The following is a 57,671-nucleotide window of genomic DNA, read 5'->3' on the forward strand; positions in this document are numbered from 1 at the left end:
CGTTCCAGATACCGTGCGTCGGTGCAACTAACCGCGCCAGTTCCCTGAACAACGGATCGGTTTTACCTTTCTCGGCGAAATCAGCAATGGCCGTCAGCGGCATCGTCACACCGTTATAGATAAGCTTCTTGCCGCCCGGAATATCCGGCAAGTTCAGCACGGTATCTGGCACCGCATCAAGACCGCCAATATGGGTCACCATAAACGACGGCTGAAGCTGGCCCGTTGCGCTCAGCGCAATCGCCTCTTTCATATCATCAGTAGAACCGCCTGAGGTTCCGACCACGTGTGTACTGTTGTAATGCACGTTGTAAAAATTAAAGGGGACTTTAAAGCGACTCTCCGTTGGGCCTGCAAAGAAGTTCAGGCAACCGTCTTCGGCCAGTATATCGTCAGCCATCTCCACGACGGCCGGCACGGCGGCATAGACAAAAACGTCATCAAACCCGGCTCCGCCGGTTAATTCACGCAGTTGCGTCGCAGGGTTAGCCATACCAGACGAATTCACATAGATGAGCTCGATTCCCTTGCTCGCCGCCCGTTCGACCGGGAGCAGCTTTTTAGCCTGCTCCAGACGTGCTTCATCGATATCCACAACCACCACGCGCGACGGTTGGATCCCACCGTTAATGGCATAATCAATTGCACCAATCCCCATTGGCCCGGCGCAGGCTAAAAGGGCGATATTGCCGCCGGGTTTAATTCCCATTCGATGCTCATAAACATAAGGCGTTGTATGATAATTCGCTTTATAAGCACCAATAATGCAGCACATCGGTTCCGCCAGCGACGCGGCCGCAAAATAAGAACCGTGGTACGGCAATACGCACCCCAGATTTACCGCGACTTCAGGGATAATCATATACGTGGCATTACCACCGAAATATTCGTAGCTGTATCCTGCAGAATAACCGCTTGGCAATCCCATTGCAGGTTGTAAAACAAAACGCTGCCCTTTCTTATATTTTTCGGTCAGGTTTTTTCCGACGTCGACAATAATCCCTGCACATTCATGGCCGGTAATCACCGGGTGATTCTCCAGATCGTCAGGAACACGCTTATGTTCACTGGCTAATGTCGCGGCCTTCCAGGTGGATAAGCATACACTGTCAGAAATCACGCTGACTAACAGTTCATTTTCCGTAATTTCAGGTAATTCAAACTCACGGATACGGACATCCTGTTTGCCATATATTGCAGCAACTTTCGTTTTCATATTTACTCCAGGAACCAGAAATGCTAATTCGACGTTAAGTGATTAAATAAATCGTCAAGGAGCGGATCGCCAATATAGTTTTTTATCAACACCAAGGGCTTATGACTCACTCGCTTAACGCGTCCCTCAAGACTGGCGTGAGTTACAATAATATCGGCATCATCAGGGACATTTTCGATGGCGTAATGTTTGACATCGATAGACAACCCGGCTTTTTCCAGACGCTTACGAAACGTCGTTGCCCCCATCGCACTGGACCCCATGCCCGCATCGCATACAAAGGCGATACGTTTGACATTGCGCCAGGAAAAATTGCCTTCCTGCTTCATCGTTTTGACGGCGGTAGCGGAATCGCTGAAGGTATCTTTGTTTTCGACTTCGCTATTTTTCTCCATTTTCAGGATGAAGGAAGTAATGACAAAGGTCACCAGCGTTCCCGCCGTGACGCCCGCAATCGTGGCAAGGAAAGCACCTTTTGGCGTTAATGCCAGGTAAGCGAAAATCGATCCCGGACTGGGCCCCGCGACCAGACCACCCCCTAGCAGATTAAAGACCCATGTTCCGCTCATTCCCCCGGCAATCATGCCGATCAGGGTCAGTGGCTTCATCAGCACATACGGGAAGTAGAGTTCGTGGATACCGCCGAGAAAATGGATAATCATGGCGCCAGGTGCAGATTTCTTCGCCATCCCTTTCCCAAAGAAAGCAAACGCCAGCAGTAAACCTAAACCGGGGCCAGGGTTTGAGGCAACCATGAAGAAGATGGATTTTCCCGTCTCCGAGGCCTGCTGCATGCCCAGCGGATAATAAACGCCCTGGTCGATCGCATTATTCAGAAAAAGGATTTTCGCAGGTTCATTAATCAATGAAAGCAGTGGCAGATAACCCGCATGTACCAGTGATTCAATACACTCTTTCACAAAGTTATTGGCAATGAGTACCGCCGGGCCAATGACTTCAAACCCCAGCAGGCACAATAACATCCCGGCGATGCCTAAAGAGAAGTTATTAATCACCATTTCAAAACCCGCGGGAATACGCTGGTCCAGCAGGCGATCGATGTATTTAATCACCAGACCACCCAGAGGCCCCATGATCATTGAGCCGAGGAACATTGGGATATCCGCGCCAATAATCACGCCGATCGTACCGATTCCCCCCATGACCGCCCCACGCTTTCCGCCCACCAGATGTCCGCCGGTGGAACCAATCATCACGGGTAGCAAATAGGTAATCATCGGGCCGACTATTTTGGCGAAATGCTCATTGGGCATCCACCCGGTCGGAATAAATAATGCAGTAATAAAACCCCAGGCAATAAAAGCACCGATATTAGGGATGACCATTGCAGTCAAAAATCCCCCAAAAGCCTGGACCTTTGCACGAGCAGACTTGTGTTCCATGATAATATCCTGTCGAGGAGAAAATGATTATGCGCGGGCGATAATATCCGCCAGCTGTTTTTCTGATTTAGCAGCAAGTAATGCTGCCAGGTTTTCCTCTTCACATAATAGTTCGCTTAAAGCCTGGATAGCGCCGATATGTGAATCGGCATTCGCCGCTGATAACCCAATAAGTAATTTTACGGGTTCATCATCGTCGGCAAACTGCACTTCCTGTTTAAGTAGGGTTAATGACATACCTGTTTTTAACGCACCACATTCCGGGCGAGCATGAGGCATAGCCACACCAGGAGCCAGAATATAATAAGGACCATTGTTGATCGTCGAATCTTTTATAGCCTGGATATAATTGGCATTCACATAATTATTTAACAGCAATGATGACATGGAAAAATCAATGGCTTCCTGCCAGTTCTTTGCCATCGTTTTTATTGAAATAGAGGCTTCAGGAAAATAGTCAATCAACCGCATAAATTATCCTTATTTTATTTTTAGGGTACAACTTATCGCTAAAAACAAAATACGCGCGCGGCAAAATGAAATCAATCGAGGGAAAAACAGAGCCAGGTAAAAGGGGTAATAATACAATTCATTAAAAAACAGTGAGTTGCATTTAAAATAAAAAATAGCAAGAGTAATTATGTGATAGACATTGCAAATATGAAAACCCACTAAATATCAACTTTGTGAACCACATCAACAATAAGCGATTGCCTAATCAAAAATAATTACCTTTCCAGATGATAACGGGTCGCCGAAGCGACCCGTTAAAGACTGTTGTAAGGATGATTACAGCAGCGCTTTTGCTTTCGCGACAACGTTGTCGACGGTGAAGCCAAACTCTTCGAACAGCAGCTCTGCCGGAGCAGATTCACCGAAGGTGGTCATGCCAACGATCGCGCCATTCAGGCCCACGTATTTGAACCAGTAGTCAGCGATTCCGGCTTCCACTGCCACACGAGCGGTAACCGCTTTCGGCAGCACGGATTCACGGTACGCGGCATCCTGTTTGTCGAACGCGTCGGTAGACGGCATGGAAACCACGCGCGCTTTTACGCCTTCTGCGGTCAGTTTGTCCCATGCAGCCACCGCCAGTTCAACTTCAGAACCGGTCGCGATGAAGATAAGCTCAGGCTGGCCTGCGCAATCTTTCAGTACGTAGCCACCGCGAGCGATGTTTGCCAGTTGCTCCGCAGTACGCTCCTGCTGTGCCAGGTTCTGACGGGAGAGGATCAGCGCGGTCGGACCGTCCTGACGCTCAACGCCGTACTTCCACGCCACCGCAGATTCCACCTGGTCACACGGACGCCATGTGGACATATTCGGAGTCACACGCAGAGAAGCCACCTGCTCAACCGGCTGGTGAGTCGGGCCATCTTCGCCCAGACCGATAGAGTCGTGGGTGTAGACCATCACCTGACGCTGTTTCATCAGCGCAGCCATACGCACCGCATTACGGGCATATTCCACGAACATCAGGAAGGTAGAGGTGTACGGCAGGAAACCGCCGTGCAGGGAGATACCATTGGCAATCGCGGTCATACCGAATTCACGAACACCGTAATGGATATAGTTACCGGCGGTATCTTCGTTAATGGCTTTCGAACCAGACCACAGGGTCAGGTTAGACGGCGCCAGGTCGGCGGAGCCGCCGAGGAACTCAGGCAACAGCGGGCCGAAGGCTTCGATTGCATTCTGAGACGCTTTACGGCTGGCAATTTTCGCCGGGTTGGCCTGGAGTTTAGCAATGAATTCTTTCGCTTTCGCATCGAAGTCAGACGGCATTTCGCCTTTCATACGACGAGTGAATTCAGCGGCTTCCTGCGGGAACGCTTTCGCGTAAGCGGCGAATTTTTCATTCCATGCAGATTCTTTTGCCTGGCCTGCTTCTTTCGCATCCCACTGAGCATAGATTTCAGACGGGATTTCGAACGGCGCGTATTTCCAGCCCAGTTGTTCGCGGGTCAGCGCGATTTCGGCATCACCCAGCGGCGCACCGTGAGAGTCATGAGTACCGGCTTTGTTCGGGGAACCGAAACCGATGATCGTTTTGCACATCAGCAGGGACGGCTTATCGGTTACGGCGCGAGCTTCTTCAACTGCGCGTTTGATAGCATCAGCATCATGACCGTCAACGCCGCGCACAACGTGCCAGCCGTAGGCTTCGAAACGTTTAGCGGTATCGTCGGTGAACCAGCCTTCAACGTGACCATCGATAGAGATGCCATTGTCATCGTAGAATGCAACCAGTTTACCCAGCTTCAGCGTACCGGCCAGAGAGCATACCTCATGAGAGATACCTTCCATCATGCAGCCGTCGCCCATGAACGCATAGGTGTAATGGTCAACGATGTCATGACCCGGACGGTTGAACTGTGCCGCCAGTGTTTTTTCAGCGATAGCCATACCGACCGCGTTCGCAATCCCCTGACCCAGCGGACCAGTGGTGGTTTCAACACCCGCGGTATAACCCACTTCCGGGTGACCCGGGGTTTTGGAATGCAGCTGACGGAAGTTCTGCAGCTCAGACATCGGCAGATCGTAACCGGTGAGGTGCAGCAGACTGTAAATCAACATGGAGCCGTGACCGTTAGACAGCACAAAACGGTCACGATCGGCCCAGGACGGGTTGCCTGGATTGTGGTTCAGGAAATCACGCCACAGGACTTCGGCAATGTCAGCCATACCCATCGGGGCACCCGGGTGACCGGATTTGGCTTTCTGTACTGCGTCCATGCTCAGCGCACGAATAGCATTGGCAAGCTCTTTACGTGAGGACATTTTGACTCCAGATCGGATGATGAAGGCCATACCCGCAACGACTTGACGACAGCGCGTTTTGGGCTACGCCGGAAAAAAGTGCGAACAATGTAACCCAAGCCGCCGGTCATGTACATGGAGCATCCTTTTGCCGCTTCAGAAATCTCTGGATCACACTCGCATGTTGCGCAATCTGCTCGCCCGCTTGTTGTTCTTTTCTTTATACTTAGCGTCAGCGCTGATTCATCTGCAAATGGCGCACTTTTTGAACAATCCTCATTTCGTGTGGAAGAAAAAACATGAAGATTCGCGCGTTACTGCTTGCTATGGGTATGGCGACGGTGCTGACCGGTTGCCAGAATATGAACTCCAATGGACTGCTCTCCTCGGGTGCCGAGGCTTTTCAGGCCTACAGCCTCAGCGACGCGCAGGTCATCGCATTAAGCAATCAGGCCTGTACGGAAATGGATGGTAAAGCAACCATCGCGCCTGCCAGCAGCGAGTACGCGAAGCGCCTGAGTAAAATCGCCGCGGCGCTCGGCGATAACATCAACGGACAAGCGGTAAACTATAAGGTCTACATGGCGAAAGACGTGAACGCCTTCGCGATGGCGAACGGCTGTATTCGCGTATATAGCGGCCTGATGGACATGATGACGGATAACGAAGTCGAAGCGGTGATTGGCCATGAAATGGGCCACGTTGCGCTCGGACACGTGAAGAAAGGTATGCAGGTAGCGCTGGGTACCAACGCCGTTCGCGCCGCTGCGGCCTCTGCAGGCGGGATTGTCGGCAGCCTGTCGCAGTCACAGCTCGGCGATCTGGGGGAAAAACTGGTGAACTCGCAGTTCTCCCAGCGGCAGGAATCAGAAGCAGACGACTACTCGTACGATCTGTTGCGCAAGCGCGGCATCAACCCGGCGGGTCTTGCCACCAGCTTCGAAAAACTGGCGAAACTGGAAGAGGGTCGTCAGAGTTCCATGTTTGACGATCACCCGGCCTCCGCAGAACGTGCGCAACATATTCGCGATCGCATGAAAGCGGACGGGATTAAGTAACCATTGAGCAGTGCCGGATGGCGGCGTAAACGCCTTATCCGGCCTACAGAACAACAAATTCAGTGTGCTAGGCCGGATAAGATGCGTTAGCATCGCCATCCGGCACTTAGCCCGTTACTCGCCTTTCTTCGCCGCCTGGATGTACAGCATCTCCAGCGCCAGCGTTGCCGCCGCCAGGGCGGTGATTTCGGACTGATCGTAAGCCGGCGCCACTTCCACCACGTCCATCCCTACGATGTTCAGATCTTTCAGACCGCGTACCAGTTTGATAGCACGATCGGAGGTCAGGCCGCCAATCACCGGCGTACCGGTCCCCGGCGCGAAAGCCGGATCCAGGCAGTCGATATCAAAGGTCAGATAGACCGGCAGGTCACCGACAATCTGCTTCACCTGAGCGATGATGTCATCAACGCCGCGATCGTTCACCTGACAGGCATCCAGCACGGTAAAGCCGTTGTCCTTATCAAATTCCGTACGAATACCGATCTGCACAGAGTGATTCGGGTCGATAAGACCTTCGTTCGGCGCGGTATAGAACATAGTGCCATGGTCAAACTCACAGCCGTTCGCATAGGTATCGGTATGGGCATCAAAATGTACCAGCGCCATTTTGCCAAAGTGTTTTGCGTGCGCGCGCAGCAGCGGCAGCGTCACAAAGTGGTCACCGCCAAAAGAGAGCATACGTTTACCGGCTGCCAGCAATTTCTCTGCGTGCGCCTGCAGTCTTTCGCTCATTTCACGCGCGTCGCCAAAGGCGTAAACCAGATCGCCGCAGTCCACAACGTTCAGACGCTCACGCATATCGAAGTTCCACGGGAAGCGGTTGTGTTCCCAGGCCAGATTCGTTGACACCTGACGGATTGCCGCCGGACCGTGACGTCCACCCGCGCGACCGGACGTCGCCATGTCAAACGGCACGCCAGTGATCACCCAGTCCGCATCGCTGTCATACGGCTGGAAATTCAGCGGCAGACGCAGGAAACCAAAGGCGTTAGAAACCAGGGAGTTATCGTACTGATGACCTAAGGTGCTCATGGCAAAAACCTCATATTCGTCGATATAAAAAAACCCTCCCGCGTCGTTAGGCCCGACGAGAAAGGGTTTGATTCGTAAACACAGTAATTCGCTAAATTATCGCTGCTTAATTGCCCAGGTTCAAGTCACCCGGGCATCAGCCATTATTCGTCTTCGAGATACGTGTAGCCGTACAGACCCGCCTCGAACTCTTCGAGGAACTGCTGCTGCAGCGCGTCATCCAGATCGGTTTGTTTCACCTGATCGCGGAAATGCGTCAGCAACGTTTTCGGATCCAACTGTACGTATTGCAGCATGTCCGCCACGGTGTCCCCTTCATCCGACAGCTCAACTTCCACGCTGCCGTCCGGGAAGACAAACACGTCAACCGCTTCGGTGTCACCGAACAGGTTGTGCATATTGCCGAGGATCTCCTGATACGCACCGACCATGAAGAAACCGAGCATCGGCGGGTTATCCGGATCGTACTCCGGCATCGGCATGGTTGTCGCAATGCCGTCGCCGTCGATGTAGTGATCGATAGCACCGTCAGAATCACAGGTGATGTCCAGCAGCACCGCACGGCGTTCCGGCACCTGATCCAGTCCTTCCAGCGGCAAGACCGGGAACAGCTGATCGATACCCCACGCATCCGGCATCGACTGGAACAGCGAGAAGTTGACGTACATTTTGTCCGCCATACGCTCCTGCAGTTCGTCGATGATCGGACGGTGCGCGCGGTTTTGCGGATCAAGCTGTTTCTGCACTTCGTGACACATGCTTAAGTAAAGCTGTTCCGCCCACGCACGTTCCTGCAGGCTGAAGGTGCCAGAAGAATAACCGATGTGAATATCGTGCAGATCCATCTGGCTGTCGTGCAGCCATTCGCGCAGCGAGCGACGGGTGCCCGGCTCGTGCATCTCCTGCCAGGTTTCCCACATGCTTTGCAGCGCGCGCGGCGCGTCGTCAGCCGGGGCGACAGGCACGGTATATTCGTTACGCTCAACGCCGATGATGTTGGACACCAGCACCGTGTGGTGCGCGGTAACCGCACGACCAGACTCGGTGATCACCGTTGGATGCGGCAGGTTATTTTCCTCACAGGCATCACCAATCGCCCAGATGATGTTGTTGGCGTACTCATTCAGGCCGTAGTTCACCGAGCAGTCAGACTGCGAGCGAGTACCTTCGTAGTCCACGCCCAGACCACCGCCCACGTCGAAGCACTGGATGTTAACGCCCAGCTTATGGAGCTCAACATAGAAACGGGCGGACTCACGTACGCCGGTGGCGATGTCGCGAATATTCGCCATCTGCGAACCGAGGTGGAAATGCAACAGTTGCAGGCTATCGAGACGCCCGGCTTCACGCAGGGTTTCCACCAGTTGCAGGACCTGCGTTGCCGCGAGACCGAATTTGGATTTTTCGCCACCGGAGGACTGCCATTTACCGGACCCCTGCGATGCCAGACGCGCACGCACGCCCAGACGCGGAATGACGTTCAGACGTTCGGCTTCATCCAGCACAATCGCGATTTCAGACATCTTCTCGATGACCAGATAGACCTTGTGGCCCATCTTCTCACCGATCAACGCCAGACGAATGTATTCACGGTCTTTATAGCCGTTACACACGATCACGGAACGGGTCATCCCGGCATGCGCCAGAACCGCCATCAGTTCCGCTTTAGAGCCGGCTTCCAGCCCCAGCGGTTCGCCAGAGTGGATTAGGGATTCGATCACACGGCGATGCTGGTTAACCTTGATCGGGTAGACCAGGAAGTAGTCACCGTTGTAGCCGTACGACTCGCGCGCGCGTTTGAACGCGGCGTTAATAGAGCGCAGTCGGTGTTGCAGGATCTGCGGGAAGCAGAACAGCGCAGGCAGGCGTTGCCCCTGCGCTTCACGCGCTTTCACCAGCTTAGCGAGATCGACGCGCGCTTCCGGTACGTCCGGGTCCGGGCACACGCTAATGTGACCCAACTCATTGACGTCGTAGTAGTTATTGCCCCACCAGGCAATATTGTAAGTACGCAGCATCTTGCTGGCTTCCTGGGAGCTCATTGCAACCTCCTGCATGGAGCGTAGTACACCCTGTTCGCCTGCTGACGAAGGCGAACCCAAAGACATGTCGTCAGACATAGCGAACCTCAAATTTTAGTAACAAGTGTAAAACAGTTGACTACTATCGCAATCCGAAGAGGCGATAACAACCCATAAACAGTCGGATTTTCCAGCAGAAAGTGCTGGTACTCCGCCTGCGCGACCGGTTTCTTTTTCATATCATTGTAAAACACGTAACCGAACTTACGTATGACGGTTCGGCGAAACCACGAGAAAACTCTTGTTTGTACAAGAGCGCCCTTGTTCAGTCCTTAGTGCCTGTTACCGGCTCTGGAGTCCTGAGAAGCGCCGAGATGGGTATAACATCGGCAGGTATGCAAAGCAGAGATGCAGATTGCAGGAGACATGCGCACACCAGAACGGTGCGACAGATTCAGCAGAAAACAACGGTTCATTATCTCTTATCACCTCCATGGTCGCTCCATCAGGAACGAACCCACAAGCCAAAGCTAACGTTTTAACCCGGCTGGAAGTGGCGACACGAAGAAAACGTCGTGTGCTTTTTGTTAGAGCCGCGCGCCGCGTTTTATACCGGGATGAACGCCAAAAAGCAAAACATAAATGCGCACATTGCCAGCAGTATCTGTAAAAATTTCCACCAGGGTTTTCAACACAGTGAGACCTGATTCAAAAAATAGTGGAAATCAGGTGAAGAAGTGACCTAAAATAGCCATCCAGATGTTAATCCATCCATACTGATTAACACTCAGACTGCCAGTGTCACTAACCTGCAGGCCTTGGTAGAATCTTCTGCTTTGGCTTTTCCGCACAACAGTTTGAGCTAACCAAATTCTCCTTAGGTGAAACAAAAAATGGCAAAACACCTTTTTACGTCCGAGTCCGTATCAGAAGGGCATCCTGACAAAATCGCTGACCAAATCTCTGATGCCGTGCTGGATGCTATCCTGGAACAGGATCCGAAAGCCCGCGTCGCGTGTGAAACCTACGTAAAAACCGGCATGGTTTTAGTTGGCGGTGAAATCACCACCAGCGCATGGGTCGATATCGAAGAGATCACGCGTAACACCGTGCGCGAAATTGGCTATGTGCATTCCGACATGGGCTTTGATGCCAACTCGTGTGCCGTCCTGAGCGCCATTGGTAAACAGTCTCCGGATATCAACCAGGGCGTTGACCGTGCCGATCCGCTGGAACAGGGCGCTGGCGATCAGGGCCTGATGTTTGGCTATGCCACCAACGAAACCGACGTGCTGATGCCCGCGCCGATCACCTACGCACACCGTCTGGTGCAGCGTCAGGCCGAAGTGCGTAAAAACGGCACTCTGCCGTGGCTGCGCCCGGATGCGAAAAGCCAGGTGACCTTCCAGTACGACGATGGCAAAATTGTCGGCATTGATGCAGTAGTGCTCTCCACCCAGCATGCGGAAAATATCGATCAGGCGACGCTGAAAGAAGCGGTGATGGAAGAGATCATCAAGCCGGTTCTGCCGACCGAATGGTTGAACTCTGCCACCAAATTCTTCATCAACCCGACCGGTCGTTTTGTTATCGGCGGCCCAATGGGCGACTGTGGTCTGACTGGTCGTAAGATCATCGTTGATACCTACGGCGGCATGGCGCGTCACGGTGGCGGCGCATTCTCCGGTAAAGATCCATCGAAAGTGGACCGTTCTGCGGCTTACGCGGGGCGTTATGTCGCGAAAAACATCGTTGCTGCGGGTCTGGCTGACCGTTGCGAAATTCAGGTTTCCTACGCCATCGGCGTGGCTGAGCCCACGTCCATCATGGTGGAAACTTTCGGTACCGAGAAAGTGCCTGCAGAGCAACTGACGTTGCTGGTTCGCGAATTCTTCGACCTGCGCCCATACGGTCTGATTCAAATGCTGGATCTGCTGCATCCGATCTACAAAGAGACCGCAGCGTACGGTCACTTTGGTCGCGAACATTTCCCGTGGGAAAAAACCGACAAAGCGCAGGTACTGCGCGAGGCTGCCGGTCTGAAATAAGCGACTGATAGCGGTATTCGAAGGCCAGCCTCGTGCTGGCCTTTTTTGTTTGCTCTCCCCACCTGAAGTAGCGCCGCACGCCATCAATTGAAACCGCTTACACCTGATGATAAGAGCACCATTTTCAGAACAATCACTTTGCATGTTCTGACTTTACCTGCTGTTACATTCCATTTCAGTTAAGTCTGAAATCCAGGCAAATGCGATAAATATCAATTTAATTAATCTATAATTTTCAATTTGTTAATTAATACATTGATAACACCGTAGTGTAAGCGATTACACTTACGTGATAACAATCACATATTTTTGTGATGTACTCACCTACCCTAATCATCAACAAAACTGATAACCCAACCGGAGGGCATAATGCCTGACAATAAAAAACAGGGGCGTTCCAATAAGGCGATGACTTTTTTTGTCTGCTTCCTTGCAGCCCTGGCAGGATTACTTTTTGGCCTGGATATCGGCGTTATCGCTGGCGCATTGCCGTTTATTACGGATGAATTCCAGATCTCCGCGCACACCCAGGAATGGGTGGTCAGCTCTATGATGTTCGGTGCAGCGGTCGGGGCCGTCGGCAGCGGCTGGCTCTCTTTCAAACTCGGGCGTAAGAAAAGCCTGATGATCGGCGCGATTCTGTTTGTTGCCGGTTCCCTGTTCTCCGCTGCGGCGCCGAACGTTGAAGTGCTGATCCTCTCCCGCGTACTGCTGGGGCTGGCCGTTGGCGTAGCCTCTTACACCGCTCCGCTATACCTGTCAGAGATCGCACCGGAAAAAATTCGCGGCAGCATGATCTCCATGTACCAGTTGATGATCACTATCGGGATCCTCGGCGCCTATCTGTCGGATACCGCCTTCAGCTACAGCGGCGCATGGCGCTGGATGCTGGGCGTGATTATCATCCCGGCGATTCTGCTGCTGATCGGCGTCTTCTTCCTGCCGGACAGCCCGCGCTGGTTCGCCGCGAAACGGCGCTTTGTCGATGCAGAACGCGTACTGCTGCGTCTGCGTGATACCAGCGCGGAAGCCAAACGCGAGTTAGATGAGATCCGGGAAAGTCTACAAGTGAAACAGAGTGGTTGGGCGCTGTTCAAAGAGAACAGCAACTTCCGCCGCGCGGTGTTCCTTGGCGTGCTGTTGCAAGTGATGCAGCAGTTCACCGGGATGAACGTCATCATGTATTACGCGCCTAAAATTTTTGAAATGGCAGGCTACACCAACACCTCTGAGCAGATGTGGGGCACCGTGATTGTCGGTCTGACCAACGTGCTGGCTACCTTTATCGCAATCGGCCTGGTTGACCGCTGGGGCCGCAAACCAACGCTGACGCTGGGCTTCCTGGTGATGGCGGCCGGAATGGGGATCCTCGGGACGATGATGCATGTCGGCATCCACTCACCGTCCGCGCAGTACTTCGCTATCGCGATGCTGCTGATGTTCATCATTGGTTTCGCCATGAGCGCCGGTCCGCTGATTTGGGTGTTATGTTCTGAAATCCAGCCGCTGAAAGGCCGTGATTTCGGTATCACCTGCTCCACCGCCACCAACTGGATTGCCAATATGATTGTCGGCGCAACGTTCCTGACCATGCTGCAAAACCTTGGTAACGCGAATACCTTCTGGGTCTACGCGGGTCTGAATGTGCTGTTTATCCTGCTGACGCTGTGGCTGGTTCCGGAAACCAAACACGTCTCGCTGGAACACATCGAACGTAATCTGATGAAAGGTCGTAAGCTGCGCGAAATCGGCGCACACGATTAATCCATCCTTTGCGTCCTCCCCCATGGGAGGGCGCTTCCCCTTGCAGTCCCGTTCCTGTCGCACTATTCTCTGCCGTTATGAAAACCACCCGTCTCCCTATTGCCATCCAGCAAGCCGTCATGCGTAGCCTGCGGGAAAACCTCGCGCAGGCTAACCTGAAGCTCGGACGCAGCTATCCTGAACCGAAGTTGGTCTATCAGCAGCGCGGCACCTCTGCCGGCACCGCCTGGCTGGAGAGTTACGAAATTCGCCTTAACCCGGTGCTGCTGATGGAAAACGTCGAGGCGTTTATCAACGAAGTGGTGCCGCACGAACTGGCGCATTTACTGGTGTGGAAGCGGTTTGGCCGGGTCGCGCCGCACGGTAAAGAGTGGAAGTGGATGATGGAAAGCGTGCTCGGCGTCCCCGCACGTCGTACGCACCAGTTCGAATTACAATCGGTGCGCCGCAACACTTTCCCTTACCGCTGCCAGTGTCAGGAGCATCAGTTGACCATCCGCCGCCATAATCGCGTCGTGCGCGGCGAAGCCACCTACCGCTGCGTTCACTGCGGCGAACCCTTAGTGCCGCTTGAATAATCAGAACTATCAGGAACTTTCCTGATCCGGCTGATTGCATCGCACATCAACTTTCGTTACGTTGCGGGCTCGTTTTGATACGGAGTTCATGATGTACCGTTATCTTTCTTTGGCAACCGCTCTTTTTACGGTAGCCCTTTCAGGCCAGACGTTGGCCGCAGGTATTAACAGTTTTTCACAGGCAAAAACCGCTGGCGTCAAAGTTAACGCCGATGTCCCTGGCGACTTCTATTGCGGATGCAAAATCAACTGGCAGGGTAAAAAAGGGGTTGTCGACCTCGACTCCTGTGGCTACAAAGTGCGAAAGAACGAGAATCGCGCCAGCCGAATCGAATGGGAACATGTGGTTCCTGCATGGCAGTTTGGCCATCAGCGTCAGTGCTGGCAGGACGGCGGACGTAAAAACTGCGCTAAAGATCCGGTTTATCGCAAAATGGAAAGCGACATGCACAACCTGCAACCCGCCGTGGGTGAGGTGAATGGCGATCGCGGTAACTTCATGTACAGCCAGTGGAACGGCGGCGAAGGTCAGTACGGACAGTGCGCCATGAAGGTCGATTTCAAAGAAAAGATCGCCGAGCCGCCAGCCCGCGCGCGCGGCGCGATTGCACGGACCTACTTTTATATGCGCGACCAGTACAACCTGACGCTTTCCCGCCAGCAAACCCAGCTTTTCAACGCCTGGAATAAGATGTATCCGGTCACCGACTGGGAATGTGAGCGCGACGAACGGATCGCGAAGATTCAGGGAAACCACAACCCTTACGTCCAACGCGCTTGCCAGGCGCAAAAGAGCTAACCTACACTAGCGGGATGATTGATTAACCCCTTACCCCGCGCGGCGAGGCTGCGTGGGGAGATGACGCGGATTTTTAACTATGCGCATTCCCCGCATTTATCACCCTGAGCCCATCACCGCCGGTAGCCAGATTTCCCTGTGCGAAGATGCCGCTAACCATATCGGACGCGTCCTGCGGATGGGGCCAGGTCAGGAGCTGCAATTGTTTGATGGTAGCAATCAGGTTTTTGCTGCCGAAATCACCCACGCCAGCAAGAAAAGCGTGGACGTGAACGTGCTGAGTAGCGAGATTGACGATCGTGAATCGCCGCTGCACATCCATCTTGGTCAGGTCATGTCGCGCGGCGAGAAGATGGAGTTCACTATCCAGAAATCGATTGAACTGGGTGTAAGCCTCATTACGCCACTTTTTTCTGAGCGCTGCGGCGTTAAACTGGACAGTGAACGTCTGAACAAGAAGCTCCAGCAATGGCAGAAAATCGCCATTGCCGCCTGCGAACAGTGTGGGCGCAACCGGGTGCCAGAAATTCGCCCGGCCATGGATCTGGAAGCCTGGTGTGCCGAACAGGACGAGGGGCTGAAGCTGAACCTCCATCCTCGCGCCAGCAACAGCATTAACACATTGCCGCTGCCGGTTGAACGTGTTCGTCTGTTGATTGGCCCGGAAGGCGGACTATCGGCAGAGGAAATTGCCATGACCGCACGCTATCAGTTTACTGATATCCTGTTAGGACCTCGCGTTCTGCGTACTGAGACAACTGCGCTCACCGCCATTACCGCGCTTCAGGTGCGATTTGGCGATCTGGGCTAACGGAGAAGAATAATGATCAAGCTCGGCATCGTGATGGACCCCATCGCAAGCATCAATATCAAGAAAGACTCCAGCTTCGCTATGCTGCTGGAAGCGCAACGTCGTGGTTACGAACTTCATTATATGGAGATGGCCGATCTTTATCTGATTAACGGTGAAGCCCGCGCCCGCACGCGCACGCTGAGCGTTGAGCAGAACTACGACAAATGGTATGAGTTTACCGGTGAGCAGGATCTGTCGCTGGACTCCCTTGACGTCATTCTGATGCGTAAAGATCCGCCGTTTGATACCGAGTTTATCTACGCCACCTATATTCTGGAGCGCGCGGAAGAGAAAGGAACGCTTATTGTCAACAAGCCGCAGAGCCTGCGCGACTGTAACGAGAAACTGTTCACCGCCTGGTTCTCTGACCTGACGCCAGAAACGCTGGTCACCCGCAACAAAGCGCAGTTGAAGGCGTTCTGGCAGAAGCACAACGATATTATTCTCAAGCCGCTGGACGGTATGGGTGGCGCGTCGATCTTCCGCGTTAAAGAAGGCGACCCGAACCTCGGCGTGATTACAGAAACCCTGACCGAGCATGGCACCCGCTACTGCATGGCGCAGAACTATCTGCCGGCAATTAAAGATGGCGACAAGCGCGTGCTGGTCGTTGATGGCGAACCGGTTCCTTACTGCCTGGCGCGTATTCCACAGGGTGGTGAAACCCGTGGCAACCTGGCCGCCGGTGGTCGCGGCGAACCGCGTCCGTTAACCGACAGCGACTGGGAAATTGCGCGCCGTATCGGTCCAACGCTGAAAGCCAAAGGACTGATTTTTGTCGGTCTGGATATCATTGGCGATCGTCTGACTGAGATTAACGTCACCAGCCCGACCTGCATCCGCGAGATTGAAGCCGAATTCCCGATCTCCATCACCGGGATGCTGATGGACGCTATCGAAGCACGTTTGCAGAAATAAGCCGTTTGCTGGATGACGACATCCGGCATGCCGCTGTAGGCCTGATAAGCGCAGCGCCATCAGGCATTAAGACACCGATGCCGGATGGCGACGCGAACGTCTTATCCGGCCTACGGTAGTGACATCTGTGCGCTTTACCCACATACTGACCCCTGTTGCTTTTTTGAACCAGGAAACAGAACCTCTGACAATGAATTTACAGCATCACTTTCTTATTGCCATGCCTGCTCTCCAGGATCCGATTTTCCGCCGTTCTGTGGTGTACATTTGCGAACATAACGAAGATGGCGCAATGGGGATTATTGTGAATAAGCCTCTGGAAAATCTTCAGATTGAAGGGATTCTGGAAAAACTGAAAATCGCGCCGGAACCGCGCGATCCGGGGATTCGTCTGGATAAAGCAGTGATGCTTGGCGGCCCGTTAGCGGAAGATCGCGGGTTTATCCTGCACACACCGCCGTCGAGTTTTGCCTCCAGTATCCGCATCTCGGATAATACCGTGATCACCACATCGCGCGACGTGCTCGAAACCTTAGGCACGAGCGAACAGCCTGGCGACGTGCTGGTCGCACTCGGCTACTCCTCCTGGGAGAAAGGCCAGCTTGAACAAGAACTGCTGGACAACGCCTGGCTGACCGCCCCGGCCGATCTCAATATTCTGTTCAAAACGCCGATTGCCGATCGCTGGCGTGAAGCAGCCCGACTCATTGGCATCGATATCCTGACAATGCCCGGCGTGGCAGGACATGCCTAATGAGCGGAACATTCCTGGCCTTTGATTTTGGCACCAAAAGCATTGGTGTGGCGATTGGACAGCGGGTAACCGGCACGGCGCGCGCGCTGCCCGCCATTAAAGCGCAGGACGGTACGCCGGACTGGAATCTGATCGAACGGCTGCTCAAAGAGTGGCAACCGGATGAGATCATCGTTGGACTGCCACTGAATATGGACGGCACCGAGCAACCGCTCACCGCCCGCGCACGCAAATTCGCCAACCGCATTCACGGGCGTTTCGGCGTCACGGTCACTTTGCACGATGAAAGACTCAGCACCGTGGAGGCGCGCTCTGGCCTGTTCGAGCAGGGCGGTTATCGCGCGTTGAACAAAGGTAAGATCGATTCCGCCTCCGCCGTCATTATTCTCGAAAGTTACTTCGAGCAAGGCGACTGAAGACTCGCGTTTCTTAAAGCTTTCCCTGCGCCTGTCGCTGTTGCAGGCTCTGGGCAAACGTCATCATCCCCACCTGCTGCCCGGTCTGAATGATATGGGGCAACTGGTGGGACTTTCCTTCCCGAATTAAATTCCCCGCAGCCGGGGTGTTAATCAAAAGTTCAAACAGCGCAACGCGTCCCTCCTGCTTGTCAGCTTCCAGCTTTTGCGACAGCACGGCACGCAGACTGCCAGCCAGTTGGCTGCGCACCGGGTCTTTTTCCTGCGCCGGGAAAGAATCAACCAACCGCTCGATCGCCTGCGCAGCGCCACGCGTATGCAGCGTCGCCAGCACCAGATGCCCCGTTTCCGCCGCCGTTAGCGCCAGACGAATGGTCTCGCTGTCACGAAGCTCCCCCAGCAGAATCACATCCGGATCTTCACGCAGCGCCGCGCGTAACCCTGCGGCAAACGAAGCGCAGTGTAATCCCACCTCACGCTGTTGAATCAGACAACGCTGGCTGGCGTAGACATATTCGATGGGATCTTCGAGCGTCAGAATGTGCCCATCAACATGCTGATTCAGCCACGTCACCATCGCCGCCAGGGTAGTCGATTTTCCACTGCCCGTGGCGCCCGTCACCAGAATTAAGCCGTTCTCGCTGCTGAGCAGTTCAGGCAGCACGGAGGGTGTCCCCAGTGTTTCCAGCGTCGGGCACTTCGTCGGCAGCAGTCGCAGTGCCAGCGACGTTCCCTGTCGCTGGTGAAATGCGCTGGCCCGCAACCGCAGGTTTCCCACAAGCGAAACGGCGAAGTCCAGTTGTCCATTTTGCTGTAACGCCGCCTGCTGCCCTTCATCCAGCCAATCCGCGAGCAGTCCGGTAATGTCGGCTGCGGTGAAAGGGGCGCATTCCATACGCCCCCGTTTTCGCCAGCGCGCAGGCCACGCATTGCTTAGGTGTAGATCCGAGACGTTATGCTTTACACTAAGGGCCACAATTTCTTCCATATTCATACACAGATCCTCGGAAAATGAACGATATCGCGCATAACCTGGCACAGGTCCGGGACAAAATCTCAGCCGCCGCATCGCGTTGCGGGCGCGCTTCAGAGGAAGTTACGTTACTTGCAGTGAGCAAAACCAAACCTGCGAGCGCCATCGAAGAAGCCATCGCTGCCGGTCAGCAGGCCTTTGGTGAGAATTATGTACAGGAAGGGGTAGAGAAAATTCGCCACTTTCGCGAAAAAGGAATCGCAGGCCTGCAATGGCACTTTATTGGCCCATTACAGTCCAACAAAAGCCGTCTGGTCGCTGAGCACTTTGACTGGTGCCATACCCTCGATCGCCTGCGCATTGCTACCCGACTGAATGAACAGCGTCCGACTGAGCTGGCGCCGCTGAACGTGCTGATTCAAATCAACATCAGCGATGAGAACAGCAAGTCCGGCATTCCGCTGGAGGAACTGGATGCGCTTGCCGCAGAGGTCGCTGAATTACCAAATCTGCGTCTGCGTGGTTTGATGGCGATCCCCGCCCCTGAGTCAGATTATGTAAGGCAGTTTGAAGTTGCACGCCAAATGGCTGTAGCATTTGCCGGGCTGAAAACGCGCTATCCTGACGTCGATACCCTGTCGCTGGGTATGTCGGATGATATGGAAGCCGCGATTGCGGCAGGTAGCACGATGGTACGTATCGGCACCGCCATTTTTGGTGCACGTGATTACACAAAAAATTAAGGAAATCTGAGGAACGCCATGAATACGTTGACCTTCTTGCTCTCAACGGTAATTGAGCTGTACACCATGGTGCTGTTATTGCGCGTGTGGATGCAATGGGCTCGCTGTGACTTTTACAATCCTTTCTCCCAGTTTGTGGTGAAAGTGACGCAACCCATTATTGGGCCGCTGCGCCGTATTATTCCCCCGATGGGACCGATCGACAGCGCGTCGCTGTTGGTCGCGTTTATTCTCAGCTTTATCAAGGCGATAGTGCTGTTTAAAGTGGTGACTTTCCTGCCGATCGTCTGGATCGCCGCCGTGCTGATCGTGCTCAAAACCATTGGCCTGCTGATCTTCTGGGTGCTATTGGTGATGGCCATCATGAGCTGGGTAAGCCAGGGTCGTAGCCCGATTGAGTATGTGCTGATTCAACTGGCCGATCCGCTGCTGCGCCCGATTCGTCGTATTCTCCCGGGTATGGGCGGCATCGATTTCTCGCCAATGGTTCTCGTCCTGCTGTTGTACGTCGTCAACATGGGGATTGGTGAGGTTCTGCAGGCAACCGGTAACATGTTGCTGCCGGGGCTGTGGATGGCGCTATGAGTGCGGTGACACGCTGTGATGAGGGACTGGTTTTACGGCTCTATATTCAGCCGAAAGCCAGCCGCGACAGCATTGTCGGTTTACATGGCGACGAACTGAAAGTCGCCATTACCGCCCCGCCGGTGGACGGCCAGGCGAACAGTCATCTGGTGAAGTTTCTCGGTAAGCAGTTCCGCGTGGCAAAGAGCCAGGTCGTTATTGAAAAGGGCGAACTTGGCCGCCATAAACAGGTTAAAATCATTCATCCGCAACAGATCCCGCCAGAAGTCGCGGCGTTAACTGATTAGGTATCCTATGCAAAAAGTTGTCCTCGCAACCGGCAATGCCGGTAAAGTGCGTGAGCTCGCGTCGCTGCTCAGCGATTTCGGGCTTGATGTGGTGGCGCAAACCGATCTTGGCGTTGATTCTGCCGAAGAGACCGGGCTGACCTTTATTGAAAATGCGATCCTGAAAGCACGTCATGCCGCGCAAATCACCGGGTTACCCGCCATTGCCGATGACTCTGGTCTGGCCGTTGAGGCGCTGGGCGGCGCACCAGGCATTTATTCCGCGCGCTATGCTGGCGAAGACGCAACCGACCAACAGAACCTGGAAAAGCTGTTGCTGACCCTGAAAGATGTACCGGACGATCGCCGTCAGGCACGTTTTCACTGCGTGCTGGTCTATCTGCGTCATGCAGACGATCCCACGCCACTGGTATGCCACGGCAGTTGGCCGGGCACTATCACCCGTACGGCAGCAGGCAACGGCGGCTTTGGCTATGACCCAATCTTCTTCGTGCCTTCGGAAGGCAAAACTGCCGCCGAACTGACGCGTGAGGAGAAAAGCGCAATCTCTCACCGTGGGCAGGCGCTGAAGCTGCTGCTGGAAGCCTTACGTAATGGTTAAGTTGCCACCGCTAAGTCTCTACATTCACATCCCGTGGTGCGTGCAAAAATGCCCGTACTGCGATTTCAATTCGCATGCGTTAAAAGGTGAAGTCCCGCACGATGATTACGTCCGGCATCTGCTGAACGATCTCGACGCGGACGTTGCGTATGCGCAGGGCCGTGAAGTGAAGACCATTTTTATCGGTGGCGGTACGCCGAGCCTGCTTTCCGGCCCGGCGATGCAAACGCTGCTGGATGGCGTGCGTGCGCGCCTGAATCTGGCAGTGGATGCAGAAATTACGATGGAAGCGAATCCGGGCACGGTCGAAGCCGATCGCTTTGTCGATTATCAGCATGCCGGGGTGAACCGAATCTCCATCGGCGTGCAGAGCTTTAGTGAACCGAAACTGAAGCGTCTGGGACGTATTCACGGTCCACAGGAAGCCTGTCGCGCGGCACATCTCGCCAGCGGGTTAGGCCTGCGCAGCTTCAACCTCGATCTGATGCACGGCCTGCCGGATCAGTCGCTGGACGACGCGCTGGATGACCTGCGCCAGGCGATTGCGCTGAATCCGCCACATCTCTCGTGGTATCAGTTGACGATTGAACCTAACACGCTGTTTGGTTCTCGCCCGCCGGTGTTACCCGATGATGATGCGCTGTGGGACATCTTCGAGCAGGGTCACCAGTTATTAACCGCTGCAGGTTATCAGCAGTATGAAACCTCAGCCTATGCCAGACCGGGCTACCAGTGCCAGCACAACCTGAACTATTGGCGTTTTGGTGATTATCTGGGCATTGGTTGTGGTGCGCACGGTAAAGTCACGTTCCCCGATGGCCGCATTTTGCGCACCACCAAAACGCGCCATCCACGCGGTTATATGCAGGGGCTTTATCTCGAAAGCCAACGTGACGTGGAGCAGGTCGATAAGCCGTTTGAATTCTTTATGAACCGATTCCGTTTGCTGGAAGCCGCGCCGCGCGCTGAGTTTACGCAGTATACGGGGTTGTCTGAAGCGGTGATTCGTCAGCCGCTTGATGAGGCCATCGCCCAGGGATATCTGACGGAGTGCGCAACATACTGGCAGATCACCCAGCACGGCAAGCTGTTCTTAAACTCGCTGCTTGAGCTGTTTCTCGCCGAGTGAGGCAAAAAATCAGGCCGGGCGATGACCCGGCCTGTGAGATTAATACTGATTAAACATCGTCTGGATCTGTTTCGGATCTTTGGTCTGGGTCAACGCCAACTGAAGCAGTACGCGTGCCTTCTGCGGGTTCAGAGAACCAGAGGCAACGAAACCGTACTTCGCATCATCGATTTCAGCATCCTGAGTGGTTGAACCGGTCGGTACGCGGGAAGAACGTACCACAACGGTCCCTTTATGCGCAGCGGTCGCCAGCGTATCAAAGACGGTTTTGTACAGGTTGCCGTTACCCACACCGGCGCTCACAATCCCATCATAGCCCGCATCCACCAGCGCTTTTGCCGGAAGATCTGACGCATTCGCGTAGTTATAGACGATCCCCACCTTCGGTAGCGCGTTCAGCTTAGAAACATCGAATGGCGTGGAGGTGGTGTGCTTACGCGCAGGCGTACGCTGGTAGTCGATTTTGCCGTTATGAATGTAGCCCAGCGGTCCATAGTTTACGGATTTGAAGGTTGCCACATCCGTCGTGTTGGTCTTGGTCACGTCACGACCGTCAAGCACGGTGTCGTTCATCACCACCAGCACACCACGATTAGCAGAAGCTTTATCCGCCGCCGTCACCACCGCGTTATAGAGGTTAAACGGACCGTCCGCACTCATTCCGGTAGACGGACGCATTGCGCCAACCAGCACTACCGGCTTGTTGCATTTAACGGTCAGGTCGAGGAAATAAGCCGTCTCTTCCATCGTGTCAGTACCGTGAGTAATCACGAAACCGTCGGTGCTGTCACACTCGGTGTTGATCTTCTTCGCCAGGGTTAACCAGACATCGTCATTCATATCCTGTGAACCAATATTGACGACCTGCTCGCCTTTGACGTTAGCGATATCCTTAAGCTGAGGCACGGCTCTGACCAGATTCTCTACACCGACCTTACCCGCCGTATAGTTAGATTTCGTTGCGGAGTCACCGCCCCCGGCAATGGTCCCGCCAGTTGCTAAAATTGTGACGTTCGGTAAGGCGAGCGCAGCACCGCTGAAGCCCATCACCAGTGCAGCCAGTGCCGTTTTCCTGAAAAACTCCATGTTATTTCTCCAGTTACGTGAATTTGCCGCATTATCCCAATGCCAGAGACGAATAATGTGATTTCATCCAATTAACCAGATAAATGTATCTGCCAGATTGTTAAATTTAGAGGTGGATATCAAAATGAAGCAGGAAGGCAAAAGAAAATGGCACAGAGGCGATCTGTACCATTGTTTTATATGAAAAAATTATTTAAGGGTGCTGACCAGCGCCTTGCGGTTATCTTCCAGAGTGACCACGCGGCTGCACACGTCTTTGCCGAACTGCTGGAAATCTTTTTCCTGATTCTTCCATTCGTCCTGAATTGCCGTTTGTAGTCCGCCGAGGCTACCAAGCACGCCCTGCAACGGATTACCGCCGCCTTTCAGGACGGCTTTCGCTCCCATTTCGTTGATGCTGTCCTGCAAAATACCGCCCATCGCCTGGTTCACCAACTGTTGACCGTCAGCACGAACCTGATCGATAGCCTTGTAGTGGAAGGTCAGACCGTCGGTACGATGCTCGATAATCCGGTTCATCTGCGCTTTCAACTGGGCATCCAGTTTCGTCAGACGCCCCCGCATGTTACTGCTCTCGCCGACTTCTTTAGCGATAATTTTATCCAGCGCCACGCGCCCTTTTTCGACACGGCTTCTGGCGCCTTCATCAATCCACGGCAGGGCGCTGCGCAGTTCGGCCTGGTAATCTTTCGCCTGCTCGCGCTGTGCGGCGGTCAGCGTGTATTGCTTACCGTTGAACATCACATTGCCGTCCGGCGTGATCACCAGGTTGCCGTTTTCACCCTTCACCTGCACCGTCTGCGGGCTCAGAATCACATCGTCACGCGGCGTGACGCTGCACTGGTAGTCTGCATGAGCGGCCATCGCGGTGACAGAAAGGGCTGCCGCCAGCAGCATTTTGTGCATCATAACTTTCCCTCAAGACAAATCGGGCCAGCAAATGCTGGCCCCGTATGCGTTGTTAGTCCCACCAAACGTCGAAAAGTTCGCTGGTACGCACTTCTTCCAGTTTGTGCTCTTCCAGCCACTTACGCACAATCGCCTGATGCTCTTCAGTGCATTTGCCGATTTCCTGCATGCAGATCAGACCTTCCCACGCCAGATAACCGCTGCCGTCAAAGGCCAGTTTGTTCGGTTCAATAACGTCATTGATAAAATCATCAACGATTTGATCAACCTGCTCTTCAGATGTGCCTTCCGGAAAACGCCATGCAACCGAAAATCCTAATTCCTGGAATTCGTCGATGTGCATTTTTTTACGCAGACGACGGCTACGGTTCTTTGCCATTATTTCACCCTCTCGAACATTAAGTCCCATACGCCGTGACCAAGACGATGGCCACGTTGTTCAAATTTGGTTACCGGGCGCGATGGTGGGCGCGGTACATAATCGTTGCTCTCTGACAGGTTTTTATACCCGTCAATGGAGGACATCACGTCAAGCATGTGCACCGCATAGGCTTCCCAGTCGGTCGCCATGTGAAACACGCCGCCCAGCTTCAGTTTGCTTTTGACCAGTTCGGCAAACGGCACCTGAACGATACGGCGTTTATTATGACGTGCTTTGTGCCACGGGTCAGGGAAAAAGAGCTGAACCATCGTTAAAGAATTGTCAGGAATCATTTTATGCAGCACTTCGACTGCGTCATGGCACATCACACGCAGGTTCTCAACGCCCTCTTCATGGGCCGACGCCAGACACGCGCCCACGCCCGGGGAGTGAACCTCAATGCCGAGGAAATTCTGCTCCGGACGCGCTTTCGCCATCGCAACCAGCGAGGCTCCCATACCAAAGCCAATCTCAAGCGTGACTGGCGCTTCACGGCCAAACAACGTCGCGAAATCCACCGGCTCTTCGCTGAACTCAACGCCCATCACCGGCCAGTAGTTTTCCAGCGCGTGTTCCTGCCCTTTGGTCAGCCGCCCCTGGCGACGAACAAAACTACGAATCCGGCGCAGTGGACGGCCGTTTTCATCAAATTCCGGTGAGATGACGTCGTTTTTCATAAAAGTTAAGTCTGCTTGTGATTAAAGTCTGAAAACGGGCATTATCCAAAGTTAGTTGCCGGATGCAAGTAAAGGAAGCGGTCACGCTGCGGAAAGTTCCGGTTTACACCCTGTTGCCACTGTGCTGCAATCTTGCCCCCAACAATAATGAATTTGGTGACCATGCAAGCGTCTCAATTTTCAGCCCAGGTTCTGGACTGGTACGACAAATACGGGCGAAAAACCCTGCCCTGGCAAATTGATAAGACGCCTTACAAAGTATGGCTCTCAGAAGTGATGCTGCAACAGACTCAGGTGACGACGGTTATCCCCTATTTTGAGCGGTTTATGGCCCATTTCCCGACGGTAACCGATCTCGCCGACGCGCCGCTGGACGAAGTGCTCCACCTGTGGACGGGGCTCGGCTACTACGCCCGGGCCCGCAACCTGCACAAGGCAGCGCAACAGATTGCCACACTGCATAAGGGGATTTTCCCGGAAACCTTTGAAGCGGTGGCGGCGCTCCCCGGCGTCGGACGTTCAACCGCGGGCGCCGTGCTGTCACTCTCGCTGGGTAAACCTTTTCCTATTCTTGACGGCAACGTTAAACGCGTGCTGGCGCGCTGCTATGCTGTTAGCGACTGGCCAGGTAAAAAAGAGGTCGAGAAAACGCTCTGGGATCTGAGCGAACAGGTTACGCCTGTGAAGGGCGTGGAGCGCTTTAACCAGGCAATGATGGACTTAGGCGCGATGGTGTGCACGCGCTCAAAACCGAAATGTTCGCTGTGCCCGTTACAGAACGGTTGTATCGCTTTTGCGAACGACAGCTGGTCGCTCTACCCCGGTAAGAAGCCAAAGCAGACGCTGCCAGAGCGGACAGGTTATTTTCTGCTGCTGCAACATCAGGATGAAGTCCTGGTGGCACAGCGCCCGCCAAGCGGATTATGGGGCGGCTTGTTCTGTTTCCCGCAGTTTGCCAGTGAAGAGGAATTACGAGAATGGTTGGCGCAACGACAGGTTAACGCTGATAATTTGACCCAACTTAACGCGTTTCGTCATACCTTCAGCCATTTCCATCTGGATATTGTGCCTATGTGGCTTACTGTGTCCTCATGCGGTTCATGCATGGATGAAGGCAACGCTCTCTGGTATAACTTAGCGCAACCGCCATCCGTTGGCCTGGCGGCTCCGGTGGAGCGTTTATTACAGCAGTTACGTACCGGTGCCCCCGTTTAACGCACCGGACGATAAAGAGGATGAGTTATGAGCAGAACGATTTTTTGCACTTTCCTGCAGCGTGAAGCAGAAGGACAGGATTTCCAGCTGTACCCGGGCGAACTGGGGAAACGCATTTATAACGAGATTTCAAAAGAAGCGTGGGCGCAGTGGCAGCATAAGCAGACCATGTTGATCAACGAAAAGAAACTCAACATGATGAACGTCGATCACCGCAAACTACTGGAACAGGAGATGATCAACTTCCTGTTTGAAGGTAAAGACGTGCATATCGAAGGTTATACACCGGAAGATAAAAAATAAGCGCGTTGCCGGATGGCTCTGCGCTATCCGGCGACAACGCATAATGACAAACACAACACGCACTCCCGGAATGATGAAAAAATTTCTCGCGCTTGCTGTTATTGCGCCGTTGCTCATCTCTTGTTCCAGCTCGACCAAAAAAGGCGATTCTTATAACGAAGCCTGGGTCAAGGATACCAACGGTTTTGACATTCTCATGGGGCAGTTTGCCCATAACATTGAAAATCTCTGGGGTTATCAGGAAGTGCTGATCGCCGGTCCGAAGGACTACGTGAAGTACACCGATCAGTATCAGACCCGCAGCCATATCAACTTTGACGACGGGACCATTACCGTTGAGACCATTGCCGGGACAGAGCCAGCGGCGCATTTACGTCGCGCCATCATTAAAACGTTGTTGATGGGTGACGATCCCACCTCCGTCGACCTTTACTCTGACGTCGATGACATTCAGATCTCCAGAGAACCCTTTCTGTACGGTCAGGTGCTCGATCACACGGGACAACCCATCCGCTGGGAAGGCCGGGCCACGAACTTCGCCGATTACCTGCTACAAACGCGGATGAAAAGCCGCAGCAACGGGATCCGCATGATTTTCAGCGTGACGATTAACCTGGTGCCGAATCACCTGGATAAACGTGCGCATAAGTACCTCGGCATGGTGCGCAAGGCGTCCCATAAATATGGCATTGATGAGTCGCTGATTCTGGCGATCATGCAGACGGAGTCGTCCTTCAACCCCTACGCCGTGAGCCGTTCCGATGCGCTGGGTCTGATGCAGGTGGTTCAGCATACCGCCGGGAAAGATGTTTATCGTTCACAGGGGCGCTCCGGTACGCCAAGCCGCAGTGAACTGTTCGATCCGGCCAGCAATATTGATACCGGCACTGCGTATCTGGCGATGCTCAATAATGTCTATCTGGGCGGAATCAATAATCCCACCTCGCGGCGCTATGCGGTAATCACCGCCTACAACGGCGGCGCAGGCAGCGTGCTGCGCGTCTTCTCCAGTGATAAAGTGCAGGCCGCGAATATCATCAACAGTATGACGCCAGGGGATGTATACCAGACGTTAACCACGCGTCACCCCTCATCTGAATCGCGTCGCTACCTGTATAAAGTCAACTCCGCGCAAAAAACCTACCGCCGGAACTGATACGTCTCTTCCCCGCCCCCGGTAAAACGGTGGGCGGGCGACGCTAATAATCGTGACAAACATCACTCTTTAGCATTGCAAAAGGGAATTGTTTTGCAATTATTTGTCACAGGTAACAAAAAAACACCCACAGCCATTGATAGAATCACATCATACAGCAACGGCATTTGTGCCAATCGAAACATCCGTTCGCCTTTCGGTGTGAGGAAATTAACATGAATCTTAAGCTGCAGCTGAAAATACTCTCCTTTCTGCAGTTCTGCCTGTGGGGAAGTTGGCTGACGACCCTCGGGTCCTATATGTTTGTCACCCTCAAATTTGATGGTGCTTCTATTGGTGCAGTCTACAGTTCACTGGGGATCGCGGCGGTTCTGATGCCGACGCTGTTGGGAATTGTGGCGGACAAATGGCTCAGTGCAAAATGGGTCTACGCCATCTGTCACGTGGTGGGCGCGGTGACGCTGTTCATCGCCGCCGAAGTTACCACGCCGGGCGCGATGTTCTTCGTGATCCTGCTTAACTCGCTGGCATATATGCCAACGCTTGGGCTTATTAACACCATTTCCTATTATCGCTTGCAGAACGCAGGCATGGACATTGTTACTGACTTCCCGCCAATTCGTATCTGGGGCACCATCGGCTTCATCGTCGCCATGTGGGCGGTGAGCTTCTCCGGTTTCGAACTGAGCCATATGCAGCTGTATATTGGCGCGGCGCTCTCTGTGGTACTGGTACTGTTTACGTTGACCCTGCCGCACATCCCGGTGGCAAATCAGCAGAAAAATCAAAGCTGGACCTCTATGCTGGGTCTGGATGCCTTCGCGCTGTTTAAGAACAAGCGCATGGCGATCTTCTTCATCTTCTCGATGATGCTCGGCGCTGAACTGCAAATCACGAACATGTTCGGGAACACCTTCCTGCATAGCTTCGATAACAACCCGCTGTTCTCTGGAAGCTTTATTGTTGAGCACGCGTCGGTGATGATGTCGATCTCGCAGATCTCCGAAACGCTGTTCATCCTGACCATTCCGTTCTTCCTGAGCCGTTACGGTATCAAGAATGTGATGCTGATCAGTATCATCGCGTGGATGTTGCGCTTTGGCCTGTTCGCCTACGGTGACCCGAGCCCGTTTGGTACCGTCCTGCTGGTTCTGTCGATGATTGTTTACGGCTGCGCCTTCGACTTCTTCAACATCTCCGGTTCGGTGTTCGTTGAGAAAGAAGTTCGCCCGGAAATTCGCGCCAGCGCACAGGGTATGTTCCTGATGATGACCAACGGCTTCGGCTGTATCCTCGGCGGCGTGGTGAGTGGGAAAGTGGTGGAACATTACACCCTGAACGGCATTACCGACTGGCAGACCGTGTGGCTGATTTTTGCCGGCTATTCACTGGTTCTGGCCTTCGCCTTCGTGGCGCTGTTCAAGTACAAACACGTTCGCGTACCGGCTGGCACACAGACCGTCGCACATTAATCTCTCTGCCGGATGGCGACGCTTTCGCGTCTTATCCGGCCTACACCGAACACCTGGCCGGATAAGCGCAAGCGCCATCCGGCATTCTTCTTCGATTACTTCAAAACATACCCGTACAACCGCTTAATTCCATCGGCATCGGTTTCACTGTAAACGCCCTGCAACTCCGGTGAGAATCCCGGCAGCAGGTTGACCCCTTCTTCCAGCGCCAGGAAATAACGTTGTACCGCGCCGCCCCACACTTCGCCCGGCACCACGCACAGTACGCCAGGAGGATACGGCAGCGCCCCTTCCGCCGCGATACGGCCTTCGGCATCACGAATGCGCACCAGTTCAACATCACCACGGATAAAGGCGCTGTGGGCATCCTGCGGGTTCATCGCTACCGTCGGGAAACTCTCCTGGCGGAACATCGCTTTTTGCAGGTCCTTTACGTCAAAGCTGACGTACAGATCGTGCATCTCCTGGCACAATTCGCGCAGGGTATAGTCGCGATAGCGCACCGGATATTTATTGAAGAGGGTCGGAAGTACCTCTGCAAGCGGGGAGTCGTCTTCGATATGCTGCTCGAACTGCGCCAGCATCGCCGCCAGATGCGCCATTTTTTCCGGATTCTCGGCGGGCGTCAGCAGGAACAGAATCGAGTTGAGGTCGCATTTCTCCGGCACGATGCCGTTTTCGCGCAGGTAGTGGGCCAGAATGGTCGCCGGGATACCAAAATCGGTATAACGCCCTGTCTGCGCATCAATACCCGGCGTGGTGAGAAGCAACTTGCACGGATCGACAAAATACTGGTCGTCGGCATACCCTTCAAAGCCGTGCCATTTTGCGCCCGGCGCAAAGCTGAAGAAACGTCGCTCGCGGGCAATCACCTCTGTGGGATACGACTGCCACGCCTGACCATCAACCACCGGCGGAATGAACGGCTGAAGCAGCTTACAACGGTTAAGAATCGCCTTACGCGCCTCAATCCCCAATGTCACACATTCTGCCCACAGGCGCCGTCCACTTTCCCCTTCGTGGATTTTGGCATTGACGTCCAGCGCGGCAAACAGCGGGTAGAACGGACTGGTTGAGGCGTGCAGCATAAACGCATTATTCAGCCGTTTATGTGGGCAGAAACGCGCCTGACCGCGAATGTGATTATCTTTCTTGTGGATCTGCGAAGTCTGTGAGAACCCGGCCTGCTGCTTATGCACCGACTGGGTGACGAAGATACCCGGATCGTTTTCGTTCAATTCCAGCAGCAGCGGCGAACCGTCGGCCATCATCGGGATAAACTGCTCATAGCCAACCCAGGCAGAGTCAAACAGAATGTAGTCACAGAGATGACCAATTTTGTCGATCACCTGACGGGCGTTGTAGATCGTTCCGTCGTAGGTTCCCAACTGGATAATTGCCAGTCTGAAGGGGCGCGGTAGCGCCGCCTTTTCCGCAGCCACATCGCGGATCTGTTCGCGCAGATACGCTTCATCAAAGCAGTGTTCATCGATCCCGCCGATAAAACCAAACGGGTTACGGGCAGCCTCCAGATACACCGGGGTCGCCCCCGCCTGAATCAGCGCGCCGTGATGATTCGACTTGTGGTTGTTGCGATCGAACAGCACCAGATCGCCACGCGTCAGCAGTGCATTGGTGACCACTTTATTCGCGGCCGACGTGCCGTTCAGAACGAAATAGGTTTTATCGGCGTGAAAGACCTTTGCGGCAAACTTCTGCGCATGTTTGGCCGAACCTTCGTGAATCAGCAGATCGCCGAGCTTCACGTCGGCATTGCACATATCTGCACGAAAGACATTTTCGCCAAAGAAGTCATAGAAGTGACGTCCGGCAGGGTGCTTTTTAAAGAATGCGCCATGCTGATGCCCCGGACAGGCGAACGTGCTGTTCTTCATCTCCACATACTGCGTCAGCGTGTCGTAAAATGGCGGCAGAAGGTCTTCCTCATACAGAAGAGCAGCTGACTCCAGCTCCAGCCACTCCTGCGCATTTCCGCTAATGAGCGCCGTCGCGCCTGCGGGCAGCTCCATTTTCTCTTCAGTGAGAATAAAGACCGGCAGATGAAAACCGGTGCGTTTGAGCAGCGCAAGGATGCCGCTACGGCTATCGGCAACGGTCATGACGACCGCGGCGACATCGGTAAAGTCGGTACTGTCCAGCGCCACAACGCCACGATGAGTAGATAAATGAGAGACCAGCTCACTACTGGCGGCAATGTTCATTGATTTCATAAGCGCAAAAAACCCGTTTCGGGAGAATAAGAGTCCCGGACAAGGCTCTATGCCCTGCCCCACGAGATGTTTGGGTCAAACTGGTCACCAGCTCCGACCGCCAGACATCAGTAAAAGCAGACCGCTTCTGATTTTACTGTTGTCCTGCAGTGAGCATACGTTGCCCTCACCGCATGGTGAGTAAAAGGGAAGGAATAACGTGAAAGGGCAGCCATCGCGCTAAGCGGCGATGCGAAAGGCGATGTGAAGGTGTAGCGTTCATCCCATGCGGCCCCAAACAGACTGGAGAAAATTCGCGCAATCATGGCACCTTTAACCAGGAGGGGCAACATTTAATTCTTATGCACACTTGTTGCGGTTAAACAACACTGTAAATGAGAATCAGGTCATAATAATGCAATCTGACAAAATAATTAGCAGGAGCTAACGTGGTAATCGGACCTTTTATTAACGCCGGCGCCGTTTTGGCAGGCGGCGTTATCGGCGCCCTTCTTAGCCAACGTTTACCGGAACGGATTCGTGTCTCAATGACCTCCATTTTCGGTCTCGCGTCACTTGGCATTGGTATTTTACTGGTGGTCAAATGCGCTAATCTTCCGGTTATGGTGCTGGCAACGCTGGTCGGTGCGCTAATTGGTGAGTTTTGCTATCTGGAAAAAGGGATCAACACCGCTGTTGCGAAAGCGCAGACGCTCTTTATGCGACAGGGTAAAAAGCAGCCCCATGAATCGTTTATCCAGAACTATGTCGCCATCATCGTTCTTTTCTGCGCCAGCGGCACGGGGATTTTTGGGGCGATGCGCGAAGGAATGACCGGCGATCCGAGTATCCTGATTGCTAAATCCTTCCTCGATTTCTTTACCGCCATGATTTTCGCCTGTTCGCTCGGTATTGCCGTTTCGGCTATCTCGGCCCCGATGCTGCTCATCCAGCTTTCACTGGCGACCTGCGCGGCGCTAATATTGCCGCTCACCACCCCCGCGATGATGGCCGATTTCAGCGCGGTGGGGGGATTACTGCTGGTCGCCACCGGTTTACGCATCTGCGGTATCAAAATGTTTGCCGTAGTCAATATGCTCCCGGCGCTAATCCTCGCCATGCCGCTTTCCGCCGCCTGGACCGCGTATTTCGCTTGAGAATGCGTGCAATAACAGCAAAGTGGTGATAGATTGTGCAGTCTGCATTGAATTGAAGAAATTTCGTTGACGAAACGAGGCGGATCGGTTTTAATGCGCCCCGTTGCCCGGATAGCTCAGTCGGTAGAGCAGGGGATTGAAAATCCCCGTGTCCTTGGTTCGATTCCGAGTCCGGGCACCACTATTCAAAGAACCCAGCTTTATAGCTGGGTTTTTGCTTTTTAGCCCCGCGACAATCAATTCCCCCAACCCGTTCAGCTTAGCGATGCTCAATCAGACGTCACTCATACCACCTCTCTGGCACTGACAGAATTCATGATCAGAAGAGTACGAGTGGGCTCACCCTAAAAGTCTTGCAGACAGAAGCGGTTATTAAAGAGATAAGCAGTAACGCAAACATCCTCATCCTGGTGTTGAGGATTTACCTGGTTTTTTTTAAACTAGCCGATTACAACTTACCCCTTAACCTTCCTTTATCGACACTTTATTTCCTTATATAAAATTAACCATTAAAAATTTTATACTCCATATAAAAAGAACAATTAAATAAACAAGTTATCCATATAAACAACATATCATATGCACCTGTACCTGAAATGCTGTCACGCCATAAAACCACCACTAACACACTGATAAATAACAACATTACAACCAACAAAAATCACTTCCCAATAAGATTCTTGGTTACATCCCCTCTTAATAAATAAAAAGTCTAAAATTGGACTGTATTTTTTTGACTCAATTTAATATTTTTATTAACCTGCCGCCCAGAACAATCAATATTATTGATGCCAGACCCATGCAAATATGCCGGTTCAGGGAATACCACTGACAGACTGGCGGGTGAAAGCTGTTCATCAATTATAATTTTATTAATTGAATATAATATTCAATATTAAGAATTGATTTCAGCATCTATCTATTCGGCCGTGGTGAAACTGCGGATGGCAAACTTCTTATTTAGTGAACGACACATGATGACTTTACACTCCACGCTAAAAACGGCCCTCGGCGCCCTGACGCTTATCCTTCTGGCGCAACAGGCGCAGGCCGCGATCGCACTCGATCGCACCCGGGTGGTCTTTAACGGCAGCCAGCGCTCAACAACGCTCACCATAAGCAATCAGAACACCACGCTCCCTTATCTTGCTCAGGCATGGATTGAAGATGCGAAGGGGACAAAAGTGGAGTCGCCATTGAGCACGCTTCCGCCGGTGCAGCGTGTTGAACCCGGTGCCAAAGGGCAGATTAAAGTTCAGCCAACGGGCAACCTGTCTTCGCTGCCGCAGGATCGCGAAACTCTCTTTTATTTCAACGTTCGTGAAATTCCGCCCAAAAGCGACAAACCTAACACGCTGCAACTGGCTCTCCAGACGCGGATAAAAATGTTTTACCGTCCGCAGGCTATTGAGCTGCACAGAGGCGAAGAAAGCGAGGCGCAGAAAAAAATAACGCTGACCCGCCAGGGCGACGGTTATCAGCTGAATAACCCGACACCGTATTACGTGACGATTGTCACCGCCGCCGCATCGCAAAAAGGCGCAGAGATCGCCAGTTTCAAACCCGTAATGGTTGAACCCAAAGGCAGCATATCACTGGGTATCAGCGCATCCGCACTGGGGAGCCAGCCCGTTCTGGCCTTTATCAACGATTTTGGCGGCCGCCCGAAACTCGTTTTTAGCTGCAGCAACAGCACCTGCTCGGTAAGCAGCGTGATCGCAGGCTGATAAAGCAGCGGCAACCTTTGAAATGGCCTGTCCATAAGGCAAGAGGATACGTAGTCTATGAGTACCACTTTAATTCAGTATGGTAAGAGAATTAACCCCAGGGGGATATTATTCACTCTGATGCTATCAGCGTTTATCTGGTCATGCCTGCCCGTTTCTGCATTAGCGGATGCGGTGGTACGCCACGGAAATGGCTTAGCACGTAATTCTAGTCGCCTCACCGACCCCACTTGCCCGTCTGGTGGCGACTGGATTTCTGCAGGTGATGGTGCAGCGATTGTTGGTAATGGTTGTAATATTTTGTTCGGCGATGTTTATATTCCAAAAGCTGGAATGTATTTTATCCGGTTTTATGTGGGGTTACGGAGTAACCACTCGGTTCGTGAGTATGCGGATAGTACAAAATTCTATCTGGATATAACGAAAACGATATCCGACCAGGCTGGTAGCATATCGATAACCACATACACTAAAAATTTAAGCTCGCAATTGGTTCACCATGATGTCGCTTTTTGTGATGTGCTGGTTGATGAGCAAGGGGAGGAATATTCACTAATTCCCGGAGATGCTTGTGCGAGTGCGATACCACTTCCTCCCGATCCGCCGGCGCCAGAGACGTCCTGCAATATTAATAACGGCAGCGGCCTGAGCGTTCATTTTGATACGATTGATCGCGCGGATTTATCCACCGAACCTGGCGTTGGCAATACGGCAATAAAAAACCTTCAGATCCCGGTTACCTGTACGGGGGGCGTTGATGTTTCCGTTAAGATGCAGCTGACGCAGTATACCCCTCTTACAATTAACAGCACGGAGGTTATAAAAACCACCGCCAACGGAGTGGGAGTGGCCGTACTTTATAACGACCAGCCATTGACCTCCGCAGCGAATATTCCCGTTACGCTGATAAGCGGTTCGAATACGCTGAATCTGGATTTTCAGGCGGTGCGCAATCCGGCGGTTGCTGCAGGCGATGTGCCTCCCGGGTATTTTACCGCAAGTGCTGTTCTGGTGATGACGCAGCAATAAAAAAACCCAGCCGATGGCTGGGTTTTTACTGACAGCGAGTTTTTCTCTTTAGAACAGGCTACTGTTCACTGTCATATTGTTATTACTTGATTTAAATGAATAGGTCGTACTCCCTACTCTACATGAAAAAGTGAGTAGGTCGCCGCCACCCAACATTCCCACTCCTACCACTGGATAGCTTATTTGCCCTGAAGCAGCTAATACGACACTAAAAGTATTCCCTGCTCCGCCGTTTTGGTATACAGATGTCCTCTTGCTAAATGAATAAGTCTTTGTATTAGCATTAAAAGTAGAACTATCATTACTCCAGTAAGACGCTGCAAAGGTATGGCGATTTGCCATAGTCGTATTCGCATTTGCTGCAAAACCCGTCCCACCGTTCCCGACCACAGTTACGCTATCACATTGCATTGGCGTCCCTGCGGAGGTCAGAAAACGAACCGCTGAGCTAAACTCCCTGTAAGTACTGCCGTTACTTCCCCCCTGATAAGACCACCAGGCATTTATTTGCGCTGTTGCCGGAGGTGGAGTGGTCAGCGTCACTGTCACACCGTTATCCGCACTCGAAATAGTGCCTGCTGGAAGCCCATACGAAACCCAGAACCTCACGCTTCCTGCCGTTGTTCCGGCTTTCACTGTCTTGTAGTACACCCCATCCGTGGTACTGGCCAGAGCATATTCGGTTCCCGTCACAATCAGCGTGCCGTCAGTGTTTTTCAACAACGAATCCGTGCCTGCCTTTATCCTGAGACCCGTCAGATTTTTAACCGGGTTCCCGTTCGCATCTTTAACGGTGACAACCACTTTTGTTTCGTTAGAACCGTTGGCAACCAGCGACGTGCTTGTCACCAGAGCAGTACCATCCGTTCTGGATGACAGTCTTATCGATGTGTTGGCACTGGATGGAGTGTCCGCGACCAGATTAACCGTCACACCATTATCCGCATCCGAAATAGTGCCTCCAGGAAGGCCATACGAAACCCAGAACTTCACGCTTCCTGCCTTTGTTCCTGCTTTCACTGTCTTGTAGTACACCCCATCCGTAGTACTGGCCAGAGCATATTCGGTTCCCTCCGCTATCAGAGTGCCGTCAGTGTTTTTCAACAACGAACCCGTACCTGCCTTTATCCTGAGATCAGTCAGATCCTTAACCGGGTTCCCGTTCGCATCTTTAACGGTGACAACCACTCTTGTTTCGTTAGAACCATTGGCAACCATCGACGTGCTTGTCACCAGAGCAGTACCATCCGTTCTGGATGACAGTCTTATCGATGTGTTGGCACTGGATGGAGAACCTGCCGTCAGGTTAACCGTGACATTATTACTGCCTGCAGGGATCAAGCCTTCATCCACTCCGCCCGTCACACTGAACTTGACGGTACCGGCTGTTTTTCTGGACCAAACGTTCCGGTAATACACCCCGTCAACACCTGAGGCTATCATGTCAAAATCAGTCCCTTGCGTCATCGAGACGCCACCTGAAGTCAGCAGACCGCCTCCCGACTGCGCCGCTATCTTCAGGCGCAGATCGTTAACACCGTTTCCATTCGCATCCTTCACCGTGACGACAACCCTGGTATAGCTGCTGCCATCAGCCACTATCGATTTCGTGCCCGTAAGCGCAGTACCATTCGTTTCGGATGACAGGTATATCCCGGCAACGGACGGGTCGCCTGCCGTCAGGTTAACCGTGACATTATTCCGGCCAGTAGGAATCACGCCTGGATTGAGTCCTCTCGTCACGCTGAAGGTGACGGTGCCGCTTGTGTTTCCGGACCAAACGTTCAGGTAATACACCCCCTCAACATCTGAGGCTATCATGTCAAAATCGGTCCCTTGCGTCATTGAGACGCCGCCTGAAGTCAGCAGACCGCCTCCCGACTGTGCCGCGATCTTCAGTCCTTCCAAACCCTTGACACCGTTTCCGTTCGCATCCTTCACCGTGACAACAACCCTTGTAAAGTTGCTGTTAGCAACAGCCACTAACGATTTCGTTGACTCAAGCGCGGTACCATCCGCTTCGGATGACAGGTATATCCCGGCAACGGACGGAGCGCCCGCAGTCAGATTAACCGTCACATTATTACTGCCTGCGGGGAGCACGCCTGGATTCAGCCCATCTGTCACGCTGAACGTGACCGTGCCCGTTCTTGTTCCGGCCCACACGCTCAGGTAATACACCCCGTCCTCCGTTCCGGCCACCATGTCAAAATCGGTCCCTTGCGTCATCGATACGTTGTTTGCATTTCTCAGCAAACCGCCGCCCGACTGTGCCGCGATCTTCAGGCGCAGACCGGTAACACCGTTTCCGTTCGCATCCTCCACCTTGACAACAACTCTCGTATAGCTGCTGCCATTAGCCACTAACGATTTCGTCGCCTCAAGCCCGGTACCATCCGTTTCGGATGACAGGTATATCCCGGCTACGGACTGCTCGCCTGCCGTCAGGTTAACCGTCACATTATTTTGGCCTGCGGGGATCACACCGGGGTTAAGTCCACCCGTCACGCTGAACTTCACGGTACCGCTTGTTGTTTGGGCCCAGACGCTCAGGTAATACACCCCGTCCTCCGTTCCGCGCGCCATCGTAAAATCGGTCCCTTCCGTTATCGATACGCCGTTTGCATTTTTCAGCAAACCGCCGCCCGACTGCGCCGCGATCGTCAGGGGCAGACCATTAATACCGTGCCCGTTCGCATCTCTCACCGTGACGACAACCCTGGTATACGAAGAGCTGTTGCCATCAGCCACTAACGATTTTGTCGCCTCAAGCCCGGTGCCATCCCTTTCGGATGACAGGTATATCCCGGCAACGGACTGCTCACCTGCCGCCAGGTTAATCGTGACATTATTAGTGCCAGGGGTGATAAGGTCTTGCGGCAGCCCATTAGTGACGTTGAACACGACGGTGCCGAGCGTTGTTCCGGCTTTCAGCGTCAGGTAATACACCCCATCAGCTGTACCAGGCTCAAATCCTCCATACTCCGTTCCCCCGGCTATTTCTGTACCCGAAACGGTACTCAGTAGTCCACCTGTGCTTGTTAGTACCCTGAGCCCATCCTCCAGCCCCGTCACACCGTGTCCGTTCGCATCCTTCACTACGATCACAATATTTTTCCGATCGGTACCATTGGCTGCCAGGGTTGTGGTTCTCGACGCAATATCGGTACCATCCGTTTCGGATGACAGGTAAACACCCGCACTGGCTGGTTCGCCGGCAGTCAGGTTGACCGTCACACTATTACTGGTAATAGCGATATCATTTTCTGTTAATCCTGAAGTGACGCTGAATCTCACCGATCCCGTATCCGTACCTGCCACGACGGTTTTGTAATACACGCCATCCGTCGTACTGGGAACCAGGTCATATTCAGTTCCCGCCGTCATCACGCTACCTGCAATTTCCTTCATCAGAGACTGATTTGCTTTTATCTTCAGACCCGTCAGGCCAACAGCTGGTCTCTGATCCTGATCCTTAATAACGACAACCACTCGCGTCTGATCCGTGCCGTTTGCAGCTATCGAGATGTCACTGCTGAGATCGGTCCCGTCCGTCTCAGGTGAGAGGGAAATTGTTGCGGTGTATATCTCATACCTTACAAACGTCAAATCCGCACTGACCGGCGTATCACTTCCCAGGCTGGCGTTCACCGTAAAGGTCCCCACCACCGTACTGGTCAGCGGCACCTCCAGTTCACCATTATTGTTAGTAGTGGTACTCAGAGTGGCTGCGTTATTGCTGAACAAAGGGCCATCTGCCGGGACACTCAGCGTTACAGTATGGGTACCCGCCAGCGCGTTATTTTGCGCATCCACGACCTTCAGCGTTACTGGGTGCGGATCCGCTCCGGTCGCGGTTTTCGTGTCAGCAGAGGTTTCGATGATCAGTCGTGCCGTGCTGAGATCCGCCGCAAATGTCACCTGTGTACTGACCGCTGTACCACTCCCCAGACGGGCACTCACCGTAAAGGTTCCCGCCACCATACTGGTCAGCGGCACCTCCAGTTCACCGTTGTCGTCAGTGTTGGCACTCAGACTCACGCCGTCATTACTGAAGAGTGGACCTGCTGTCGGCACTTCCAGCCTCACGGCACGGACGCCAGCCAGTGCGTTACCCTGCGCATCCTCGACCTTCAGCGTGACCGGATGCGAATCCGTTCCGTTCGCGGTTGTCGCGTCTGAAGATGTTTCAATAACCAGTCGTGCCGTGCTGGCATCCGCCGCAAACCTCACCTGCGCACTGACCGGTGTATTACTTCCCAGACGGGCGCTCACCGTAAAGGTTCCCGCCACCGCACTGGTCAGCGACACCTCCAGCTCACCGTTACTGTCAGTACTGGTACTCAGAGTAGCTGCGTTATTGCTGCTGAACAGAGGACCATCTGCCGGGACACTCAGCGTCACGTTATGGACGCTGGTCAGCGGGTTACCCCGCGCATCTTCGACTTTCAGCGTGACCGGATGCCTGTCCGTTCCATTCGCGATGGTCGCATCTGAAGACGTTTCGATAACCAGTTGTGCCGTGCTGGCATCCGCGATAAACGCGACTTCCGCGCTGCCGTTCAGCGACAGACTTGCCGCTGCGGCGGACACCGTAAAGGTTCCCGCCACGATGCTGGTCAGCGTCACCGTTACCGTGCCGTTATCATCGGTGGTACCGCTGGCTTCGCCGCTAAACGCCGGTCCGCCATTGACGGTAAAGCTCACCGGCTGGCTCTGCAGTGGGTTGCCGCCCGCATCCGTCAGCGTCGCCGTCACCGTCCGGGTGGCCGTGCCGTTTGCCGCTGCGGTTTCCTCGCTGTCAGCGGCCACGGTCAGGCGTGCCGTGCTGATATCTGCCGCGAACCTCACCTGCGCACTGACCGGTGTATTACTTCCCAGACGGGCGCTCACCGCAAAGGTTCCCGCCACCGCACTGGTCAGCGACACCTCCAGCTCACCGTTACTGTTAGTAGTGGTACTCAGAGTAGCTGCGTTATTGCTGCTGAACAGAGGACCATCTGCCGGGACACTCAGCGTCACGTTATGGACGCTGGTCAGCGGGTTACCCCGCGCATCTTCAACTTTTAGCGTGACCGGATGCGTATCCGTTCCGTTCGCCGTTTTCGTGTCAGAAGACGTTTCGATAATCAGCCGAGCCGTGCTGGCATCTGCCATAAATGCCACCTCCGCACTGCCGCTCAGCGACAGATCTGTCGCCACACCGGACACCGTAAAGGTTCCCGCCACGATACTGGTCAGCGTCACCGTCACTGTGCCGTTATCATCGGTGGTACCGCTGGCTTCGCCGCTAAACGCCGGTCCGCCGTTGACGGTAAAGATCACCGGCTGGCTCTGCAGCGGGTTGTCGCCCGCATCCGTCAGCGTCGCCGTCACCGTCCGGGTGGCCGTGCCGTTCGCCGCTGCGGTTTCCTCGCTGTCAGCGGCCACGGTCAGGCGTGCCGTGCTGATATCTGCCGCGAACCTCACCTGCGCACTGACCGGTGTATTACTTCCCAGACGGGCGCTCACCGCAAAGGTTCCCGCCACCGCACTGGTCAGCGACACCTCCAGCTCACCGTTACTGTTAGTACTGGTACCCAGAGTAGCTGTGTTATTGCTGCTGAACAGAGGACCATCTGCCGGGACACTCAGCGTCACGTTATGGACGCTGGTCAGCGGGTTACCCTGCTCATCTTCGACTTTCAGCGTGACCGGATGCGTATCCGTTCCGTTCGCCGTTTTCGTGTCAGAAGACGTTTCGATAATCAGTCGTGCCGTGCTGGCATCTGCCGTAAATGCCACCTCCGCGCTGCCGCTCAGCGACAGATCTGTCGCCGTACCGGACACTGTAAAGGTCCCTGCCGTGATGCTAGTCAGCGCCACCGTTACCGTGCCGTTATCATCGGTGGTACCGCTGGCCTCTCCGCTAAACGCCGGTCCACTGTCTGCGGTAAAGCTCACCGGCTGGTTCTGCAGCGGGTTGCCGCCCGCATCCGTCAGCGTCGCCGTCACCGTCCGGGTGGCCGTGCCGTTTGCCGCTGCGGCTTCCCCGGTGTCTGCAGTCACGGTCAGTTGTGCCGTGTTGGTATCTGCCACAAACGCCACGTTCACGCTCCGGCTGCTGCCGTTGATCGACGCCGTCACGGTCACATCACCTGCCACCAGGCTGGTCAGCGACATAGTTATAGTACCGGCACCATTGGTCGTACCGCTGGCCGCAATCGTCGCCCCGTTATCGGCGCTGAAGTTCACGACCTGGTCAGGCAAAGGGGTCCCTCGCGCATCCGTTACCGTCGCCTTCACCCGGTTGGTCGTCTCCCCGTCAGCCCACGCCCCTGTATCCACGACCTCCAGTGCCCCGGCGGCAATCTGTGCCGTACCGGTGTCGGCCACAAACGCCACTTCCACGCTTTCACTGCTGTTGTTGATCGACGCCGTTACCGTCGAATCACCCACTACCGGACTGGTCAGCGTCATGGTCACCGTGCCGTCATCACCGGTTGTACCGCTGGCCGCAATTGTCGCCCCGTTATCGGCGCTGAAGTTCACGACCTGGCCGGCCAGGAGGTTCCCGTTCGCATCCGTCACCGTCGCCTTCACGCTGTTTGGCGTCTCACCGTCCGCCAGCGCCCCGTTGATCACCCGCACCAGCGCGCCGTCGGCGAGCCGCGCCGTACTGGCGTCAGCGATAAACGCCACGCTCACGCTCCGGCTGCTGTTATTGATTGACGCCGTCACCGTGGCGTCACCCGCCACCGTGCTGGTCAGCGTCATGGTCACCGTGCCGTCATCACCGGTCGTGCCGCTGGCCGCAATCGTCGCCCCGTTATTCACGCTGAAGTTCACGATCTGTCCGGCCAGGAGGTTCCCCTGCGCGTCCGTCACCGTCGCCTTCACGCTGTTGGGCGTCGACCCGTCCGCCAGCGCCCCGTTGGTCACCCGCACCAGGGCACCGTCGGCGATCTGCGCCGTACTGGCATCTGCCGTAAACGTCACGCTCACGCTCCGGCTGCTGCCGTTGATCGATGCCGTCACGGTGGCGTCACCCGCCACCGGGCTGGTCAGCGTCATGGTCACCGTGCCATCGGCACCGGTCGTACCGCTGGCCGCAATCGTCGCCCCGTTATCGGCACTGAAGTTCACGACCTGACCGGTCAGGAGGTTCCCCTGCGCGTCTGTCACCGTCGCCTTCACGCTGTTGGTCGCGATATTGTTCGCCAGCGCATCGTTGATCACCCGCTCCAGGGCACCGTCGGCAATCTGTGCCGTACCGGTGTCGGCCACAAACGTCACGTTCACGCTCCGGCTGCTGCCGTTGATCGATGCCGTCACCGTGGCGTCACCCGCCACCGGGCTGGTCAGCGTCATGGTCACCGTGCCGTCATCACCGGTCGTGCCGCTGGCCGCAATCGTCGCCCCGTTATTGGCGCTGAAGTTCACGACCTGACCAGAGAGAGGGTTCCCCTGTGCGTCCGTCACCGTCGCCTTCACGCTGTTGGGCGTCTCCCCGTCCGCCAGCGCCCCGTTGATCACCCGCTCCAGCGCGCCGTCGGCGAGCTGCGCCGTTCCGGCGTCAGCCGTGAACGTCACGCTCACGCTCCGGCTGCTGTTATTGATTGACGCCGTCACCGTGGCGTCACCCGCCACCAGGCTGGTCAGCGTCATGGTCACCGTACCGTCGGCACCGGTCGTGCCGCTGGCCGCAATCGTCGCCCCGTTATCGGCGCTGAAGTTCACCACCTGGCCGGCCAGGAGGTTCCCCTGCGCGTCCGTCACCGTCGCCTTCACGCTGTTGGTCGACGTTCCGTCCGCCAGCGCCCCGTTGATCACCCGCTCCAGGGCACCGTCAGCAATCTGTGCCGTACCGGTGTCGGCCACAAACGTCACGCTCACGCTCCGGCTGCTGCCGTTGATCGATGCCGTCACCGTGGCGTCACCCGCCACCGGGCTGATCAGCGTCATGGTCACGCTGCCGTCGCTGCCGGTCGTGCCGCTGCCGGCAATCGTCGCCCCGTTATCGGCGCTGAAGTTCACGACCTGACCGGCCAGGAGGTTCCCCTGCGCATCCGTCACCGTCGCCTTCACGCTGTTGGTCGCGATATTGTTCGCCAGCGCCCCGTTGATCACCCGCTCCAGCGCGCCGTCGGCGATCTGCCCCGTGCTGGCATCTGCCGTAAACGTCACGTCCACGCTCCGGCTGCTGCCGTTGATCGATGCCGTTACCGTGGCATCGCCTGCCACCAGGCTGGTCAGCGTCATGGTCACGCTGCCGTCGGCACCGGTCGTGCCGCTGGCCGCAATCGTCGCCCCGTTATCGGCGCTGAAGTTCACGATCTGGCCAGAGAGAGGGTTCCCCTGCGCGTCCGTCACCGTCGCCTTCACGCTGTTGGGCGCCGAGCCGTTCGCCACGGCATCGTTGATCACCCTTTCCAGCGCGCCATCGGCGATCTGCGCCGATCCGGCGTCGGCCGTAAAGGTCACCCTTACGCTCTCGCTGCTGCCGTTGATCGACGCCGTTACCGTCGCCTCTCCCGCCACCGTGCTGGTCAACGTCATGATAACGCTGCCATCAGGACCGGTCGTGCCGCTGGCCGCAATACTCGCCCCGTTATCGGCGCTGAAGCTCACGACCTTGTCAGCCAGAGGGTTCCCCTCTGCGTCAGTCAGCGTCACCTTCACGCTGTTCGGTAAAACACCATCCGCAATGGCGTTATCCGTGACCACACTGAAATCCATAGCAACAACGGAAGCAACAAAGGTCACCGGTTTACGCAGAGAAGACAGGGCTGAACCATTCACCACTGGCGCCATCCAGGCTTCGCCAGCAATATTGCCGGATACGGTGGCGACATAAACCCCGGCGCTGACTTCACGAACGCTGCTGATCGTCAGTCCACCAAGGGAGGATTCGTGTTGCAGGATCTCCGGATTCAGCGACGAGATCGGCAGACTCTGTTCGTCCATCGCGCGGAAAGTCATCGTGGCCGTCGTGACGCCATCGGCTTCAATGATGGCAACACGGGCATTCGGATCGTCCGTAGGGACAATCTCAAAGCTTGAATTTTCAGCATGAACGGCTGACTGTTCCACAAAGATGTATGTGGAAGCCTGTGGAGAGTGGTTACCCGCTTTATCATGGGCAACCGCACTAATCACATACGTGTTAGCGTCGATTCCGCCGGTTTTCCAGAGAGGCAGGGTAACCACGCACTGCGTATTGGCTGTACAGGTCACTTCCCCGCCAGCGGCACGGAGTGCGCTGTCATCCCATACAATACGCTCAAGCCCGTGTCGGGCATTGACCACCACATCCAGGGAAAGACGATCGCCCTGATAGCCACGTAAAGCGTCGGCCATTTTCAACGTCAGGTTATTTTTCTCCCGGTACTCCAGGACAATATTGTTGTTACGATCGACCAGATGATAACGACTGCCCGCCAGGGTTCGCATCTGTCCCACGGCGTCAGTATCAAGAAGTTTGTGCAGAGGAGTATCAAACTGCCAGGAAAATTCCACGCCCAGACGGGTGTCATTTTCACCGCCTTCACCCATGCGATGATCGGCGCTGAGCGTCATCAACGGGAACGGGGTGTAGCTCAGTCCTGCTGTCACTGCCCGCGGATCCTGCTGGCGATTATCCCGGCCAAAGAGGCCGACCTCGTTACCGTAGTACTGCTCATAAACAAGTTTTCCACCCAATTGTGGATAAACCGGCAGATACCCTTCGCCGCGAATGTCCCAGCCGTTAGCCGGACGCGCTTCGTAATCGGCCAGATCGGACGCATCTTTCCATCCTGACAGGCGAAAATAACCATTCGCCGCCAGTTTCAGATAATCCCGACCGTATTCCAGCCCCATCCCCATACGGGAGTGTTCACCTGAAAAATCATAGTCATAGAATGCGTTAACACCGGCCATCCAGTCCGGTGTGTAATAGCGATATCCGGCCCCCAGGTTTCCCTGGGTCCGGTCATCGGTGCGGTGCAAACTGTGCTGAGAAAAAAGTAACGTATCTGGACTGTCATACCAGGGGATCAGTAAATCAACGGAAGAATTTTTCAGAGAGAATTCTTCGTCAACCTGCACTTTAACCCGCGCCGTCCCCACACGGTTAAGCCACTGTTCTATTTCAGCACTGGCTTTCCCGGTCGCCATCTGTCGGGCTATACCTGCCGCCGCATCGCCGCTGGCATTATTCAGAAACTGCCCTGTCTTGCTTGCCAGCTGTGCCGCCTGGGTTTCCGTCGCCTTCTCGCTTTCATCCCCGCTCTTCTCATCACCAGCAGGACTTCCCCCCAGAGTGGGGAGCTCGCTGGCTGAAGCAGAAAGCGCCTGTTGCTCTGAAGGGGTTTGATACCATTTGACCTGCGCGGCGCGCACTGCTGGCGTGAACGCCAGCATCAGTGGCAGGAAAAATTGCAGGGCGATGTTAACCCATACCCAGAAACGAAACTGCCGGGAAAAGGAAATACCTTTCCGGGGTTCGGACTGAGTAACCCGGTGAATTTCAGAAGAATGGGGACGTGGCGACATGTGTTTTATCCTTATAACTTTTCTACTTAATCCTGGTAACCTGTTTTACAGATGCGATTTGTCAAAAAAACTAATTTCCCAGTTGCATCAGGCTGTTACTAATTTTCTGTACGTATATATACGTGGCGTTGTTTTGTCATTAATCAGAAAGAACCCTTTATCTTTGGCGTGTATAAATAGTTCATTCCTGAAAGAAAATTTATAAAACCTTCTTTCTATATTTTATATATCCTGCCTCGGGCAGTAACAGAAAATACAGAACGGCGAAATCGATAAGAAACCAAATTATTTACCTAAATTTCTTTAAGCATTATAAGTCTCAATAGTGTTGTTTAAATCCGGGTTATTGAATAAGCATTACAGAAGTAAAACAAACTGCCAAATCAAATAAACACAGGATAAAACACCACAAAATAAGTAATAAATAGATTATAAATTCAAAATGGCAATAAATATGATGTCAACCGTTCAGAAATAAGGACTTATTCCCATGAAGATATAAACGTTTTTATCTACATAAATTTAAATAATAATTTCATTGTTACTGGAGCGTTAAAATAATTAACAGCGAATGTTATTTACTTTTTTCATACTCTATTTACGTTGAATTTCTCCGTCACCTTTTGAAAACTATCGCCACAAAATGTGTTTGCCTGTAGCAAAATAGAGCCCGGACATTCCTCACACATATTCAAATTCCGAAAATAATCGCGACGCGCCTTTGCCGGTTCGTGGAACGCAGCAAACAAAAAGTGCACTAAAATACCGGTTGTTTCCCAGGGTAAATACCAACTGCTACTGCGCATAAACGGGTATATCTGGACGCGTCAGACACTTGTTATCATTTCATTGCCGCCCTGACTCGGCAGAAAGCGTCCGGGAACCAGTATCTCAAAACGACAGCATAGCAATGCCACACCGCCAAAACAAAAGATAAATCAAATAAAACAATTGTATTCCTCTGAAACAATATTATGACTGCCACTCTACTTTCCCCTCCGCCAGACGTTACCTGAACAATCCGCACCCCTCTCTTAAAATCAATAAAAACACCTTTATTACAATAAGTTAAATAAAAAAACGATCCTGGGACTCATGAAGAATCGGCAATCTCATGCAAGATAGCTCGAATTATCTCCGGTTCAAAAAATCTACATGCATCACAAACATGCTTACATTTGATAATGTATAGTTTTCATATGACAAGCAATGACTATTCTTGTGTACAAGGAGAACTGTTATGACGGATTCAATTCCATCAGGTTACAAACCGCTGACATGTGACACCCTGCCTGGCTATCTCTCATCCAGACTGACCCCTGCATGCGAACCTGGAGGGTTGCCTGAAGAGTGGAAAGTTTCAGAAGTGGGGGACGGAAACCTGAACATGGTGTTTATTGTTGAGGGGGCGAATAAAACGATCATTGTAAAACAGGCTCTGCCCTGGCTTCGCGCAGGGGGAGAAGGATGGCCTTTATCTCTGAGCCGTGCAGGTTTTGAGTACAATGTCTTATGTCAGGAAGCCAAGTACGCGGGCCATACACTGATACCACAGGTCTATTTTTACGACCCGGATATGGCACTGTTTGCCATGGAGTACCTGACGCCACACGTCATTCTTCGTAAGGAGCTGATCAACGGTAAAAAATTTCCAAAACTTGCTGAAGATATCGGAACATTTTTAGCCCAAACCCTCTTCCACACTTCCGACATTGGCATGCCGGCCGATCGGAAAAAAGCGCTTACCGCAGAATTCGCCTTGAATCATGAGCTGTGCAAAATAACGGAAGACCTGATCTTCAGTGAGCCCTATTACAACGCTGAACGGAATGACTGGACCTCTCCTGAACTGGACGATGCCGTCCATAACGCCTGGGCTGATACAGAGATGCTCCAGGTCGCCATGCGTTATAAGTACAAATTTATGACGGAAGCGCAGGCATTGTTACATGGCGATCTTCATTCAGGTTCAATCATGGTGACCGACACGGATACCAAAGTGATTGATCCAGAATTCGGTTTCATGGGGCCAATGGCGTTTGATATCGGCAACTATATCGGGAATCTTCTGTTAGCTTTCTTCTCACGTCCTGGATGGGATGCGAATGAGCAAAGCCGCACCGCTTATCAGGAATGGCTACTTCAGCAGATTGTAGAGACCTGGTCTGTTTTCACCCGGGAGTTCCGCCAATTGTGGAACAACAAAACACAGGGCGAAGCATGGCCAACAGAAATATATCAACAGAACAAGGCCGCACTGAAGGACGCGCAGGATCAGTTTTTTGCAACGCTGCTTGAAGATTCTCTGGTAAACGCCGGCATGGAAATGAATCGCCGGATTATCGGTTTTGCTGGCGTTGCCGAGCTAAAACTGATTGAAAATACAGCGCTTCGCGCAGAATGTGAACGACGTGCATTGACCATGGCACGCGATCTTATCGTCAATGCCCGCCAGTTTAAAAATATGGATTCCGTCATCCAGTCTGCGAAGGTTAAGTAAGAGGTCATTATGAATATTAAAGGTAAACACTACCGTACGGTCTGGGTTTCCGGGGATGGAAAAGCGGTAGAAATCATCGATCAGACCAGGTTGCCTTTTAAGTTTGAGGTGGTGGCGCTTACCTCTGCGGAGATGGCCGCAACGGCTATTCAGGAAATGTGGGTTCGCGGCGCCCCGCTTATTGGTGTCGTTGCAGCATACGGTATCGCGTTGGGTATGAATCACGACGCCAGTGATAAGGGTCTGCAGTGTTACTATGACCTTCTCATCAAGACTCGTCCGACGGCAATTAACCTTAAATGGGCTCTCGACAGGGTGGTCGCTACACTGAAAGATCTTTCCGTACCCGATCGTAAGGATGCAGCCTGGGCGCTCGCGGCAGAAATTGCCGAGGAAGATGTCGCGTTATGTGAACAAATTGGATTACATGGTGCAGAGGTCATCCGCGAAATAGCCCAGAAAAAACCGGCCGGGAGTGTGGTCAATATCCTGACGCACTGTAACGCAGGCTGGTTAGCAACTGTAGACTGGGGAACAGCGCTTTCTCCCATTTATAAAGCACATGAAAACGGAATTCCCGTTCATGTCTGGGTGGATGAAACGCGGCCGCGCAATCAGGGTGGGCTCACGGCATTTGAACTGGGCTCACATGGTATTCCTCATACCTTGATTGCCGATAATGCGGGTGGTCACTTGATGCAGCATGGTGACATTGATCTCTGCATTGTGGGTACCGACCGAACGACAGCCAGAGGGGATGTCTGTAATAAAATAGGCACCTATCTTAAGGCACTGGCAGCCCATGATAACCATGTCCCCTTTTACGTCGCTTTACCTTCACCCACCATTGACTGGACCATCGAAGACGGAAAAACCATTCCGATTGAGCAACGTGACGGAAAAGAACAGTCGCATGTCTACGGGATAAACCCTCAGGGAGAGTTGAGCTGGGTTAATACTGCCCCCGAAGGAACCCGTTGTGGAAACTACGCTTTCGACGTCACGCCTGCCAGATATATTACTGGCCTCATTACTGAACGGGGAGTCTGTGCTGCGAATGAGTCAGCCCTGGCGGGTATGTTTGCTGACCTGAAGAGTAAAGCGCGCTAGCGGCATTGAAGCGATTTTCACTGCTGTTAAGGAGCAGGAATGGAAAGGAAAAAGTTAGCAGAAAATATCATTTCCACTTGTCGGGAAATGAATGCTTCAGGTCTTAATCAAGGAACCTCTGGTAATGTGAGTGCCAGATATGCCGGTGGCATGTTGATTACACCGAGTGGGATCGCCTATTCAAAGATGACGCCGGACATGATTGTCTTTGTAGACGATAAGGGAATACCAGAAGCGGGTAAAATACCGTCAAGTGAATGGTTATTTCATCTGGCGTGTTATCAAGCCAGGCCAGAACTGAATGCCGTCATACACACGCATGCGGTCAATTCCACGGCGGTGGCAATACTGAATCATTCAATTCCGGCAATTCATTATATGATGGCGGTAACGGGTACGGATCATATTCCCTGTATTCCCTATCATACCTTTGGTAGTTCTGAACTGGCCGATAGCGTAGCGAAGGGGATAAGAGAAAGTAAATCCTTGCTTATGCAGCACCACGGTATGCTGGCCATGGAGGTCTCACTGGAAAAAACGCTGTGGCTGGCGGGTGAAACCGAGACGCTGGCGGATTTATACATCAAGTGTGGCGGATTACATCACGATGTTCCCGTATTGTCTGAAGCCGAAATGACCGTCGTCCTTGAAAAATTTAAAACGTATGGTTTGAAAGCGTAATCACAGTTTTATTTTAATTAAACAACATGACAGCCATTCGCAGAATGGCTGCTATCTCCCCTGTCCACAACGATTGATTATAACTACCACAAGGAGTTATTTATGTTTATCGTGGAATCGTATTCTGTCGCCATAATAATGTGTTTTATCACCATGATTTGCTGGGGTTCATGGGCTAATACCACCAAACTGGTAAGCAATAAAAAATGGGAGTTTCCGCTTTTCTATTGGGATTATTCAATTGGATTATTACTGTGTTCCTTGTTATTTGCCTTCACTCTGGGTTCTTTAGGTGAAGCCGGGCGCAGCTTTATACCTGATATTCAGCAGGCGAGCAGCAGTAGTCTGCTGTCGGCAATACTGGCAGGGATTATCTTCAATATCTCCAATATTCTTCTGGTGGCTTCTATTAATCTTGCCGGTATGGCGGTGGCCTTCCCTGTGGGTGTGGGGCTGGCACTGGCTCTGGGGGTTATCACCACCTATATCGGCAATCCGCAGGGCGATCCGCTCATTCTGTTCCTCGGTGTCGCCTGCGTCGTGGTCGCCATTATTTTCACCGCGGTGGCTTATGGTCGGGTCACCCAGGAGTCTGACAAATCCCGTCGTAACAAAGGTCTCATCACCGCCATTCTGGCGGGTATCATCATGGGATGGTTTTTCCGCTTCCTGGCGGACTCCATGTCTGACAATTTCAGCCAGCCCGCAAGCGGTCTGATGACGCCATACTCCGCGCTTGTCCTGTTTGCTTTGGGGCTGTTTCTGTCAAACTTTGTCCTTAACACGCTGGTCATGAAAAAACCGATTTCAGGAGAACCGGTTAACGGGAAAATGTATTTCTCCGGTAGTTTACGGGACCATGTTTGCGGTTGGCTGGGCGGTATGATTTGGTGTGTTGGTCTGGCATTTAGTCTGATTGCGTCTGGTCAGGCGGGGTATGCTATTTCTTACGGCCTGGGACAGGGTGCGACAATGATTGCCGTGATCTGGGGAGTATTCATCTGGAGAGAATTTGCCAGCGCGCCAGCCGGCACCAATAAACTGCTGCTGACCATGTTTATTTCATACATTGTGGGCATTGTTCTTATTATCGCCGCTAATCAGTAAAACGCTGCCCCATATCCACATGGGGCAGTTGTTCATTCTTTTACTGCGGTAACTGACACGCCAGTAAAAATTCTGCTGTGCCTTCATCAACAATCAGATCCGTGACATACCCCCCCAGCAGGGCACCCAGCGTCGCGTCATAGCCTCTTTCCCCACCAGCAAGAAAGATCTTCCGTTCAATCTGCCTTAACTGAGCCAGACTGATCCCCAGAATACGCTGGTCAACATCCGCCACGACGGGCATCCCTTTCTTGTCATAGAAGCGACCACAAATGACCCCCACCGCGCCTAAATCCCGATATGTCTGCATCTCCTTCTTACTCAGCACACCCACCCGAATAAGGGGATTTTCATCAAGAGCGTTACCCACGACGAAAAAGGCTTTTGTACAACGCGTCAGAACGTCAAAATTCGATCGAATAATAGGCTCTGCCTGTAGCTCCATTGCCAGTCTGGCACTGGATACCACGGCGGGAACATGAAGAGAAGCGACACGACCAGAAAGCTTGTAGGCGATTTGCGATGAGGATTCAATAATCGTAAGGTCCGGTTGAGATGGCATGGAACCGAGCATCTGAATAACGGTGACATTCTTACATGACTTCGGCGTCATGGTTTTGCTCATCTGATGGATTGTTCTTCCCCAGGCAACCCCCAGCACATCACCATTTTCAATAACCTGATTCAGATACATTCCTCCGGCACGCGAAAGACGAGTCCGCATCAGCTTTGTATCATCACGTTTCCCGGCATGTTCGCCATCAGGCACGATAAGCACTCTCTGGAGATTGAATTTGTCGCGAATCTGCAAAGCGGCATCTATCGATCCAAAAACATTCACATCCAGGTTGATATGAACCAGGCCATTTTCGCGGGCTGTCTGCAAGTATTTGACAACCGTGACACGGGATACCCCCATGATGGCCGCAACTTCAGTCTGGCTTTTGCCTTCCTGATAGTACAGCCATGTTGCATGAAGTACGGGATCGTCATTGAACAGGCTGCTGTTGGTTTGTTCTCTATCCACTTTTGTATCCCTGTATTAGGCCGGGGAAATGCTCATCTTGACCCGGAGAGTTAATGCAGATTACCAGTTGTATGATTTTATATAGATATTTTATGCTTTTACATTAAATAAACCAGCATACCAAATGAATGATCGACTCCGCTCCCCCAGTCTGAAAAAGCCGGAGATACGCCCCGGCTTATTCAGTTCCTTACGCGAGATGACTCACTCCTTCAGTACTATCAGCGGTTCGATATCGCTCTCTTTTTTGATAACCAGTGATTCATCGCCGCGCAGACAGGTGCCGCCGTAGTTTCCACCGACGGTAAAGGTGCACACCTGAATATACTTACCGGCAACGTTTGGCAGGCACCACAGCTGCTGATAAATGTTCTTCTGCTCAGCAAATTTTCCGCTGGTTTTATCCAGCAACTCTTCCTGATGGCTGACCAGATCGATATTGCTCCCACAGCGTCCGGCAATCGGTTTCACCGCATACCCGGTTTGCGCCAGTTCCTCGTTGACGATGAAATCGGTATCCAGCAGGTAGCGGTGATGCGGGAAAAGTTGCCAGAGGATCGGCAGAATCGCTTTGTTACCCGGGATCACCGTCCACAGCGGCTCGAAGACCAGCACTTCCGGGCGCAGCAGCACATCAATCAGCCGTACATCCTGATCGGTATGCCCGGTTCGAATCGGCACAGCGGCATACTCGGTTTCGCTGACTTCGCGCACCTGCTCAATCGCCGTTTCCCACGCCCAGGTTTTCCAGACGCAGTTCACCAGGCGTCCGTCGCCATCAATCAACTGACCGGCATCATCCCAACGCAACTCATCCAGCCCACGCAGGATCTTACTTTCAAACCCCGCCTGATGCAGCGCCTGCTGCATAAACTGTGCGTGGTAGTTCTCCTCGATATCCTTATCCTGCATGATGTGCACAAAAGGTCGCGCGTGACTGTGTTTCCAGGCGCCTGCCAGCTCGTTAATCAGCCCTTCAGCCGGGTTATGCCCCAACCCTTTATAACCCTGCTCCGCCCAGCGCTCGAGAATTAGCCCCGCCTCGGTATGACACGATGCGGAATCGGCGTTGTATTCGTACACCTTCAGCCCACGCTCATCCATACAGAAATCCATACGACCGGTGATCATATGGTGGCGGCGACGCTGCCAGGAGAGTCGCAAACGCGGCCAGAGAATTTTGGGAATGTCGAACAGCGCCAGCAGGTTATCATCTTTCAACACCTTGTCTGTGGCGTGCAGATACATCAGATGCAGCTCGTTGGTCGCTTTGATCAACTCCTGCTCGGCACTCTCTGTAATTGTGAAATACTGGTACGGATCCTGATTGATCACGTGACCGTTCGCCATCACATAGGCTTTTTGCAGCGGATCCTGTTCGTCCAGCCACTTACCGTCGAACAGCCCCTTTTCTTCCAGTCTTGCCGCACCAATCTTCAGCGAATCATTGGCGATCTCCGGCTGCGCCAGGCTGTGTTCGGTATCGTCGGTCTGGATCATCCAGCCAAGAATGGTGGTGTCGTCGAAAGTGTCTTTCAGGGTATAGCGGCCATTTTCCACCACCATCTCCAGCTCACGCGTCCACTGCTGTCCGGGAGGAAGCGGGGTGTGAATGACGTTCTGCTCGGCAATGCGGATTTTGTTGTCCAGCAGTTGAGTGATAATCGCGACGTGGCCGGTGTCTTTAAACTCACCGCCTTTCTGCCAGATGAGCAACGCCCCGGCGACCGGCGCGCGGGGCGACCCGTTAGGAAACGCCTGCAATGGCAGAATGTTGTCGTTCACCACTTCGCGCAGAAAACGCAGCGAAAAGATCTCCCACGCCATGCCGACGTCGGTGAACACCGCACCATAATTCAGGAAGAGGAAACGGCGCGCGAATTCGACGCACTGCCATTTGTGACCCATATATTCATTGTCGATATAGCTGCGAAATGCAGCATCATCGTCATAGTCCCGTGGGTCGAGGGAGCTGTAATCTGAAGAGTAGATCGCTACACCACCGGGGGCATAGCCCAATAATGTCCCGAACGGGGCATCCTGACTGGTCGTTCCTTTGCTCATGCACCTTACCTCAAAACTATACAGCGGAGCAGCTTCTGCTTGCCTGCTCTACACCGCCGACCATCATACACCTCAACGCAGCGGGAGCGCGCGCAACAACAAAAAATAGCCAGGTGTAAATGTGCCAATCTGTTAAATGCGCGGGTGGCGACCTGCTACACTGCTTCAACACAACCACTCAGAAGGCAGGTCAACATGTCAGATAACACTTATCAGCCCGCGAAAGTCTGGACGTGGGAAAAATCCAGCGGCGGTGCGTTCGCCAACATCAACCGTCCGATCTCCGGTCCAACTCACGACAAAACGCTGCCCGTCGGTAAGCATCCGCTTCAGCTCTATTCGCTGGGCACGCCGAACGGCCAGAAGGTCACCATCATGCTGGAAGAGCTGCTGGCGCAGGGAGTGAGCGGCGCAGAGTACGATGCGTGGCTGATTCGCATTGGCGAAGGCGATCAGTTCTCCAGCGGCTTTGTAGAGGTTAACCCGAATTCGAAGATCCCGGCATTGCGCGATCATTCGCAGAACCCGCCGGTGCGCGTGTTTGAATCGGGATCGATCCTGCTGTATCTGGCGGAAAAGTTCGGCTATTTCCTGCCGCAGGATCGGGCAAAACGTACAGAAACCCTGAACTGGCTGTTCTGGCTCCAGGGTGCAGCGCCCTTCCTCGGCGGCGGCTTTGGCCACTTCTATCACTACGCGCCGGTGAAGATTGAGTACGCGATCAACCGCTTTACGATGGAAGCCAAACGCCTGTTGGACGTGCTGGATAAACAGCTGGCGGATAACGCTTTTGTGGCGGGCGATGAGTACACCATTGCCGATATGGCCATCTGGCCGTGGTTTGGCAACGTCGTGCTGGGCAATGTGTACGATGCAGCGGAATTCCTTGACGCAGGCAGCTACAAAAATGTGCTGCGCTGGGCAAAAGAGGTCGCTGAACGTCCGGCCGTTAAACGCGGACGGATTGTGAATCGTACCAATGGGCCACTGAATGAGCAGCTTCATGAGCGTCATGACGCCGGTGATTTTGAAACCCAGACAGAAGATAAGCGTCAGGGTTAACGATGAAAAATGCCGGATAGAAAATATCCGGCATTTTCTCTCAGGCGCTGGTCACGTCGTACTCCATACGGCGTAGCGCATCCAGCGTGGCTTTGGCTTCTTCTTCATCAATGATGCTCATCGCAAAACCCACATGCACTAACACCCACTGCCCGACCAGTTGTGCAGGACTGTCTTCACAGATCAGCGCAATATTCACATCACGCTTGATGCCGCACACTTCCACCTGCGCCAGCTGGTGAATATCTTCACCGACGGCCAGTACCTGACCCGGAACGCCTATACACATATCTGACTCCGCCCCATGTCACAGCATGGGTTATTCAACTTCAATACTTTTCACTTTCAGCGAATCGCCAGTATCAACACGCAGACGGTCGCCATGACAACGCGGACATTGCGCATCGTGCTGAGTGATTTCAACCGCCTGGCTGCAATCCCAGCACCATGCCTGCGCCGGTTTGTAGTCAATGTGCAGTTCACAGCCTTGCGCCACCGTCCCCTGGCAGACAATGTCAAAACTAAAACGTACCGCGCTCTCTTCGACACAGGACAGCGCGCCAATCTCCAGCCACACGCCGGTGACGCGCTTTACGCCGTGCTGTTCAGCCTGCTGTTGAATAATTTCAACCGCACTCTGACAAAGAGACAGCTCATGCATTCTGCAAGCCCCGACGCCCGAACAGCAGCGCGCGACGTCCCGCCTGCTGCGGTGCGTCCGGATCGCTGACCGGCAGCGACAGCAGCATCCGCGCGCAGTCATCGGCCAGACGTATGCCCTCTTCCGTCGACAGGCTGTGGTTGAGCGGCGACATCAGGGAACAGGAGAGGTATTGCGATACGCCATCCAGTTCGCCCACGGTGAACGTCATCGTGCCATACGGTAGATGCAGTCCAATCTTTTCACTCACTTTGCGCACCGGCCAGAGCTGGTCTGGCCCGGGGAAAATCAGCGCACTCAGCATCCACGGCGTAATCACGCATCCGGTCCACTGCCCTTCAAACAGCGTAAAATCAGAGACATACACCGGCATTTCAGGATGCAGGAAGGACAGATCGTGCATCGAACGCTGCGCAATTGCTTCAAACGCGGCCTGAACCTGCGCCTTCGGGGCAGTCTGGAACCCGGAAATCTCCTCAGACACGAGCCACCTCCCGTGGGATCGCTTCAACGCCCGACTCACGCAACGCAGCCAGAACCTGCGCAAGCGCAGGTTCAATCATCGCTTCAACCGTTGGCGTTAAGCCAATGTTCGGTTCCAGCGATTCCGGAATGACGCCAATCAACGTCAATTTTTTCGGAAACTCGCCGGTGAAGCGAAGGGCCGACAGAACGTCGGCCAGGCCCAGCTGATGCGGGGAGATCTTGTTGGTAAACAGCGCCGGCACCTCATCATCCCGCAGGATCATCAGCGTACCCGGGGCGTTTTTTCTCGAGACAATGGCATCCGCAATGATCAGATGATCCCGGTTTGCCATGTCGCCGAGCAACTCCATGCCCGCCGTACCGCCATCAAGGATTTCCACGAAATCCGGCAATTCATATCGCTGCTCTAAGGCTTCAACGATACGAACGCCGATGGCTTCATCGGTCAGCAAAATATTGCCGACCCCTAAAACTAAAATCCGCATTACAGAACCTTCACAGAGACAACTTCGTTTCCGTCAGCATCAACAACGTGCACCGCGCACGCCATGCAAGGATCGAAAGAGTGAATAGTACGTACCACTTCCAGCGGTTTTTCCGGATCGGCAATCGGCGTACCTACCAGAGACTGTTCGTACGGGCCGACGTCATCGTTGAAGTTACGCGGACCGGAGTTCCAGGTTGACGGTACCACCGCCTGGTAGTTACTGATAATGCCGTCTTTAATCACCATCCAGTGAGAGAGCATCCCGCGCGGCGCTTCGAGGAAACCGACACCTTTAAATTCGCCCGTCGCCGGAATATTCGGTTTCACGAACGTGGTGTGGTCACCTTTACCGATATTGGCAATCAGCGCACTGTACTGGCTCTGCAGGATACCCTGCAGTTCACAGCAGTGAACAGTACGACCAATAATGCGACCCAACGTGGAGTGCAGCTGTGCCACTTCCAACGTTTTACCGGTCAGCGCCTGATAAATCGCAACGATTTCATTCAGTTTCGCCTTCGTGGACTCACGTCCGGCGGCCAGTTTAACCAGCATATTCGCCAGCGGCCCCACTTCGACGGTTTTACCGTAGAACGTCGGGGATTTCACCCACGAGTATTTGCCGTCATCTGACCAACCGTTATATTCCGGAATGGTGGTCCCTTCCC

At 53.5% G+C, this 57,671-nt stretch carries 49 protein-coding genes and 1 tRNA gene (2 of these 50 cut by a window edge); 28 read left to right on the top strand and 22 right to left on the bottom strand.

What is annotated here, in order from left to right; all coding sequences use genetic code 11:
* From I6L53_RS18585 to tkt, 4 genes are all read right to left on the bottom strand, one after another.
* A protein-coding gene (locus I6L53_RS18585) for a zinc-binding dehydrogenase (RefSeq protein ID WP_042324070.1) crosses the window boundary here: on the bottom strand, positions 1-1,216 show its 5' portion. Its footprint begins 62 nt before the window's first position; 1,216 of the gene's 1,278 nt are visible here — the first part of the coding sequence; its start codon is at positions 1,214-1,216; its stop codon lies off the left edge, out of view.
* Positions 1,217-1,239: 23 nt separating this feature from the next.
* Positions 1,240-2,619, bottom strand: coding sequence for a PTS mannitol transporter subunit IIBC (locus I6L53_RS18590; RefSeq protein WP_042324073.1), 1,380 nt, complete (start codon positions 2,617-2,619; stop codon positions 1,240-1,242).
* Between the two features lie 27 nt (positions 2,620-2,646).
* Positions 2,647-3,090 (bottom strand): PTS mannitol transporter subunit IIA, encoded by a 444-nt coding sequence (cmtB, locus tag I6L53_RS18595; RefSeq protein ID WP_042324075.1) that lies wholly within the window; start codon positions 3,088-3,090, stop codon positions 2,647-2,649.
* 318 nt (positions 3,091-3,408) lie between these two features.
* A complete protein-coding gene (tkt, locus tag I6L53_RS18600; protein ID WP_042324077.1) occupies positions 3,409-5,400 on the bottom strand; it encodes a transketolase in 1,992 nt (663 codons plus the stop codon).
* 114 nt (positions 5,401-5,514) lie between these two features.
* Here tkt and I6L53_RS18605 point away from each other — a divergent pair, with 114 nt between their 5' ends.
* The gene (locus I6L53_RS18605; RefSeq protein ID WP_156970473.1) at positions 5,515-5,682 is read left to right on the top strand and encodes a hypothetical protein; all 168 of its coding nucleotides are present in this window, start codon (positions 5,515-5,517) and stop codon (positions 5,680-5,682) included.
* Positions 5,679-6,437 carry a metalloprotease LoiP gene (loiP, locus tag I6L53_RS18610; RefSeq protein ID WP_042324079.1) on the top strand — a complete coding sequence of 253 codons (759 nt, stop codon included), beginning with the start codon at positions 5,679-5,681 and terminating at the stop codon, positions 6,435-6,437. The genes I6L53_RS18605 and loiP overlap by 4 nt, the downstream gene beginning before the upstream one ends.
* Before the next feature lie 114 nt (positions 6,438-6,551).
* Here the strand turns inward: loiP and speB are convergent, their stop codons facing one another.
* The 4 genes from speB to I6L53_RS23700 form a co-directional block, all read right to left on the bottom strand.
* Positions 6,552-7,472, bottom strand: coding sequence for an agmatinase (gene speB, locus I6L53_RS18615; protein ID WP_042324081.1), 921 nt, complete (start codon positions 7,470-7,472; stop codon positions 6,552-6,554).
* Between the two features lie 143 nt (positions 7,473-7,615).
* A complete protein-coding gene (gene speA / locus I6L53_RS18620) occupies positions 7,616-9,592 on the bottom strand; it encodes a biosynthetic arginine decarboxylase (RefSeq protein ID WP_042324083.1) in 1,977 nt (658 codons plus the stop codon).
* A gap of 8 nt (positions 9,593-9,600) precedes the next feature.
* Positions 9,601-9,732 carry an acid stress response protein YqgB gene (gene yqgB / locus I6L53_RS18625; protein WP_042324084.1) on the bottom strand — a complete coding sequence of 44 codons (132 nt, stop codon included), beginning with the start codon at positions 9,730-9,732 and terminating at the stop codon, positions 9,601-9,603.
* A gap of 93 nt (positions 9,733-9,825) precedes the next feature.
* Positions 9,826-9,969: a hypothetical protein gene (locus tag I6L53_RS23700; protein ID WP_269546758.1), complete on the bottom strand. Its 144-nt coding sequence runs from the start codon at positions 9,967-9,969 to the stop codon at positions 9,826-9,828.
* Between the two features lie 417 nt (positions 9,970-10,386).
* On the opposite strand from I6L53_RS23700, the gene metK reads away from it, so the two are divergent.
* The 8 genes from metK to ruvX all read left to right on the top strand — a co-directional run bounded on the left by metK (position 10,387) and on the right by ruvX (position 17,623).
* Positions 10,387-11,541: a methionine adenosyltransferase gene (metK, locus tag I6L53_RS18635; protein WP_042324086.1), complete on the top strand. Its 1,155-nt coding sequence runs from the start codon at positions 10,387-10,389 to the stop codon at positions 11,539-11,541.
* Between the two features lie 369 nt (positions 11,542-11,910).
* Positions 11,911-13,305, top strand: coding sequence for a galactose/proton symporter (galP, locus tag I6L53_RS18640; protein WP_042324088.1), 1,395 nt, complete (start codon positions 11,911-11,913; stop codon positions 13,303-13,305).
* A 77-nt stretch (positions 13,306-13,382) separates the two neighbouring features.
* Positions 13,383-13,883, top strand: a complete 501-nt coding sequence (locus tag I6L53_RS18645) for a SprT family zinc-dependent metalloprotease (RefSeq protein ID WP_042324090.1) — start codon at positions 13,383-13,385, stop codon at positions 13,881-13,883.
* Positions 13,884-13,974: 91 nt separating this feature from the next.
* Entirely contained in the window at positions 13,975-14,682 is a 708-nt protein-coding gene (gene endA, locus I6L53_RS18650) for a deoxyribonuclease I (protein WP_042324092.1), read from the top strand.
* Positions 14,683-14,761: 79 nt separating this feature from the next.
* Entirely contained in the window at positions 14,762-15,493 is a 732-nt protein-coding gene (gene rsmE / locus I6L53_RS18655) for a 16S rRNA (uracil(1498)-N(3))-methyltransferase (RefSeq protein ID WP_042324094.1), read from the top strand.
* A gap of 12 nt (positions 15,494-15,505) precedes the next feature.
* Positions 15,506-16,453 (top strand): glutathione synthase, encoded by a 948-nt coding sequence (gene gshB, locus I6L53_RS18660; RefSeq protein WP_042324095.1) that lies wholly within the window; start codon positions 15,506-15,508, stop codon positions 16,451-16,453.
* Between the two features lie 190 nt (positions 16,454-16,643).
* Complete coding sequence (locus I6L53_RS18665; RefSeq protein WP_042324097.1) at positions 16,644-17,207, top strand: YqgE/AlgH family protein; 564 nt, start codon at positions 16,644-16,646, stop codon at positions 17,205-17,207.
* On the top strand, positions 17,207-17,623 hold the full coding sequence (gene ruvX, locus I6L53_RS18670; RefSeq protein ID WP_042324100.1) for a Holliday junction resolvase RuvX: 417 nt from the start codon (positions 17,207-17,209) through the stop codon (positions 17,621-17,623). Before I6L53_RS18665 ends, ruvX begins: the two co-directional genes overlap by 1 nt.
* 13 nt (positions 17,624-17,636) lie before the next feature.
* Here ruvX and I6L53_RS18675 read toward each other — a convergent pair whose 3' ends face one another.
* Positions 17,637-18,617, bottom strand: coding sequence for a type IV pilus twitching motility protein PilT (locus I6L53_RS18675; RefSeq protein WP_042324101.1), 981 nt, complete (start codon positions 18,615-18,617; stop codon positions 17,637-17,639).
* Between the two features lie 17 nt (positions 18,618-18,634).
* Between I6L53_RS18675 and I6L53_RS18680 the strand changes: the two genes are divergently transcribed.
* From I6L53_RS18680 to hemW, 5 genes are read left to right on the top strand one after another with little or no spacing between them, the layout of a single operon-like run.
* Positions 18,635-19,339, top strand: coding sequence for a YggS family pyridoxal phosphate-dependent enzyme (locus I6L53_RS18680; protein ID WP_042324102.1), 705 nt, complete (start codon positions 18,635-18,637; stop codon positions 19,337-19,339).
* An 18-nt stretch (positions 19,340-19,357) separates the two neighbouring features.
* The gene (locus I6L53_RS18685) at positions 19,358-19,924 is read left to right on the top strand and encodes a YggT family protein (RefSeq protein WP_042324104.1); all 567 of its coding nucleotides are present in this window, start codon (positions 19,358-19,360) and stop codon (positions 19,922-19,924) included.
* Positions 19,921-20,211 (top strand): DUF167 family protein YggU, encoded by a 291-nt coding sequence (gene yggU / locus I6L53_RS18690; RefSeq protein WP_042324106.1) that lies wholly within the window; start codon positions 19,921-19,923, stop codon positions 20,209-20,211. Before I6L53_RS18685 ends, yggU begins: the two co-directional genes overlap by 4 nt.
* 7 nt (positions 20,212-20,218) lie before the next feature.
* Positions 20,219-20,812 (top strand): XTP/dITP diphosphatase, encoded by a 594-nt coding sequence (locus tag I6L53_RS18695; protein WP_042324109.1) that lies wholly within the window; start codon positions 20,219-20,221, stop codon positions 20,810-20,812.
* Positions 20,805-21,941 (top strand): radical SAM family heme chaperone HemW, encoded by a 1,137-nt coding sequence (hemW, locus tag I6L53_RS18700; RefSeq protein WP_042324111.1) that lies wholly within the window; start codon positions 20,805-20,807, stop codon positions 21,939-21,941. The genes I6L53_RS18695 and hemW overlap by 8 nt, the downstream gene beginning before the upstream one ends.
* Positions 21,942-21,980: 39 nt before the next feature.
* Here the strand turns inward: hemW and ansB are convergent, their stop codons facing one another.
* The 4 genes from ansB to trmB all read right to left on the bottom strand — a co-directional run bounded on the left by ansB (position 21,981) and on the right by trmB (position 25,034).
* On the bottom strand, positions 21,981-23,027 hold the full coding sequence (gene ansB, locus I6L53_RS18705) for an L-asparaginase 2 (protein WP_042324112.1): 1,047 nt from the start codon (positions 23,025-23,027) through the stop codon (positions 21,981-21,983).
* A 189-nt stretch (positions 23,028-23,216) separates the two neighbouring features.
* Entirely contained in the window at positions 23,217-23,936 is a 720-nt protein-coding gene (locus tag I6L53_RS18710) for a YggN family protein (RefSeq protein WP_042324114.1), read from the bottom strand.
* Positions 23,937-23,988: 52 nt separating this feature from the next.
* A complete protein-coding gene (locus I6L53_RS18715; RefSeq protein ID WP_042324116.1) occupies positions 23,989-24,315 on the bottom strand; it encodes a YggL family protein in 327 nt (108 codons plus the stop codon).
* A complete protein-coding gene (trmB, locus tag I6L53_RS18720) occupies positions 24,315-25,034 on the bottom strand; it encodes a tRNA (guanosine(46)-N7)-methyltransferase TrmB (RefSeq protein WP_042324118.1) in 720 nt (239 codons plus the stop codon). The genes I6L53_RS18715 and trmB overlap by 1 nt, the downstream gene beginning before the upstream one ends.
* A gap of 162 nt (positions 25,035-25,196) precedes the next feature.
* On the opposite strand from trmB, the gene mutY reads away from it, so the two are divergent.
* From mutY to I6L53_RS18740, 4 genes are all read left to right on the top strand, one after another.
* Entirely contained in the window at positions 25,197-26,249 is a 1,053-nt protein-coding gene (gene mutY / locus I6L53_RS18725) for an A/G-specific adenine glycosylase (protein ID WP_042324120.1), read from the top strand.
* A gap of 27 nt (positions 26,250-26,276) precedes the next feature.
* Positions 26,277-26,552, top strand: a complete 276-nt coding sequence (locus I6L53_RS18730; protein ID WP_042324122.1) for an oxidative damage protection protein — start codon at positions 26,277-26,279, stop codon at positions 26,550-26,552.
* Between the two features lie 73 nt (positions 26,553-26,625).
* On the top strand, positions 26,626-27,708 hold the full coding sequence (mltC, locus tag I6L53_RS18735; RefSeq protein WP_072015751.1) for a membrane-bound lytic murein transglycosylase MltC: 1,083 nt from the start codon (positions 26,626-26,628) through the stop codon (positions 27,706-27,708).
* A gap of 215 nt (positions 27,709-27,923) precedes the next feature.
* The gene (locus tag I6L53_RS18740) at positions 27,924-29,180 is read left to right on the top strand and encodes a nucleoside permease (protein WP_042324126.1); all 1,257 of its coding nucleotides are present in this window, start codon (positions 27,924-27,926) and stop codon (positions 29,178-29,180) included.
* 95 nt (positions 29,181-29,275) lie between these two features.
* On the opposite strand, the gene I6L53_RS18745 is transcribed toward I6L53_RS18740, so the two are convergent.
* Positions 29,276-31,411, bottom strand: coding sequence for an ornithine decarboxylase (locus I6L53_RS18745; RefSeq protein WP_042324128.1), 2,136 nt, complete (start codon positions 31,409-31,411; stop codon positions 29,276-29,278).
* Between the two features lie 428 nt (positions 31,412-31,839).
* Here I6L53_RS18745 and I6L53_RS18750 point away from each other — a divergent pair, with 428 nt between their 5' ends.
* The 4 genes from I6L53_RS18750 (at position 31,840) to I6L53_RS18765 (ending at position 35,303) form a co-directional block, all read left to right on the top strand.
* Positions 31,840-32,547: a DUF554 domain-containing protein gene (locus I6L53_RS18750; RefSeq protein ID WP_042324130.1), complete on the top strand. Its 708-nt coding sequence runs from the start codon at positions 31,840-31,842 to the stop codon at positions 32,545-32,547.
* A 105-nt stretch (positions 32,548-32,652) separates the two neighbouring features.
* Positions 32,653-32,728: transfer RNA gene (locus tag I6L53_RS18755), tRNA-Phe, on the top strand.
* Between the two features lie 796 nt (positions 32,729-33,524).
* Positions 33,525-34,274, top strand: a complete 750-nt coding sequence (locus I6L53_RS18760) for a fimbria/pilus periplasmic chaperone (RefSeq protein WP_052425415.1) — start codon at positions 33,525-33,527, stop codon at positions 34,272-34,274.
* 57 nt (positions 34,275-34,331) lie between these two features.
* Positions 34,332-35,303, top strand: coding sequence for a fimbrial protein (locus tag I6L53_RS18765; protein ID WP_052425414.1), 972 nt, complete (start codon positions 34,332-34,334; stop codon positions 35,301-35,303).
* A gap of 48 nt (positions 35,304-35,351) precedes the next feature.
* Here I6L53_RS18765 and I6L53_RS18770 read toward each other — a convergent pair whose 3' ends face one another.
* Positions 35,352-45,818 (bottom strand): Ig-like domain-containing protein, encoded by a 10,467-nt coding sequence (locus I6L53_RS18770; RefSeq protein WP_217124953.1) that lies wholly within the window; start codon positions 45,816-45,818, stop codon positions 35,352-35,354.
* A gap of 1,240 nt (positions 45,819-47,058) precedes the next feature.
* On the opposite strand from I6L53_RS18770, the gene mtnK reads away from it, so the two are divergent.
* The 4 genes from mtnK to I6L53_RS18790 all read left to right on the top strand — a co-directional run bounded on the left by mtnK (position 47,059) and on the right by I6L53_RS18790 (position 51,216).
* A complete protein-coding gene (gene mtnK, locus I6L53_RS18775; protein WP_042324162.1) occupies positions 47,059-48,318 on the top strand; it encodes an S-methyl-5-thioribose kinase in 1,260 nt (419 codons plus the stop codon).
* A 9-nt stretch (positions 48,319-48,327) separates the two neighbouring features.
* Positions 48,328-49,428, top strand: coding sequence for an S-methyl-5-thioribose-1-phosphate isomerase (mtnA, locus tag I6L53_RS18780; RefSeq protein WP_217124954.1), 1,101 nt, complete (start codon positions 48,328-48,330; stop codon positions 49,426-49,428).
* A gap of 39 nt (positions 49,429-49,467) precedes the next feature.
* A complete protein-coding gene (locus I6L53_RS18785; protein ID WP_042324166.1) occupies positions 49,468-50,109 on the top strand; it encodes an L-fuculose-phosphate aldolase in 642 nt (213 codons plus the stop codon).
* Positions 50,110-50,211: 102 nt separating this feature from the next.
* Positions 50,212-51,216 (top strand): GRP family sugar transporter, encoded by a 1,005-nt coding sequence (locus tag I6L53_RS18790; RefSeq protein WP_042324168.1) that lies wholly within the window; start codon positions 50,212-50,214, stop codon positions 51,214-51,216.
* 40 nt (positions 51,217-51,256) lie between these two features.
* On the opposite strand, the gene I6L53_RS18795 is transcribed toward I6L53_RS18790, so the two are convergent.
* Together I6L53_RS18795 and gss are read right to left on the bottom strand one after the other, a co-directional pair.
* The gene (locus I6L53_RS18795; protein WP_042324170.1) at positions 51,257-52,243 is read right to left on the bottom strand and encodes a sugar-binding transcriptional regulator; all 987 of its coding nucleotides are present in this window, start codon (positions 52,241-52,243) and stop codon (positions 51,257-51,259) included.
* A gap of 204 nt (positions 52,244-52,447) precedes the next feature.
* Positions 52,448-54,307: a bifunctional glutathionylspermidine amidase/synthase gene (gene gss / locus I6L53_RS18800; RefSeq protein WP_042324171.1), complete on the bottom strand. Its 1,860-nt coding sequence runs from the start codon at positions 54,305-54,307 to the stop codon at positions 52,448-52,450.
* A 195-nt stretch (positions 54,308-54,502) separates the two neighbouring features.
* Here gss and yghU point away from each other — a divergent pair, with 195 nt between their 5' ends.
* Positions 54,503-55,369 carry a glutathione-dependent disulfide-bond oxidoreductase gene (yghU, locus tag I6L53_RS18805; RefSeq protein ID WP_042324173.1) on the top strand — a complete coding sequence of 289 codons (867 nt, stop codon included), beginning with the start codon at positions 54,503-54,505 and terminating at the stop codon, positions 55,367-55,369.
* A gap of 40 nt (positions 55,370-55,409) precedes the next feature.
* On the opposite strand, the gene hybG is transcribed toward yghU, so the two are convergent.
* The 5 genes in view from hybG to hybC are tightly spaced (at most 30 nt apart) and all read right to left on the bottom strand, a layout consistent with a single transcriptional unit that may run on beyond the window.
* A complete protein-coding gene (gene hybG / locus I6L53_RS18810; protein WP_042324176.1) occupies positions 55,410-55,658 on the bottom strand; it encodes a hydrogenase maturation factor HybG in 249 nt (82 codons plus the stop codon).
* A gap of 30 nt (positions 55,659-55,688) precedes the next feature.
* Positions 55,689-56,030, bottom strand: coding sequence for a hydrogenase maturation nickel metallochaperone HypA (hypA, locus tag I6L53_RS18815; RefSeq protein WP_042324177.1), 342 nt, complete (start codon positions 56,028-56,030; stop codon positions 55,689-55,691).
* Positions 56,023-56,514 (bottom strand): hydrogenase-2 assembly chaperone, encoded by a 492-nt coding sequence (gene hybE, locus I6L53_RS18820; protein WP_042324179.1) that lies wholly within the window; start codon positions 56,512-56,514, stop codon positions 56,023-56,025. Before hybE ends, hypA begins: the two co-directional genes overlap by 8 nt.
* The gene (locus I6L53_RS18825; protein WP_042324181.1) at positions 56,507-57,001 is read right to left on the bottom strand and encodes a HyaD/HybD family hydrogenase maturation endopeptidase; all 495 of its coding nucleotides are present in this window, start codon (positions 56,999-57,001) and stop codon (positions 56,507-56,509) included. Before I6L53_RS18825 ends, hybE begins: the two co-directional genes overlap by 8 nt.
* Positions 57,001-57,671, bottom strand: partial view of a hydrogenase 2 large subunit gene (gene hybC / locus I6L53_RS18830; RefSeq protein ID WP_042324183.1) — the end only. Its footprint extends 1,033 nt past the window's final position; 671 of the gene's 1,704 nt are visible here — the last part of the coding sequence; its start codon lies off the right edge, out of view — the gene reads right to left on this strand; it ends in the stop codon at positions 57,001-57,003. The genes I6L53_RS18825 and hybC overlap by 1 nt, the downstream gene beginning before the upstream one ends.

The organism is Citrobacter farmeri, assembly GCF_019048065.1.
GTDB classification, from domain to species: domain Bacteria; phylum Pseudomonadota; class Gammaproteobacteria; order Enterobacterales; family Enterobacteriaceae; genus Citrobacter_A; species Citrobacter_A farmeri.

Bases quoted from the DNA above. Each gene is read 5' to 3' on its own strand.
- ruvX (WP_042324100.1), top strand. From the start codon at position 17,207: ATGAGCGGAACATTCCTGGCCTTTGATTTTGGCACCAAAAGCATTGGT.
- mltC (WP_072015751.1), top strand. From the start codon at position 26,626: ATGAAAAAATTTCTCGCGCTTGCTGTTATTGCGCCGTTGCTCATCTCT.
- tkt (WP_042324077.1), bottom strand. From the start codon at position 5,400: ATGTCCTCACGTAAAGAGCTTGCCAATGCTATTCGTGCGCTGAGCATG.
- endA (WP_042324092.1), top strand. From the start codon at position 13,975: ATGTACCGTTATCTTTCTTTGGCAACCGCTCTTTTTACGGTAGCCCTT.
- I6L53_RS18790 (WP_042324168.1), top strand. From the start codon at position 50,212: ATGTTTATCGTGGAATCGTATTCTGTCGCCATAATAATGTGTTTTATC.
- mtnA (WP_217124954.1), top strand. From the start codon at position 48,328: ATGAATATTAAAGGTAAACACTACCGTACGGTCTGGGTTTCCGGGGAT.
- speA (WP_042324083.1), bottom strand. From the start codon at position 9,592: ATGTCTGACGACATGTCTTTGGGTTCGCCTTCGTCAGCAGGCGAACAG.
- I6L53_RS18825 (WP_042324181.1), bottom strand. From the start codon at position 57,001: ATGCGGATTTTAGTTTTAGGGGTCGGCAATATTTTGCTGACCGATGAA.
- hemW (WP_042324111.1), top strand. From the start codon at position 20,805: ATGGTTAAGTTGCCACCGCTAAGTCTCTACATTCACATCCCGTGGTGC.
- I6L53_RS18745 (WP_042324128.1), bottom strand. From the start codon at position 31,411: ATGAAATCAATGAACATTGCCGCCAGTAGTGAGCTGGTCTCTCATTTA.
- I6L53_RS18695 (WP_042324109.1), top strand. From the start codon at position 20,219: ATGCAAAAAGTTGTCCTCGCAACCGGCAATGCCGGTAAAGTGCGTGAG.
- I6L53_RS23700 (WP_269546758.1), bottom strand. From the start codon at position 9,969: ATGAACCGTTGTTTTCTGCTGAATCTGTCGCACCGTTCTGGTGTGCGC.
- yqgB (WP_042324084.1), bottom strand. From the start codon at position 9,732: ATGAAAAAGAAACCGGTCGCGCAGGCGGAGTACCAGCACTTTCTGCTG.
- gshB (WP_042324095.1), top strand. From the start codon at position 15,506: ATGATCAAGCTCGGCATCGTGATGGACCCCATCGCAAGCATCAATATC.
- yggU (WP_042324106.1), top strand. From the start codon at position 19,921: ATGAGTGCGGTGACACGCTGTGATGAGGGACTGGTTTTACGGCTCTAT.
- hybG (WP_042324176.1), bottom strand. From the start codon at position 55,658: ATGTGTATAGGCGTTCCGGGTCAGGTACTGGCCGTCGGTGAAGATATT.
- loiP (WP_042324079.1), top strand. From the start codon at position 5,679: ATGAAGATTCGCGCGTTACTGCTTGCTATGGGTATGGCGACGGTGCTG.
- I6L53_RS18740 (WP_042324126.1), top strand. From the start codon at position 27,924: ATGAATCTTAAGCTGCAGCTGAAAATACTCTCCTTTCTGCAGTTCTGC.
- hypA (WP_042324177.1), bottom strand. From the start codon at position 56,030: ATGCATGAGCTGTCTCTTTGTCAGAGTGCGGTTGAAATTATTCAACAG.
- ansB (WP_042324112.1), bottom strand. From the start codon at position 23,027: ATGGAGTTTTTCAGGAAAACGGCACTGGCTGCACTGGTGATGGGCTTC.
- mtnK (WP_042324162.1), top strand. From the start codon at position 47,059: ATGACGGATTCAATTCCATCAGGTTACAAACCGCTGACATGTGACACC.
- I6L53_RS18675 (WP_042324101.1), bottom strand. From the start codon at position 18,617: ATGAATATGGAAGAAATTGTGGCCCTTAGTGTAAAGCATAACGTCTCG.
- I6L53_RS18730 (WP_042324122.1), top strand. From the start codon at position 26,277: ATGAGCAGAACGATTTTTTGCACTTTCCTGCAGCGTGAAGCAGAAGGA.
- I6L53_RS18785 (WP_042324166.1), top strand. From the start codon at position 49,468: ATGGAAAGGAAAAAGTTAGCAGAAAATATCATTTCCACTTGTCGGGAA.
- trmB (WP_042324118.1), bottom strand. From the start codon at position 25,034: ATGAAAAACGACGTCATCTCACCGGAATTTGATGAAAACGGCCGTCCA.
- galP (WP_042324088.1), top strand. From the start codon at position 11,911: ATGCCTGACAATAAAAAACAGGGGCGTTCCAATAAGGCGATGACTTTT.
- cmtB (WP_042324075.1), bottom strand. From the start codon at position 3,090: ATGCGGTTGATTGACTATTTTCCTGAAGCCTCTATTTCAATAAAAACG.
- I6L53_RS18605 (WP_156970473.1), top strand. From the start codon at position 5,515: ATGGAGCATCCTTTTGCCGCTTCAGAAATCTCTGGATCACACTCGCAT.
- mutY (WP_042324120.1), top strand. From the start codon at position 25,197: ATGCAAGCGTCTCAATTTTCAGCCCAGGTTCTGGACTGGTACGACAAA.
- rsmE (WP_042324094.1), top strand. From the start codon at position 14,762: ATGCGCATTCCCCGCATTTATCACCCTGAGCCCATCACCGCCGGTAGC.
- I6L53_RS18590 (WP_042324073.1), bottom strand. From the start codon at position 2,619: ATGGAACACAAGTCTGCTCGTGCAAAGGTCCAGGCTTTTGGGGGATTT.
- metK (WP_042324086.1), top strand. From the start codon at position 10,387: ATGGCAAAACACCTTTTTACGTCCGAGTCCGTATCAGAAGGGCATCCT.
- I6L53_RS18760 (WP_052425415.1), top strand. From the start codon at position 33,525: ATGACTTTACACTCCACGCTAAAAACGGCCCTCGGCGCCCTGACGCTT.
- gss (WP_042324171.1), bottom strand. From the start codon at position 54,307: ATGAGCAAAGGAACGACCAGTCAGGATGCCCCGTTCGGGACATTATTG.
- I6L53_RS18685 (WP_042324104.1), top strand. From the start codon at position 19,358: ATGAATACGTTGACCTTCTTGCTCTCAACGGTAATTGAGCTGTACACC.
- speB (WP_042324081.1), bottom strand. From the start codon at position 7,472: ATGAGCACCTTAGGTCATCAGTACGATAACTCCCTGGTTTCTAACGCC.
- I6L53_RS18665 (WP_042324097.1), top strand. From the start codon at position 16,644: ATGAATTTACAGCATCACTTTCTTATTGCCATGCCTGCTCTCCAGGAT.
- I6L53_RS18710 (WP_042324114.1), bottom strand. From the start codon at position 23,936: ATGATGCACAAAATGCTGCTGGCGGCAGCCCTTTCTGTCACCGCGATG.
- yghU (WP_042324173.1), top strand. From the start codon at position 54,503: ATGTCAGATAACACTTATCAGCCCGCGAAAGTCTGGACGTGGGAAAAA.
- I6L53_RS18765 (WP_052425414.1), top strand. From the start codon at position 34,332: ATGAGTACCACTTTAATTCAGTATGGTAAGAGAATTAACCCCAGGGGG.
- I6L53_RS18680 (WP_042324102.1), top strand. From the start codon at position 18,635: ATGAACGATATCGCGCATAACCTGGCACAGGTCCGGGACAAAATCTCA.
- I6L53_RS18770 (WP_217124953.1), bottom strand. From the start codon at position 45,818: ATGTCGCCACGTCCCCATTCTTCTGAAATTCACCGGGTTACTCAGTCC.
- I6L53_RS18645 (WP_042324090.1), top strand. From the start codon at position 13,383: ATGAAAACCACCCGTCTCCCTATTGCCATCCAGCAAGCCGTCATGCGT.
- I6L53_RS18715 (WP_042324116.1), bottom strand. From the start codon at position 24,315: ATGGCAAAGAACCGTAGCCGTCGTCTGCGTAAAAAAATGCACATCGAC.